This window comes from Paenibacillus sp. FSL M8-0334, from assembly GCF_038000405.1.
Taxonomy (GTDB): Bacteria; Bacillota; Bacilli; order Paenibacillales; family Paenibacillaceae; genus Paenibacillus_AQ; species Paenibacillus_AQ campinasensis.
Genome location: NZ_JBBOCH010000002.1, coordinates 1,555,272 through 1,612,942, shown reverse-complemented (window position 1 = coordinate 1,612,942; position 57,671 = coordinate 1,555,272). Strand labels below are relative to the sequence as shown.

The 57,671-nt window shown below is 52.9% G+C and carries 45 protein-coding genes and 1 other annotated feature (2 of these 46 cut by a window edge); of the genes, 5 read left to right on the top strand and 40 right to left on the bottom strand.

Translation table 11 applies throughout. The features are described 5' to 3' along the window. From MKX64_RS21465 to MKX64_RS21430, 8 genes are all read right to left on the bottom strand, one after another. Positions 1-3,531 carry the 5' portion of a polymorphic toxin-type HINT domain-containing protein gene (locus MKX64_RS21465; protein ID WP_341037337.1) on the bottom strand. 1,458 nt of this gene lie to the left of the window's left edge, so only the first 3,531 of its 4,989 coding nucleotides appear in the window; its start codon is at positions 3,529-3,531; its stop codon lies beyond the left edge, outside the window. A 30-nt stretch (positions 3,532-3,561) separates the two neighbouring features. Beyond that, the gene (locus MKX64_RS21460; RefSeq protein WP_341037335.1) at positions 3,562-7,293 is read right to left on the bottom strand and encodes a hypothetical protein; all 3,732 of its coding nucleotides are present in this window, start codon (positions 7,291-7,293) and stop codon (positions 3,562-3,564) included. 229 nt (positions 7,294-7,522) lie between these two features. Then, positions 7,523-8,680, bottom strand: a complete 1,158-nt coding sequence (locus MKX64_RS21455) for an AI-2E family transporter (RefSeq protein ID WP_095265248.1) — start codon at positions 8,678-8,680, stop codon at positions 7,523-7,525. A gap of 211 nt (positions 8,681-8,891) precedes the next feature. Beyond that, positions 8,892-9,536: an SDR family oxidoreductase gene (locus MKX64_RS21450; protein WP_095265249.1), complete on the bottom strand. Its 645-nt coding sequence runs from the start codon at positions 9,534-9,536 to the stop codon at positions 8,892-8,894. Between the two features lie 178 nt (positions 9,537-9,714). After that, positions 9,715-11,850 (bottom strand): ADP-ribosylglycohydrolase family protein, encoded by a 2,136-nt coding sequence (locus MKX64_RS21445; RefSeq protein WP_095265250.1) that lies wholly within the window; start codon positions 11,848-11,850, stop codon positions 9,715-9,717. 228 nt (positions 11,851-12,078) lie between these two features. Next, positions 12,079-12,957 (bottom strand): alpha/beta hydrolase, encoded by an 879-nt coding sequence (locus tag MKX64_RS21440; protein ID WP_155618968.1) that lies wholly within the window; start codon positions 12,955-12,957, stop codon positions 12,079-12,081. Between the two features lie 169 nt (positions 12,958-13,126). Next, the gene (locus MKX64_RS21435) at positions 13,127-13,726 is read right to left on the bottom strand and encodes a TetR/AcrR family transcriptional regulator (RefSeq protein WP_341037333.1); all 600 of its coding nucleotides are present in this window, start codon (positions 13,724-13,726) and stop codon (positions 13,127-13,129) included. Positions 13,727-13,919: 193 nt separating this feature from the next. Further along, positions 13,920-14,978 carry an NADH:flavin oxidoreductase gene (locus MKX64_RS21430; RefSeq protein WP_341037331.1) on the bottom strand — a complete coding sequence of 353 codons (1,059 nt, stop codon included), beginning with the start codon at positions 14,976-14,978 and terminating at the stop codon, positions 13,920-13,922. Positions 14,979-15,189: 211 nt separating this feature from the next. Between MKX64_RS21430 and MKX64_RS21425 the strand changes: the two genes are divergently transcribed. Next, on the top strand, positions 15,190-15,795 hold the full coding sequence (locus MKX64_RS21425; RefSeq protein WP_341037330.1) for a TetR/AcrR family transcriptional regulator: 606 nt from the start codon (positions 15,190-15,192) through the stop codon (positions 15,793-15,795). Between the two features lie 336 nt (positions 15,796-16,131). Here the strand turns inward: MKX64_RS21425 and MKX64_RS21420 are convergent, their stop codons facing one another. The 5 genes from MKX64_RS21420 to MKX64_RS21400 form a co-directional block, all read right to left on the bottom strand. Then, a complete protein-coding gene (locus tag MKX64_RS21420; protein WP_341037328.1) occupies positions 16,132-17,253 on the bottom strand; it encodes an NAD(P)/FAD-dependent oxidoreductase in 1,122 nt (373 codons plus the stop codon). A 59-nt stretch (positions 17,254-17,312) separates the two neighbouring features. Further along, complete coding sequence (locus MKX64_RS21415) at positions 17,313-17,840, bottom strand: DinB family protein (RefSeq protein WP_095397265.1); 528 nt, start codon at positions 17,838-17,840, stop codon at positions 17,313-17,315. A 55-nt stretch (positions 17,841-17,895) separates the two neighbouring features. Next, on the bottom strand, positions 17,896-18,684 hold the full coding sequence (locus MKX64_RS21410) for a protein phosphatase 2C domain-containing protein (RefSeq protein ID WP_095265258.1): 789 nt from the start codon (positions 18,682-18,684) through the stop codon (positions 17,896-17,898). After that, complete coding sequence (locus MKX64_RS21405) at positions 18,671-19,123, bottom strand: HIT family protein (protein WP_244908159.1); 453 nt, start codon at positions 19,121-19,123, stop codon at positions 18,671-18,673. Before MKX64_RS21405 ends, MKX64_RS21410 begins: the two co-directional genes overlap by 14 nt. A gap of 60 nt (positions 19,124-19,183) precedes the next feature. Further along, positions 19,184-19,413 (bottom strand) — a binding site (T-box leader). A 79-nt stretch (positions 19,414-19,492) separates the two neighbouring features. Beyond that, positions 19,493-20,956: a SulP family inorganic anion transporter gene (locus tag MKX64_RS21400; RefSeq protein ID WP_095265260.1), complete on the bottom strand. Its 1,464-nt coding sequence runs from the start codon at positions 20,954-20,956 to the stop codon at positions 19,493-19,495. Between the two features lie 172 nt (positions 20,957-21,128). On the opposite strand from MKX64_RS21400, the gene MKX64_RS21395 reads away from it, so the two are divergent. Together MKX64_RS21395 and MKX64_RS21390 are read left to right on the top strand one after the other, a co-directional pair. After that, complete coding sequence (locus MKX64_RS21395; RefSeq protein ID WP_095265261.1) at positions 21,129-21,683, top strand: recombinase family protein; 555 nt, start codon at positions 21,129-21,131, stop codon at positions 21,681-21,683. Between the two features lie 138 nt (positions 21,684-21,821). Then, entirely contained in the window at positions 21,822-22,916 is a 1,095-nt protein-coding gene (locus tag MKX64_RS21390) for a glycerol dehydrogenase (protein ID WP_095265262.1), read from the top strand. 55 nt (positions 22,917-22,971) lie between these two features. Here MKX64_RS21390 and MKX64_RS21385 read toward each other — a convergent pair whose 3' ends face one another. The 6 genes from MKX64_RS21385 to zwf all read right to left on the bottom strand — a co-directional run bounded on the left by MKX64_RS21385 (position 22,972) and on the right by zwf (position 29,737). After that, positions 22,972-23,871 carry a GNAT family N-acetyltransferase gene (locus MKX64_RS21385; protein WP_095397266.1) on the bottom strand — a complete coding sequence of 300 codons (900 nt, stop codon included), beginning with the start codon at positions 23,869-23,871 and terminating at the stop codon, positions 22,972-22,974. Between the two features lie 35 nt (positions 23,872-23,906). Then, the gene (gene erm, locus MKX64_RS21380) at positions 23,907-24,773 is read right to left on the bottom strand and encodes a 23S ribosomal RNA methyltransferase Erm (protein WP_095397267.1); all 867 of its coding nucleotides are present in this window, start codon (positions 24,771-24,773) and stop codon (positions 23,907-23,909) included. Positions 24,774-25,069: 296 nt separating this feature from the next. After that, positions 25,070-25,114: an erythromycin resistance leader peptide gene (locus tag MKX64_RS24330; RefSeq protein WP_141235798.1), complete on the bottom strand. Its 45-nt coding sequence runs from the start codon at positions 25,112-25,114 to the stop codon at positions 25,070-25,072. A 141-nt stretch (positions 25,115-25,255) separates the two neighbouring features. Further along, positions 25,256-26,668 (bottom strand): NADP-dependent phosphogluconate dehydrogenase, encoded by a 1,413-nt coding sequence (gndA, locus tag MKX64_RS21375; RefSeq protein ID WP_341037324.1) that lies wholly within the window; start codon positions 26,666-26,668, stop codon positions 25,256-25,258. 76 nt (positions 26,669-26,744) lie between these two features. Next, positions 26,745-28,091: a glucose-6-phosphate isomerase gene (locus tag MKX64_RS21370; RefSeq protein ID WP_341037322.1), complete on the bottom strand. Its 1,347-nt coding sequence runs from the start codon at positions 28,089-28,091 to the stop codon at positions 26,745-26,747. Positions 28,092-28,237: 146 nt separating this feature from the next. Next, on the bottom strand, positions 28,238-29,737 hold the full coding sequence (zwf, locus tag MKX64_RS21365; protein WP_095265267.1) for a glucose-6-phosphate dehydrogenase: 1,500 nt from the start codon (positions 29,735-29,737) through the stop codon (positions 28,238-28,240). A 185-nt stretch (positions 29,738-29,922) separates the two neighbouring features. On the opposite strand from zwf, the gene MKX64_RS21360 reads away from it, so the two are divergent. Further along, entirely contained in the window at positions 29,923-30,807 is an 885-nt protein-coding gene (locus tag MKX64_RS21360; RefSeq protein ID WP_095265268.1) for a LysR family transcriptional regulator, read from the top strand. Between the two features lie 118 nt (positions 30,808-30,925). Here MKX64_RS21360 and MKX64_RS21355 read toward each other — a convergent pair whose 3' ends face one another. The 12 genes from MKX64_RS21355 to MKX64_RS21300 form a co-directional block, all read right to left on the bottom strand. Beyond that, positions 30,926-31,798 (bottom strand): sugar phosphate isomerase/epimerase family protein, encoded by an 873-nt coding sequence (locus MKX64_RS21355; RefSeq protein ID WP_341037319.1) that lies wholly within the window; start codon positions 31,796-31,798, stop codon positions 30,926-30,928. A gap of 389 nt (positions 31,799-32,187) precedes the next feature. Further along, positions 32,188-33,045, bottom strand: a complete 858-nt coding sequence (locus MKX64_RS21350) for an SDR family oxidoreductase (protein WP_341037318.1) — start codon at positions 33,043-33,045, stop codon at positions 32,188-32,190. Between the two features lie 247 nt (positions 33,046-33,292). Continuing rightward, the gene (locus MKX64_RS21345; RefSeq protein ID WP_341037316.1) at positions 33,293-33,742 is read right to left on the bottom strand and encodes an Rrf2 family transcriptional regulator; all 450 of its coding nucleotides are present in this window, start codon (positions 33,740-33,742) and stop codon (positions 33,293-33,295) included. Between the two features lie 180 nt (positions 33,743-33,922). Continuing rightward, positions 33,923-34,666, bottom strand: coding sequence for an SDR family NAD(P)-dependent oxidoreductase (locus MKX64_RS21340; RefSeq protein WP_341037315.1), 744 nt, complete (start codon positions 34,664-34,666; stop codon positions 33,923-33,925). Positions 34,667-34,864: 198 nt separating this feature from the next. Continuing rightward, positions 34,865-35,839 carry an L-lactate dehydrogenase gene (locus MKX64_RS21335; RefSeq protein WP_341037313.1) on the bottom strand — a complete coding sequence of 325 codons (975 nt, stop codon included), beginning with the start codon at positions 35,837-35,839 and terminating at the stop codon, positions 34,865-34,867. A gap of 241 nt (positions 35,840-36,080) precedes the next feature. Beyond that, complete coding sequence (gene nikC / locus MKX64_RS21330; RefSeq protein WP_095265274.1) at positions 36,081-36,977, bottom strand: nickel transporter permease; 897 nt, start codon at positions 36,975-36,977, stop codon at positions 36,081-36,083. Between the two features lie 13 nt (positions 36,978-36,990). Next, positions 36,991-37,995, bottom strand: a complete 1,005-nt coding sequence (locus tag MKX64_RS21325; protein WP_341037311.1) for an ABC transporter permease — start codon at positions 37,993-37,995, stop codon at positions 36,991-36,993. 38 nt (positions 37,996-38,033) lie between these two features. Continuing rightward, entirely contained in the window at positions 38,034-39,695 is a 1,662-nt protein-coding gene (locus MKX64_RS21320) for an ABC transporter substrate-binding protein (RefSeq protein WP_341037309.1), read from the bottom strand. 166 nt (positions 39,696-39,861) lie between these two features. Beyond that, positions 39,862-40,863: an ABC transporter ATP-binding protein gene (locus MKX64_RS21315; RefSeq protein ID WP_341037307.1), complete on the bottom strand. Its 1,002-nt coding sequence runs from the start codon at positions 40,861-40,863 to the stop codon at positions 39,862-39,864. Next, on the bottom strand, positions 40,860-41,852 hold the full coding sequence (locus tag MKX64_RS21310) for an ABC transporter ATP-binding protein (RefSeq protein ID WP_341037306.1): 993 nt from the start codon (positions 41,850-41,852) through the stop codon (positions 40,860-40,862). The genes MKX64_RS21315 and MKX64_RS21310 overlap by 4 nt, the downstream gene beginning before the upstream one ends. A gap of 414 nt (positions 41,853-42,266) precedes the next feature. Continuing rightward, the gene (locus tag MKX64_RS21305) at positions 42,267-42,671 is read right to left on the bottom strand and encodes a hypothetical protein (protein WP_341037304.1); all 405 of its coding nucleotides are present in this window, start codon (positions 42,669-42,671) and stop codon (positions 42,267-42,269) included. A 23-nt stretch (positions 42,672-42,694) separates the two neighbouring features. Beyond that, positions 42,695-42,934 carry a hypothetical protein gene (locus tag MKX64_RS21300; protein WP_341037302.1) on the bottom strand — a complete coding sequence of 80 codons (240 nt, stop codon included), beginning with the start codon at positions 42,932-42,934 and terminating at the stop codon, positions 42,695-42,697. Between the two features lie 138 nt (positions 42,935-43,072). Between MKX64_RS21300 and MKX64_RS21295 the strand changes: the two genes are divergently transcribed. Next, positions 43,073-44,125 (top strand): LacI family DNA-binding transcriptional regulator, encoded by a 1,053-nt coding sequence (locus tag MKX64_RS21295; protein WP_095397273.1) that lies wholly within the window; start codon positions 43,073-43,075, stop codon positions 44,123-44,125. A 73-nt stretch (positions 44,126-44,198) separates the two neighbouring features. Here MKX64_RS21295 and MKX64_RS21290 read toward each other — a convergent pair whose 3' ends face one another. From MKX64_RS21290 to MKX64_RS21250, 9 genes are all read right to left on the bottom strand, one after another. Further along, entirely contained in the window at positions 44,199-44,321 is a 123-nt protein-coding gene (locus tag MKX64_RS21290) for a hypothetical protein (RefSeq protein ID WP_341037301.1), read from the bottom strand. Between the two features lie 6 nt (positions 44,322-44,327). After that, a complete protein-coding gene (locus MKX64_RS21285; protein WP_095265282.1) occupies positions 44,328-45,212 on the bottom strand; it encodes a carbohydrate ABC transporter permease in 885 nt (294 codons plus the stop codon). An 18-nt stretch (positions 45,213-45,230) separates the two neighbouring features. After that, positions 45,231-46,130, bottom strand: coding sequence for an ABC transporter permease (locus MKX64_RS21280; protein ID WP_095265283.1), 900 nt, complete (start codon positions 46,128-46,130; stop codon positions 45,231-45,233). 122 nt (positions 46,131-46,252) lie between these two features. Further along, positions 46,253-47,938, bottom strand: a complete 1,686-nt coding sequence (locus MKX64_RS21275) for an extracellular solute-binding protein (protein ID WP_341037299.1) — start codon at positions 47,936-47,938, stop codon at positions 46,253-46,255. Positions 47,939-48,099: 161 nt separating this feature from the next. Continuing rightward, positions 48,100-49,791: a response regulator transcription factor gene (locus MKX64_RS21270; protein WP_341037297.1), complete on the bottom strand. Its 1,692-nt coding sequence runs from the start codon at positions 49,789-49,791 to the stop codon at positions 48,100-48,102. Further along, complete coding sequence (locus tag MKX64_RS21265; RefSeq protein WP_341037296.1) at positions 49,791-51,560, bottom strand: sensor histidine kinase; 1,770 nt, start codon at positions 51,558-51,560, stop codon at positions 49,791-49,793. The genes MKX64_RS21270 and MKX64_RS21265 overlap by 1 nt, the downstream gene beginning before the upstream one ends. A 270-nt stretch (positions 51,561-51,830) precedes the next feature. Further along, entirely contained in the window at positions 51,831-53,150 is a 1,320-nt protein-coding gene (locus MKX64_RS21260) for a glycoside hydrolase family 125 protein (protein WP_341037295.1), read from the bottom strand. Continuing rightward, on the bottom strand, positions 53,143-56,310 hold the full coding sequence (locus MKX64_RS21255; protein WP_341037294.1) for an alpha-mannosidase: 3,168 nt from the start codon (positions 56,308-56,310) through the stop codon (positions 53,143-53,145). The genes MKX64_RS21260 and MKX64_RS21255 overlap by 8 nt, the downstream gene beginning before the upstream one ends. Positions 56,311-56,328: 18 nt before the next feature. Beyond that, a protein-coding gene (locus MKX64_RS21250) for a glycoside hydrolase family 3 N-terminal domain-containing protein (RefSeq protein ID WP_341037293.1) crosses the window boundary here: on the bottom strand, positions 56,329-57,671 show its 3' portion. Its footprint extends 958 nt past the window's final position; 1,343 of the gene's 2,301 nt are visible here — the last part of the coding sequence; its start codon lies off the right edge, out of view; it ends in the stop codon at positions 56,329-56,331.

The following is a 57,671-nucleotide window of genomic DNA, read 5'->3' as shown; positions in this document are numbered from 1 at the left end:
GCCAAAAATCTTGCCGCTTCCCTGCTCAAGTCGGTTTCCGTTCACGTCATACGAATAGGTGATATTTCTATCGCCCAGTAATTCCGACTCGACCCGATTTAACGGATCATAGGTAAACTGTCCAGTCCTGCCGTTCTCGGTGCGGCTAATCAGATTTTTGTTCGGGTCATAACGGTAGCCGAATTCATGGATGGACGCGCCGCCTTGACGAACCGTTACGCCAGCTATGTCATAACCTTCATAGCTGTACCCGATGCTCAGTCCGCTGTCGAAGCTGCGCCGAGCAAGCAGACTGTTCGCCCCGTATTCAAAGGTCATCCGATCGATGGGGGATGCTGACATGATAGAAGGGCTGTTGCTTCCGCCGCTGATCTCCATGACCGATACGCGGTTCATCTCATCCAATTCAGAGGATACCCGGAGCGATGTCCCTGCAGCGTCTGTCAGAATGTAACCCGTCTTGGTTTGCGTATTATATTCATACGCGATCTTGGTGCCATCCGGATATACCAGCTGCTCCAGTCTTCCATCCTCTGGATTATATCCATACGTGGTTTTTCCATGTTCATCCGTCATGCTGGTTCGGCGGCCCGCATCATCATAGGTATAGGTCACCGTATAGTCCGGTCCGCTCTGGGACAACAACAAATTCTCACTGTCGTAGTTATATCGATGGGTTTGTTGATTCCGATCCGTCTTCTGAATAACATTTCCACGACTGTCATAGGAGTACACCGTGGGTTGGTTCTGCATATCCACTTGTCGGATCAGGCGCCCGAGTTCATCATACGTCCTGGTTACTGTCTGTTGGTCAGGGAAGACCGTTTGGACTAAATCACCAGCCAGACTGTATATATAACGGGTAATTTCTCCTTGTGGATCCTTGACTGAAGTTAGTCGCCCCATCACATCATACGCATATTCCGTACGCTGCTGATTGCCGTCCACCGAAGCGATAACTTGACCAAGCAGATCATATTCCATGCGCTGGAGCGGCATATACGCTCCGTTCTTCCATTCTTCTGTTGAGGTTGTTCTACCTAGCAGATCGTAGTTCTCCCGATGCTTGTTCCCTGCTGCGTCGGTATAAGTGATCGTCCGTTCTACCAGATCGTAATGAATACTACTACTGGTTCCGTCCGGGTACACCGTCGTTGTATTTCTGCCAAATGCATCATACGTATGGGTGGTAACATTGCCTTCCGCATCTGTTACTTTTGTCGCATTGCCCTCATCATCGTAATCATATTGAAACAGGGTTTGATGTGTCTTCTCCTGAAGCAGCTGACCAAACGGATCGTATTGCTCTGTTGTAACAACACCATCTGCCGCGGTCTCAATGATTCGGTTAAGTTGATCCAGATACTGTACAGTGGACCTGGTTCCATCACGATATTCGATTGCCGTAATTCTGCCAGCCTTATCATACGCATAGGAACTCACGTTACCATCATTATCTGTCTCGCTTTTCAATTCTCCGGTAGGCCAATAGGAATAATGATTGGAGACTGTAGATGCTCGTGACGAAGCATCCCGGACAATGACCGATTCACTTGTCCGTAAATGACGTCCATGAGGTGATTCATATTGATAGGACTGCTCAATGACACGCGAATTGTCTCTGACCCGGCTCTGTGACAGATTGCCATAAGTATCGTATATATACTCCGTGTAAGATAGCGATGCCCTTCCAACGCCCTCAGACACAATCTCTGTTGTGACGCTGCCTTGATCATCATATTCGAATTGCGTAACTCGCGACTGCCGATCATTCATTTTCACGGTGATCACGGAAGGCTTCTTCCACGCAGCTGATCCCGTCTTCTGTTCATATTCGTAGCTTTCTTCCTCACCTGTACTCGAATTCTTCGATGTAATGAGTCCATGCTCATCATAAGTATAAGTTGTTGTTACAGACTGGGATGCGATGCTGTTCTGGAGATGCGATTCCGTTACCCTACGCGGCATATTCTTCTTGTCAGTCGCGTCATACTCAAATTCCTGGACATAACCCGCGGCATCACCGGATAAACGGTATTCCTTCAAGTATTGGAGAGACGGACTTGCGTTACCCTCATGAGTTTTGCTGATTTTGTACGTCTCGCTCCATTTGCCACCCAGTACGGTTGTTGTCATATCCACATTGCGGCCAAAGCTGCCCAGGTCTTCTCCGGAATAGTCAAAATTGCGGAGGCCCAATGTCTTCACTCCGGATGTCGTGCTGTACGTATCCTTGCGGGAGCTGACTCTAAACACATGCCTTGTCGCATAATCTCCGATTAACCCCATATATGCATTGTATTGAATATCTGTTATTCGAGAGGTTGGATATATGATTCGAGTCAATAATGCAGTCCCATCATCCTTGTGTTGATCTGGTACTCCAACCAGGTCAGACAATAAGTTAAAACGGGACTCCGGCAAACTGTATACGTATGATGTGCTGCGAGATAACGAATCTATTGTCTCTCCCAGCAGGGTGTACCCTTTCTGTTGGACTTTACGGTACTCGACTTTCCGATCGGTTCCCTCAAGTTCTACCGTCAGACCAAGAGTTGTGTAGTTAAATTGAAGGGCATTTCCTTCACTGTTCACTACTCGCTTCAGAACCGGCCCTTCGGGCAGCGGTTCATAATGAAAGCTCACGGTATTTCCATACAGATCCTGGATTTGGATCAGATATCCCCAAGCGTCAAAGTAGTAGATGTAACCATTAAGGATCGATAGCTTATATTCACCCTGCAGACCGTTTACATTCACGCTTCGATCATTGACCAGCTGCATATCATTCCAATGATATCCGATGATATCCAGCGAATCAGACAACGCAAAGGTGCCTGCTCCGGAGAAATAAAGATAACGAATACCGTCAATCTCCTGGATGTAAGGAAGATCCCAGCTCCAGCCCCGTCCAAGTGAGGATGTGATTTCATCCCTTCGGATGAAACTTTCGTTAACGATCCGTCCACTCGCAGCATCCTCGCGAATTCCAATTTCTCCATTTGCCTTGGAGCTGTCATAAATCCGGGTTAGCTCGAATGGGATCATGCCAGGAAGCTCTATGTCGGTCTGTGCAACATACAGAGCCCCGCTGGACATGGAAACTGCATCATCGCCATAATGGTTCAGATACAAGGAAGCATCATCCTGGACGCGCGCCTGTTTAAGCGCAGCTTCGTCCACCGCCGGGTTCGCAGCCAATATACTGGCGGCTTGCGCCGTTTGTATTCCCTGATATTGAACTGAGGATTCAACTTGAAGATTGGAAAGAAATTTGTCGGCGTCATTCACATGATTATGTTCAGACAACGCCCTATGAATCTGGTAGAGACTAACGCCTCCTCCCAATTTCTCACGTATCCAGTTCTCATCTATTCCATGGGTCTCCTGCAGCCAAGAAATCGTGATCGCAGGGCTGGTTACCTGATTGGCACGGGCTTCTGGCTGATTGTTATCCGCATAAGCAAGCGGACCCAGATTTCCAAGCAATAAAATGATGACAAGAACAACAATCCACCCTTTTTTATTCACATCGTCACCTCTATGCAATTTGAGCTGTAATTAAAACGGAAATACTTTCTTTCTTCGCTGAATGACATTGCCGTTATTGTCGTATTCATATAAGATCTCGTCCCCCGTAATAAGAACTACTCGAGAAAGACGATTATTCGAACTGTAATAATATTTGTTCTCAGCCGCAATCTGCATGAGCGCAGCTATAATCGTGCCTTCAAACGCTTCTCCGTCATTCTCGGTCAGCTTTAGATAGTAGGTCTTGCCAGCTTCCAGCTCCCATTCCAGCACCGTGTAGTCCCACCCGTGCTGACGTTCTTGATTAGCCGTTGCCGCTAACTCGTCTGTCATCCCTGCGTCTGAATATAGAGCGATCTGCGGCTCTTTCTCGAAGTCTTTCGTTTCCCTGACAGCAAATCGATATCTTCCGCTCGCACTAGGTTGGAACCGGTAATACAGCTCGGTATCCTGCTCCATTAGCACGCCCTCCGCACGCCGCTCCATGAGATCAATGAACTTGTCTGTCATATCAGCATAGATGATATTTCTTGATGGACCTGCAAACGTAACAGGCTGAATTGACGACACCGTTACCTGAATCTTGCCTCTAAGAGGGATGTTTTGTTCGACATCGATTTCTCTGCCTTCTCTGAGCGTGTTCCCCGCAGCATCAAGCAGCTTGTAGTCATAATATCTTCCTAATATCAGCGAGGCATTGGACATTAACACCGTTTCATATGGACATGTATTTGAAAATTCACCTTGTAATCCGGAAGTAAGCTCCTGTCTGATCAGCGCTTGTTCATCACTCGCAATAACCGTCACCGGATCCGAATACTCAAAGGAAACAGCGCTCGCAGAAGTGACCGTCACGACTGCTTCGCCGCCTGCTGGAATCTCGATAACTTGTGATGCAGAATCCATCTGTGCCCCTACAGTTCTTACTCCGGAACTATATATGGCGTAGTCATAGAAGCGCTCCCCGGAAGCAGCATCAGACTTTACTCGTTCACTCGTCAAGCCGTTGTTTGTAAAGATCACACTTTCACGCGGTCCCACAGAAATGCGCTCTCCACCAGGCCAACTTGTCGGCTCTGCCAGGAAATACTGGTACACTCCTCCGAATAGTATCGAGCTGTCTGAATGCGTAGTCACAATCACCCTTTGACCAGGCGCAACAACAGGTTCCGTCGTTGTTCCAATTTTCCGGTCGATTTCCACCCCATATAGATCGTAGAGTACATAGTTGAAACTGCTAGTACCTCCATTCGCCAAGCTCACGATTGCTTTGGGATAAGGGCTAATGTTCGTAAGTTGATAACTGTTGCCCGGATTGACAACATAGCGATGAAAGGCCGGCTCCCTGCTGACATCTACGTATAAATCTCCCTCGGTGTATTCATATTGAATCGGTACTGAAGACGGATTAGAAATGACAACGTAAGCTTGGGAAGGAAGCTCGAGCCTGGAGCTTGTATTAAATTCATCACTTACAATCAATCCGTATACATTATAAATCGCATAATCCATAACGGCTCCGACCTGCCTTGCATTGTGAAGCAACTCTACAGACTGCCCATAGTTGTAGACAACATAAGAATCGCCTGGCGCAATGGTAAACCGCTCCTTGGCTTCTCCCGGGTCATGTTCACCGCGGAATACACGATATATGCCTCCGTAACTGATCGGCTCATCCGATGCTGTCGTCACAACGACAGTATGACCAGGTTGTATATTCGGATCGAAGGTTGCTCCTGTACGTCTCGTCCGTTCCGCGCCAGTCTGGTCATAAATAACATAGTCATATTTCCGGTTCCCTGAAATAGACGCCGTGCTGTCTAAATTTTCACTTCTTGAACTTATATTAGTGAAAGCAAAACTTTCTCCTCTGGAAAGTGTTACACGCAAGTATGCAGGTTCAGCGCTTGGTGCTACGGAGAAGTCGTCAGTATAATCAAACGTAATAGACGCTGAACCAGCCACAGTTACGATGGCATAGCCTTGAGCTGGCACCTGAGGATTCGAAGTTCGATTGAATCCATCCGATGACAGGCTGTCATCCGCCTTATACATGACATAATCAAAGATGCCATTAACTTGTCTGGCATTGTTCCTAATCGGATTATTCCGGCTCCCATGATTGTGGAATATGTAAGATTCCCCCGGGTTAATGGTAATTTGGCTGATAGCCTCATTCGGACGCCCTCCGCCTTCAAACACGGTATATATAGCGCCAAAGGTAACCGGTACATCCGACACAACGGTGACAACTACCTTATTGTTTGGATTTACTCGCGGGTTAATCGTCGTAGACTGTCTGCGTGAACGCTCCGTCCCATCCTCATAATAAATGACATAGTCATACCTTCCGCCTGACGAGGTAGTCGCATCACTATCCAACGTTTCAACAGAACCGCTGACATTAGTAAATTCGTAACTTTCCCCTCGATACAAAGTGACTCTTTCAAAGGCCGGCTCTGCTGTGCGCTCCACCGAGAAATCATCTGTATAGTCAAAAATAATCGAGGTACTCCCTACATTGCTTACAACCGCATAGCCAAGCGCAGGAATGCTCGGATTGCTTTTCTTATTGAATCCATTTCCATACAGAGAAGAATCTTGTCTGTAGACTACATAATCAAACACCCCTCCCACACTGCTCGCGTCATTCCGAATGGGATTGGTCAGCGATCCATTGTTCCTAAAAATATAGCTCTCACCGGGCTCAATCGTTATTCTGCTAATGGCAGCCCCGTCAGCTGGCTGGACAAGAAACGTCCGGTATGGAACACCGAATGTAACTGGATTTGGTGTAACCATAGTAATAACGGCAGTGCGGCCAGCAGCAACCGTTGGTTTGTTTGAGGTGTTCGTTCCTCTAGAATACTCCGTGCCATCCGGTAGATAGACTACGTAATCGAAGCGATCGCTCGTCTTTCCGTCGCTTTCAAGCGTATCGGACTTTGTGCTTACATTCGTAAAACGATAGCTATCACCTTGGCCTAACGTTACTCTTGAATACGCGGGTTCCCCACTATACCGTCCGTTGAACACATCGTATGGAAATGCGACAGTTACCGGATTGACGGAAGCCCCTGTAATGATGATTTCGTTGCCTGACTTCACGGAAGGAGAACCGACACTATTAAAGTCGGATTTATCTAAGACACCATCCGGTGAATATTCCGCATAATCATACCGCCGATCCTGACTGCTCGAAGAATCACTTTCCATGCTGACCGACTGAGCGCTCTCGTTGGTAAACACATAACTGTCGCCCTGATACAGAGTCACACGATGGAATGCCGGAGTTGCCGATGGGGTTGCGATAATATCGGGCAGCACAGTGAAGGTGACGGGATAATTTCCATTAACCGTTACAATCACTGTAGAGTTGGCAGTTATATTGATATTGCTTCCAGTATTCATTGATTTCGTAGATACTCTTCCATCAGAACCATATCTCACGTAATCAAATACGACGTCTCTAGAGGAAGACCCATTGTTGGAAAGTGATTTGGTCGTAGATGCGGTGTTATAGAAACTGTATGAGTCTCCAGGATATAAAGTCACCTCTCCTCGTTCGGCCATTATCTCAAAATTTGAAGTTTGATAGACCGCATCCGTTACACTTGGCTGGATCATATCCTCCGGTACTTCAAGAGTCGGTACAATCGGATCGGAAATACTCTGTGCTGAAGAAGTAACAGGTCCAAATCCGCTCAAACATAACACAAGCACCAACAGCAAAAGCGCCAACCTTTTTCTTGTCAAACTCACATGTCTACCTCCTGTAGTTGGATTCTCCCTTGGCATTTAAGGCAAGTCGTTCATGTACTTACACAACCTGGGATATTCCTTAAATATCGGAATCGACAAAAAGCCAATAAATAGGAATATTGGCTCCATCTCTCGACAAATTTCTCCAGCAAAAAAATAGTTGGATATGCCTATTAACTACATAAAAACTCCCGCCCTCAGCAAATTGCCGAAAGACGGGAGTTTTCGCTCATACTTTCTCATGATGCTCCACCGGCGACTCATACAGCCCCGAGGTGTTTTTGAACCACTGGAAAATGTGCGTAGCGCACACCTTCAGCATCGCGTAACCAGGAACGGCCAGCAGGACGCCGACTACCCCGAACAGATTGCCGGATGTCAGAATAACAAAAATAATTGTGATTGGATGAATCTTGAGGGTCTTGCCCATAATTTGCGGCGAGATCAGCTTGCCTTCAATAAGCTGAACAATCGTCCATACCGCCACCATCTTCAGCAGCATGATCGGCGAGGTTACAAGCGCAACGATAAGAGCGGGCGTAATCGCAATCGCGGGACCCAGATATGGCACCACATTGGTGAATGACGCAATAATGGCCAGTATTAGCGCGTAATCCAGCCCGATGATCATGTAACCGATGTACAGCAGGATACCGATACAGAAGCTGACAATAATCTGGCCGCGGATGAACGAGCTGATCTGATGGTTCATGTCCTGAAGCACATGCAGAGCACCCGTGCGGCTCCGGGTCGGCAGGAAGGAGAGCAGCTTCTCAGGCAGCTTCTTGCCATCCTTCAGCATATAGAAGAGCACGAACGGAACCGTAATAATCGACAGCACAACTTCCGTGAACGCGCCCAGGAATCCGCCAACCTTGGACCAGGTCGTGTTCAGAATATCTGTTGCTTGCTGGGTAACGGTCCCCCACCATTCCTCCGAATTCAAGTTAATCGTCGACTGAATTTGATTGTACAGTTCGGTTCCGGTCAGATTCTCAAACTGCTGTCTCAGATTTTCACTGTAAACCGGAAAGTTGATGATCAAACTCATAATCTGATTACGAACCACCGGAATGACCGCGAGCACAACCACCGTCAGAATACCGGCGATCGCCAAATATAGAATCAGGATCGACCAGCCCCGCTTGATCCTCCATTTTTCCATCACATTCACGAGTGGATTAAGCAGATAGAACAGAATACCGGATAGGATAATCGGCAATATAATTGTTTTGATCAGTACAGCAACAGGGTGCCAGACGAACGAAATTTTGCTGAGCACCAGTATGTTGATTCCTACCAACAACAACACGAACAAGAGCAGCACAAACTTGTTATTTAGAAAAAATCGCTTAAAGCGATCTGGCCAAATTCGGGTTGGCTCCATGGATGTCCTCCCTTACTAGTCTGATATGTATCGCAAATGACTCTATCTCTATACTATAATGTTTGAAAAATGCCTGTGTCCAGTTGCGTCACGAATCTGCCAATCGTACCGCCACACAGCAACATAAAAAACAGCTGCCGGATCATCGGCAGCCGCGCTCGTTCTTCCCGTTATCCTTACTCGCTTTGGTGAGGTTCGCCCCCCTGTCCCCCTACACCAACTTCAGCGCCTGTTCAATCGGCGTGTCCCCGCTGATCAGGTCAAAAGCCTTTCCCATCGTAGACGGATCGGCAAGCGCAGCGAGGATCGTGGAAGCCACATCTTCACGCGGGATGTTCCCGCGCTCTACATCTGCTGCAGCCTTCACTTTTCCGGTTCCCGGTTCGTTCGTTAGTCCGCCTGGTCGGATAATGGTGTAATCCAGCCCGCTTCTCATAAGCCACATGTCTGCGTAATACTTGGCTGCACTGTAGTGCGGCGCGCTTGCCATCCACTTCTCCCGATGATGAACACCGATTGCGCTAACCATCACAAACCGCTGAATTCCAGCCTGCTTGGCAGCTTCCATCGATTTGATAGCCCCATCCAAGTCGATCAGCATCGTTTTATCGGCACCGGTATGTCCGCCCGAACCCGCAGTAAATACAATAGCATCCGCACCTTGAGCCGCGCTGGCGATATGATCTATGCTTCCTTCAAGGTCAACCAGGGCAGTCTGAACGCCCTGTTGTTCATACTTCGCCTTCTGCTCTTCCTTTCGCACCATCGCAATCGGGTTCAGCTCGGCCGACTGCTGCATTTGGCGGACGAGATGCTGTCCAATCTGTCCGTTCGCTCCAATAATCAATACGTTCATGTGGTCGCTCCTCACTTTCGGCAATGTGGATATCCTTTATCTTTAGCTATTATTATATAAAAAAACATCCCGCAGGCCCAATCAGGTGCAGCCAGCACCCTTATGCCTGACGGGATAGGTGATGTTCGGCGCATCCATGCCCGGCTGTCGCCTGGATCAAGGGTGCAGGCCGATGCGATTACAATGGGGAAACCGCATATCGCTTGTAGAGCGTCCGGCTTCCGTTTCTATTGGCAAAACCGATCTGGCCATGCAGATAAGGAGCATCCTGATCCGTATAGGCCAGCAGCTGTGTTCCGTCCACACTAACCGTCAAGCGGTTATGTTCCGCACTTATCTCCACCCGATAGTCTTTACCTGGCTCCCATGCGAAATCGGCCGAGGCCACAGCCCGATAACCATGATCATTTTTGTACAACACGAGTTGGTTGTCCTTCGCCAGGCCGGCTGCATAAGACCGAATGCCGCCCTGCACCCGCACCTGAATCAGATGCTCCTCACCGACCACCGGCGTTAACACCGCTTCGTATTTGTAATCCTTCCACGCATAATCACCGGTATAACACTCGGCAGGCAGTTGCGAGCCGCTGCCGCTAAGAGCTCCATTGTCCAGTGTCCAATGACCTCGCAGATAGGTGCACTGACGGACCTCAACGTGAATCGGATTCCACATTTCCAGACGCTCCTGGCTGAAATCAATCGAGTAATGCGGAGAACCACTATAATGCATATCGTCCACATAAGCGATCAGGCTTTCTTGCCAGTCGGCTAACGGGATCCATTCAATTCCGGCCTGTTCAATGCAGGCGTTATCCAGCACCGGAATATCCATCGTCAGATGAATCCACTCCCCTGCTGGAACGTTTACACTCTCCCCGTAATATAGCCTGTCCTGATTGCCATCCTTCACGAACATTCTTGCTTTCAGACCCGGACCGGTATCTGGCAGTTTCACGCGCGCTTCCACCTTCTGACCCGGATATAGCAGTGGGGAGAAGGCCGGATCATAGCGGCTGTCATTGAAATCGGACGGACCGTAATACGTTTGGTGATATACCCGGTAGCCGTAGCCCCCTCTCACTCTGTCGAACATTACTTTTAACGAGCGCTCTCCGGAATAAGCCTCTGCCTCACTATTCTCAACCCGAGCCGTAACATTGCGGGAAGGATCATCGTGATCCGTACGGAACGCATGCGTTGAACCCGGATATTCAAAATGGAATCTCGGCGAGCTGCCATTCAGCACAGCTTCCCATTGGTCTGGAGGCTGCACCCCGGCGATCTTATAGCCGAAACGAGCGATATACGAAGCGCACCATGGCAGATCCAGGATGTTCAGCGAGCCGATAACGCTTGAGCAGCATAGAAAATCATTGATCGGCGTCCGCCACGAAGCATCGATCCCTTGCAAACCATTCAGAACGCCGAGAATTGTGCCCACATTCGCCACATTGCAATCCGTATCCCAGCCGCACATATTGCATATGTTGATTGACTTCGAGAAGTCACCTTCTCCGTATAGCAGTGACAGGATGATCACCGCCGCATTCGGTATGATATGGCAATTGCCCGGATACAGATGGTAGCCATAATGCGCTTTCACATAAGCATACGCATCACGCCACGATTCCGGCTGCCTGCTGTGATACTCAATCACGTCCAGCGCCATCCGGTGGAATTCAGAATTGTGCGGAATGACCCCTAGCCCGGCCTCGATAATATCCGCCATATCTTTCATGACAAAAGCCGCCGCAATGCAAGCAGCAACGAACATCCCCCCGTATTTGCCATTCCCGTCATGGGATACACTCGCGGCTTTCGCTGCGTACTCAGCGGCAAGCTTCGGGTTGCCTGGCGCAATCAGGCCCCAGGTGTCAATGAAGATCTGGCCTCCAATCTGCTCGGCAACCGCCGCGCCATTCTGCTCGATAGATCCTGATCTCGGTGCCATAATGCCATGCTTCAGATTCTCGTATGCGGTATGCTCTGTCGATACCCCATAACCTCCCCACCAGAAAAATGCATGGCCGTCCGGCGCATAATTCAGCCAGGTCAGCCCGATCTGCTCCGCCGTCAGCTGATCTGTATGGGTATAATCCTCCAGTGCCCGGAGAAAGAACATTGGACCGTTTGTATCATCATCCGCTGCAAAGTTTTTGAACTCATGCAGGTAGGTGGTTATTTCTCCGTAAGCCTTTTCAATTTGTTCATACGTCCATTGCTCGATGTTCCCTCCGTGACGAACCCCAATCACTTTGCCAAGCCATCCGGCATACACCCGCTCTACATAATCTTCCGGAATCGTAAATGTCATCGCTGTCACTCCTGTCTATGAATTGCCACACTCAAGATGTCCGGCAAGTTTCACCGTACTTATAAAATACAGCAGCGGGGCCGCAGATTCAAACCAGCATTCCACGATCGGCATCATAAAGAGCTTGTCATTTCCGGGATACTCATAAATGTCGGTTAATTCACCAAACCTGTTTCCCAGGAAATGGCTGCTAAATAGGCGTTTGGGCAGCAAGCGCTCGGGCTTCCATTACACATACTTTTGATAAAAAGACAGCACGTTCTTCCAGAACCTGGAGTCCTTCTCCGAACTTCGATGCCCGTCCGTGTCAACATACAGACACTCGACATCCTCACGTCTGTTCTTCAAACCACGCATCAGGTAATCCAGTTCCTCCGAAGGAATATACCGATCCTTTCTTGAATGCACCAGCAGCACGGGAGACTTTCTATGCTCAAGTGCGGCAGGCAGGCTAAGTTCTTCTCTCAACTCCGTCGAAGAGATCCCCGCCCTCATAAACATCATCCGGGTTAGCAGAGGTCCGAGCGGAGCATATGGCATCTTATATTCACGTAACAAGGCTTCCATGATCGTCCGAAAACGGGCAGGCATCGAATCAGTGACCAGTGCCTTGATGCCAATCTTGTCCCGACTCGCAAGCAGACTCCCCATGCCCCCGAAGGAGTGACCAAGCAGACCAATCCGCCCAGGAGCTACATCTTCTCGGCGCTGAGCATACCGGACTGCGGCCTTCACGTCATCCCGGAAACTTTTGATGGTGGGGGCCTTGATCCCCTCGCTGTCCCCATGACCTCTGGCATCAAACAACAGCAGCGAATACCCGGCTTGATGAAGCGGATCCACATAACGCATGACTCGGCTTTTCGCCGACGCCCAGCCGTGTACGACGATGATGAGCGGTTTGGGCTCATCGTCGCTGGCCTTGGCTGGAATATACCAGCCATGAACAACCGCATCCCCACTCTGAAATGACACTTCCTCATAATACTGAGCGGGCTTCTGCACGTTGATCACCCTTTTGGGTGTCTGCCCCTTAACGGCCAGTTTCCACAAGACGCTGACAAACACCAACAGTGCGATCCCTATCCCTATGACTATGTAAATCATCCTGCTTCCCCTCCATACATTGTACATTTCCGAACAGGTTAACGGGATTGCTCATGAACCAAGCGACCGCGGATCGCATTGCAGCAACCCATGTGATACAGCACATCACTTCGAGATGAAAGCAAACCCGAATAAAGGACCACTCGGTCTTTTTTTGAAGCAAAAAAAATTAGTCGGACGATTTCTGCAAACTATGAATATAGGAGGACAGGTGCTCCAGAGCCTGCTCCATATAGCGGCTGTCTCGGTACAGCTTGCTCATCATGACCGCACCCTCCATCGCGGACGTAATGAATATCGCCGCTGATTCAGGGTGAATCGACGCTTTAAGTTCTCCTTTACGTATCCCGCGGTTTATGATCATCTGTATAAACTTCAAGAACTGATCCATCGCATCTGCTGCTTTCTCACGGAGTACAGGATGAGCATCGTCGCTTTCCACAGCCGTATTCAGCAGCGGACAGCCTCCTTTAAGCGGAGGATTCTCAATGACATTCTCATAGATCGACACCACCGAAATCAGCTGCTCGGCCGCCGACGATTTCCCCCTGATCGCTTCATAATAACGTCTGCTCAGTACGCCAATGGCATAGTCGAACGCTTCAAGCGCCAATTCGTCCTTGCTCTCAAAATGGTTGTAAATCCCGCCCTTGCGCAGCCCTGTCACCCGCATAATATCCGACATCGAGGAACCGAAATACCCTTGCTGGTTAAACAGCTCGGCTGCCTGCTGCACAATAAACTCCCGGGTCTTCTCGCCTCTACGCATGCACGCTTCCTCCTGTATGTATGTTCACCGCATCCAAAAAAAAAGAAACCGATCGGTCTCAAACGAAGTTTAGCACAAGAACCACCTGGGGGCAAGCGCTGCGATCCACTTCTGTTCCGAACAAAAAGAGCATGCTTGGCAGAGAAAGAATCTGCCGAACATACTCCATCATTTTCATATGGCTACATCACGCTTAATGCAGCACCTTCGCTGCTTCCGGTGTAAATGGTGTCATCTCGCTCCAGCGGCCATCGCGAAGCTTCGCGGCCCAGGCCGGATCCACCAGCAGCGCCCTGCCTACCGCCACCAGATCGAACTCCTGCCGATCCAGCTTTGAGATCAGCTTGTCAATGCTCGTGGACTCCGCTTCCGCTCCTTTCCCTTCAGAGAAATAGCTCGTCACTTCGCTGTCCAGTCCGATAGAGCCGACGGTAATGGTCGGTTTGCCAGTTAGCTGCTTGACCCAGCCGGCGAGGTTGAGCTCAGAACCGTCAAACTCCGGCTGCCAGAAACGGCGGGTCGAGCAGTGAAAGATATCGACACCTGCTTCAACCAGCGGTGCAAGAAATTGCCCCAGCTGTTCCGGCGTCTCAGCCAGCTTGGCTGAATAATCGCTGCCCTTCCATTGCGATATGCGCAGCACAATCGGGTAATCCGGGCCTACCGCCTGTCGGCAAGCTTCGATCACTTCAACTGCGAAGCGTGTCCGAGCCACGATATCACCACCATAGCGGTCTGTGCGCTGGTTCGTCTTCTCCCAGAAGAATTGATCGATCAAATACCCGTGCGCACCGTGAAGCTCAATCCCGTCAAATCCTATGCGCTTCGCATCCGCGGCCGCCTGGGCAAATGCCTCAACGATATCCCGAATCTCCGCTTCAGTCAGCTCGTTCACGCTCCGGTCCGGGTTCAGTCCCATGTGCCACAGCTGTGGAATCACCTTGCCGCCTGCCTCATGGACCTCAGACACAACCTTTGACCAGCCCGCCAGCGCCTGCTCGCCATAGAAATGAGGGACAGCCACACCCGGCTGTTGATGGGCTTCAGGATGATTAACAATGGTCCCCTCCGTCACGATAAGGCCTACGCCATTCTCCGCCCGCCGCCGGTAATATGCCGCTACATCCGGACCGGGAATGCCGCCGGGAGAAAATCCGCGCGTCATGGGTGCCATCACAATGCGGCTTGGAAGTTTCATATTGCCTATCGTCACAGGTTGAAACAGGGCCTGTACAGATTGAGAAGTATTCATTTCATCAAGACCTCCAGTTCAGCTTTTGTTGTACCTTGGGTACGTCTATGATGATAAAAGCTAGGCGTACCTGATTCAACCAACAATATGCCCATTCTTTTGCTTAAACAACAGAATCGGCATATTGTATCTAATATACACTTGTTAGGAAAACAACAGTTGTGTATTATATAACCAATCATAGCTTTCCAGGTAAGGGGTGTTCATGCAAGTGTCGGATTTCCAATCCTCCAAGCGCACGGATCCGCGCGTCGTCCGGACGCGCCAGTTCATTCAGGACGCGTTTACGGAACTGTTAAGACATAAGGACTTTCATCAGATTACAATTAGCGATATCACGAGCAAAGCCACAATCAATCGCGCTACGTTCTATGCGCATTATCAGGACAAATATGAGCTGCTTGACGCATTATGGGCGGATGGGTTCACTTCGTTTCTGTTACAGCGCATCCAGCCTGACGCCCCATTGACGGAGGAAACCATCCGGCAGCTGATACAGGCGCTTTGCGATTATCATCAGACTTTGAACAACAAATGCATGAAAAACTACACTTCCGTCGCCCCTGTGGTCGAAAAAAATATCAAGCAGCAGCTGGAGAGCTTTATAACGCAGCTAGTGACCCATGGCGCGAATGGCCAAGACCCCGCCCTGTTGAAATCGGCGGCGACTTCGATGAGCTGGTCCATCTATGGCGTCACGTATCAATGGAACCTCGACGGCAGAACCGAATCTCCGGAGCAGTTGGCAGCGCGAATATTGCCCATTATGATGAACGGCGTCTCGGCCTTGAATTCGAATCCGCAACCGGTCTGCTGAAGCTCAAGCTCGATAAATACGCCTTCTCATCAAGGTGAGGCGTTATTCGTGGAAGGCATCGTTCGGATGACACAGTAAGACCTGCACTTTCAATCGCTATAGTGCAGGTCTTCTTCAAGTGATATTATTCAGTGTAATCCGTATCCATCTCCGAATGAATATTTAACGAAGTACTGGCCATCGATACACCGTCCACGCCTAGTGCTTGAATCAGGATATGGTCATGGTACAATGACACTAAAATCCCCCTATCAAACTATCTTAAAATCAAAAAATATTATAATAGTATTCTATTGGATCTATGTCCTTGAATATCCATCTGGTTCTATAGTGGATTTAATCCAGCGCCTGCCCGATGTCATAATCACTTATATCCAGATCTACAGGCAGCCCAAGCGCCAGCTTGGCCAGCTGATATCCCAAATACGGCCCAGCCGTTAATCCCGAAGAACCGAGTCCGTTGGCCGTAAAGAGTCCTTCCCAGCCCGGAATCGATCCAATGACCGGCAGAAATCCGGGCGTGAACGGACGAAAGCCTACCCGCATTTCCAGGAACGTGCTGTCCGCAAGTTCCGGCGCAAGGGACAGCCCTTTGTTCAGCACCTCCTGCATCCCCCCAGCCGTCACCCTTGGATCATAGCCGTCTACGTCATTCTCATGCGTCGTCCCGATGACGATCCTCTGATGATCAAAGGCCAGCAAATACTGATCGGAAGGCGGCATCACCACTGGCCAGGCGGCTGTAGCCTGATCCCCTTCAAGCTTCACATGCATAATTTGAGCCTTCTGATAGCTGACGTTGAAGCGGATGCCGAGCGGCTCCAGCAGCTGTCTCGCCCAGGCTCCGGCACAGACGACGATACGGTCAGCAGCGATATATCCTCCATGGACAGAAGCCCCCGTGACACGATTCGAATCATATTCCAGCACGGCGTCCCCTTGGATCAGAACAGCTCCCTTTCGCTGGGCAGATCGGATCAAGGCATCCCGCAGGGCACGGCCGTCCACTCTCGCGGCTCCGCTAATATGTACAGCCTGATACCCTTCTCCAAGCAGAGGGAACAACGCCTTGGTCTGATGCTCGTCCAGCCGGGTGATCTCGCCCATTTCGGGCGCATCGGCCATTCGGTCCTGCGCCCGCTCTTCGATTCTCGTGATTTTCTCCTCGTCGTGATGAATGCTGAGCGCCCCGACCTGGGCATAACCGGTCTCCATCTCCCCCTCGCGTTCCAGCTCCGCAATCAATTCCGGGTAGAAGCGCGCACCCGCCTTCACAAGCCGATACCAAGCTTTATTCCGCCGCTGGGATATCCAGGGACAGATAATTCCCGCTGCCGCATCCGTAGCCTGACCGGCATCCTGACGATCCATAATCGTAACTTCTGCTCCCATTTTGGCTAACTGGTAAGCGGTCGAAGCCCCCAGTATTCCTGCCCCGATCACAATCACTTTCTTCATCGTTACACCCTTTCACACTGACACTCGTACTTGACGCCTATTATATCATTTCGCCCACTTTAACGATGGGGTTGCAATACGCTCAAGAAGGCGATCCAGGGGCCGACATCCTCCCGGTACCTTCCAGCCATCACACGAACGATTTGACTCAGATGTGTCATATCATGAACGACCCAGGTAGCGATTAGCTCGCTTGCCTTCACCGAGCCGAATGCAGGATGCATCCCTGTGCATTCAAGCTGGCTCTCATGCTGAACCAGCTGCTGCAGCTTGAGAATATTGTCTCCTCTAAGCTTCTTAAACTCGCTTAACCTGTCAGACAGCGGTGCTGCGGCGTGATTCAAATGGGCGAAACGGTCGAATTCAGGGAATGGCTTACCTTCACCGCCGGACAGAATCATATCTAGCCGCGGGATCCAGTTGCTTTTCTCCCCTTCGATCAGATGATCCAGTACTTGCGAGGCATTCCATGTGCCCTCCCCCTCATTGCACGTCAGCCATGCGTCCGACAGGCCTGTGAATAGAGTTTCCAGCACCTTGGGCGTCCGTTCAAGCACCTCTATCGCTTCCTCCATACTAAAATTCATCTGGAACACTCCTCCTCTCCTTGCTTTATATTTCATCTCAATCGGAGCCTCTTCGTCAACTCGATGGCAGCGCCGCCGGATACGCGTTGTGAACCGACCAGCGTATGAAGGTCGTGCTGTCTACCGTTCTATGGCGAACCAGCCTGGCTAAGAATTCATCGCCCGACATCTGTCCCCTGCCCAGGTCAGGCATCGCACTCACACAGCCTTCTGCTTCCAAATAACCGTCCGTCATCACCATGATCCCGCTCCGTCCGGTTCGGAGCTGCCTCCGTCCAAGCGAGTAGCTCGGGACCGCCTGCTCGAATGTGTTCACCTGCCCGATCCATTCATAGAAATTTCGCTGATTCATCGAGTTCTGCCCCCAGGACTCCAGTTCATCATGGAAGAGGAACAGCTGGCAATCTCCTACGGAGAACCACCACAGCATATTTTCGATACGCAGACAGATCAGACAAGAGGCTTCGCCTTGCACAGCTCGGCATTTCACTAAGAAACCATCCGATTGAAAGATATCCAGCACCCATCGCTCGATCCTGTCTACCGCCTTTCTCAGCGGCTGACGGAGTATGTCGCGGACGGAGCTTTCGTGATGCTGAAGCGTCTCCAGAATCAATACCGCGCTTTGACAGGAGCTGTGCGCGTCCACAATCACGGCGAACTCCCAGGCCTCAGCCTCATCCAGCCACAGCAGGAATCCGTCCTCATTTTTACAGGCACCGCCCTCCGTGCATCCGCCATAACGGCCAACCGTCACATGCCGGATTCGCTTGCTGCTGGGTTGATCGAGATAGGCCTGCTGATCCCCGGTCCATAAGCAGCTCACGGACTCAACCCGCTTCATGATGAAGGACCTCCTTCAGCCTGACGCACAAGGTTTCAACCTCATTCGCGGTTCCATAAGCGGCCTCATAGCCCCGGATGCTCGTGGGATGCCAGTATTCCTCCGGCGTGCCGGGATAACGAGGAATGAGATGAACATGGAAATGCGGAAAGGCATCCCCCTGCACAAAGGAATACACATGCTCTGCCCCTTCCGTTTCTTTAAGCGCCTTGCCGATCCGGTTCAGCACCGATCCAACCGCGCTCGCCTCGTCCTCTGTCATATCGCCATAGCCGGCAACATGCCGCTTCAGATCGACCATCACATATCCCACGTAGACCGCTGAACCGCTTGAGCCGATATGACCGACATAGACATAGTCATCCTCATAGATACATCCGCCAGCAACATGAATCTCTCCCCGATGTTTACGACAAATAAAACAATCCGCTGTTTCCATGCCCATCACTCCATTTCCTCACCAATGGATTAACACAACAACAAAAAAACCTACCGCCTGCAAAGAGGCGATAGGTTACCCGATCGCGGTACCACTCTTCTTGGATGCATGGCGAGCCGCAATGCTCCATCTTCTGGCCCGGTTAACGGCGGGGAACCGGCAAGACCTACTGCATCGCTTCAGTCTTGACACTCACGGGCGAGCTTCAGGCGCCTACAGACTGTCTCACACCACACGACAGCTCGCTGGGCAATAGGCGGTTCCTTACTGTTCCCGGTCTTTGTGTTTCGAATTTTGTTAATAGCATAGAAGCAACCTCGGTTCGTGTCAAGTGCAACTTCAACTCAGTAACTTCATCTCAGCATCCGATTAATGCGCGCTCGCTTTGGCACTCGCCCCTTGAGTTACCGCCAGCCTGTCCACCATGCTTTGACTTGACGTGTCCAGACCGGTAACGGTCACGCGATTGCCGTTCTCATGATATTTCTCGATCACCTTATCCAGAGCCCCCACAGCGGAATCATCCCAGATATGAGCCGCCGAGAAATCAATGACAATGGCCGCCGAGCGCAGCGAATAATCGAAGGCGTCAACAAAGCTGTTGCTCGAAGCAAAAAACAACTGTCCTTTTACCGTAAATACCGCCTCATCGCCATTCATGCGCTTGCGAACCTCCAGCTTGGACATTTTCGCTACAAAGAAAATAGCGCTGAGGATGACACCGGCAATAACACCTTTGGACAGATCATGAGTAGCCACCACGATAATCACTGTCGCCAGCATGACGAGAGCATCCGATTTAGGCGCTTTCCTCAAATAGTTGAACGAAGACCAATCGAACGTGCCGATGCAGACCATGATCATAATACCGGCAAGCACAGGCATCGGGATGAGCACAACCCAATCTCCGAGCACCAGAATGAGAAACATGAGGAACGCCCCGGCAACCAAAGTGGATAGACGGGTCCGTCCCCCCGACTTGATATTGATGACTGACTGCCCGATCATGGCACAGCCTGCCATGCCGCCAAAAAATCCGTTCACGATATTCGCGATGCCTTGCCCTCTGGCTTCACGGTTTTTGTCACTGCCTGTCTTGGTCATATCATCGACAATGGATGACGTAAGCAGCGACTCCAGCAGGCCGACAATGGCAAGCGCGAAGGAATATGGAAAAATAATGCGCAGCGTTTCCCAATTGAGTGGAACATCCGGAATCAGGAACATAGGCAGCGATTGCTGGATATTGCCCAGGTCACCCACCGTGCGCAGCCCGAGGTCCGACGAGATCGCGACGGCTGACAGCACCACAATGGCGATCAACGGCGCCGGGACGGCCTTGAAGAATCGGGGCACAATATACACAATCGCCAGTGTGATGCCAACAAATACATAAGTCATGCCCGAAATACCCCATACGTGCGGGATTTGCGCCATAAAGATCAAGATCGCCAGCGCATTTACAAATCCGATCATCACCGCTCGCGGAATAAACTTCATCAGCCTAGCCACCTTCAACACGCCAAAGATCAACTGAATGATTCCCGTCAAAATCGTAGCCGCCAGCAAGTATTGGAGCCCGTGCTCTTTGACCAGCGGGAGCATTAACAAGGCCATAGCACCTGTTGCTGCTGATATCATCCCGGGGCGGCCGCCCACAAACGAAATAATGACCGCGATACAGAAGGAGGCGTACAATCCAACCATGGGGTCCACACCCGCAATAATCGAGAAGGCAATCGCTTCCGGGATCAATGCCAATGCCACCACAATACCGGACAGCACGTCCCCTCTGACATTGGAAAACCAATTTCTCTTGATAGTCTCTATCACTTCTCTTCCACACCTCATATTGATCTATTATTTGACTTTGAACCCTTGCTCTCATCCGCCCTGTTCGAGAATCAACAGCAACAGTGTACCACCATTTGATCCGAAATGGAACCTTTTTGAGACCATCAATTATGGTATGATGTTGTAAATACAATCCCCTAGGAGATACGCGATGCTGATTGGATATATGAGACCTTATCACGATGATTGGGAATGCCTCGATCAGAAGGCAGCCCTGGAGCAGCTACCTTGTGAGCAGATCCTTCGAGAAGAGCATTCCTCGGCGAAGCGGCGTTCGGAGCTCAACCAGCTTCTGACGCAGCTAGCGCCAGGAGATAAGATTGTGGTTTATAAACTGTTCGCCATTGCCGATTCTACCCGGCATCTGGCAGAGCTGCTTGAAGCTATCCATGAGAAAGAGGCTTTCCTGCTGTCCCTATCGGAGCAGATCGACACCAGCCTGCCTGAGGGCTATCCTTTTCATCACATCATCAAGCATCTGGTGGAATTTCAAAGTGATGTCATTAGCGAGAAAACAAAAAGAGGACTATATGAAGCAAAGCAAAAAGGAAACACGCCCGGCAGACCCCGCAAACCGGATGAGAATGTAAAGCGGGCGATTCTGATGTATCAGAGCAAACGCTATACGTTGGCTCAGATTAAAGAGGAAACCGGCATCAGCAAATCAACGCTCTACCGTTACCTCGAAAGCGAAGGCACCTATTAGACAGACAGGTGTACAACGACCCTTTCTTTCAAGTCGGTCCGGTTTATAACAACCTGTAACTGTTTATAGTCTGTATAATCCGCCATCGCTTTGGCGAGATTATCCATAGAAACTGACACGGTTCAGGAGGTTATATCGATGGCTAACATTGTTTTTATTTCGCCAAGCAAATATATTCAAGGTCAGGGTGCCTTGCGGGAGATTGGGCAGCATATCAAGGACATGGGCCGCAAACCGCTGATTCTCGCTGACGAAGTGGTTTGGGGTATTACGGAGGATGCCATTACTCAAAGCTTGGGAGCGGAAAATATGGCGTACCACTTCGTCCTGTTTAAAGGCGAGGCTTCCGTTAACGAAGTGCGCCGGATTGCAGAGGAAGGCCAGTCACAGTCCGTCGATTACGTCATTGGAGTCGGCGGCGGCAAGACGCTGGATACGGCAAAAGCCGTGGCAGATGAGTTGAAGTCGAAAGTGGTGATTGTCCCTACAACTGCATCGACGGATGCGCCCACAAGCGCCCTCTCCGTTATTTACAGCGATGAAGGCGTGTTTGAGTCCTATCGCTTCTATAACCGGAATCCCGATCTGGTGCTTGTCGATACCGCGATTGTTGCCAAAGCCCCTGCCCGCCTGTTCGCTTCCGGCATCGCTGATGCCATGGCGACATGGATTGAAGTGCGAGCTACGCTGAAAAGCGGAGGGAACGCCATGTCCGGCGGCAAGCCGAGCATCGCTGCCCAGGCCATTGCTAGAGCATGCGAGGAAACGCTGTTTCAATACGGGATTCCCGCCTATAAAGCAGTACAGCAAGGGCTGGTTACCCGTCATGTGGAGGCCGTTGTGGAGGCGAATACGCTGCTGTCCGGCCTCGGATTTGAGAGCGGCGGTCTAGCCGCGGCACATGCCATCCACAACGGCATGACGGTGCTCTCCGGTGACATCCACCACCTCACCCACGGCGAGAAAGTGGCATACGGAACCTTGGTTCAGCTCGTCCTGGAGCTGCATCCGGAACAGGAGATCCTGAAATACATCCGCTTTTTCCGGGAGCTTGGCCTACCGACAACATTGGAGGAGCTCCACCTGAAGGAAGCGACCGATGAGGACTTGCTGAAGGTCGGTGCCGCCGCCACCAGCACCAATGAAACGATGGGCAATCTGTCCCCAGAGATTACAGCCGAGCAAGTAGCCAACGCAATATTAGCCGTTGACGTATTAAGCCAGCAACAGTAGCCCATGTCAACCAGCCCGCCGGAGATTCCGGCGGGCTGGTTGCTGTGTTCGCTTATTATTTTACATGATACAAATACAGCACATGCTCCTCCTCAAACCCTGCGGCCTGATACAATCCAATGGCACGCTCATTCCCCAGTTCTACACAGATGGAAATCTCGGCTGTATTCAGCTCCATAAACAAATGATTCAAGCCGGCATGCAACAACGATTTTCCGATACCTTGAGCTCGAAATGAATCCGACACCGCAATATACTCGACACTGCCTTCTTGATGCTCCGGGTTCCCTTCGACATAACAATACCCGCCAAGCTTGTCGTCTTTCCTATAGATGAACAGCTTGTTATTCTCGTTTAATCGACTTATAATCTCCGCCCCGCTATAATACGTATTCGGGAACACCGCGTCGTGCAGCTGTACAAAATCCCTCATGTATTCGGTCGTGAACGCCGACACCGAGCCATCGGAAGGATATGGGCGATCCGGCCTCGATCGCTTTAAGATCATATGCGCATTCCGCTTCTCTGCACCCAGTGATGCCATAAGCTTCTGCGCGTTCTTGTTCTCCCGGTTATAGAATCCGTGAAAAGCTTTAACATTGCCTGCCAGCTTGCGAACCCCTTCTTCCCATAAGCGGGGTGCCACCCGCAGATATGCTTCTTCCTCTCCATCCACATACGGACCCCAGATTTCAGCGACATTACTTTCATCATCCGCATTGAGTCCCAAAACGCCAATGATATCATCGTTCTCGTAAGCCACCGTTATGAGCTGATCCGCGTTCCCGTCTTGAACGAACTCTTCCCGGATCGACGCTTCAATCTCATCCTTCTGGGTTCCGACATAGCCAACATGATGTTTGGCTTCAACGTTCAATCTCGATATAAACCGAGCGATCTTCTCCATATCAAGTGCTGTTCTCCGCTCCATCTTCATCCCCCATTTCTTGATCATTATAGCCTGTCCGGGACAAAAATCCAAAATTAGGGTTATTGATATTGTTCAAGCTGCTTCTTGGACAAACGCGGCCAGTATGGACGCGGCACATGCCGGGTCATCGTATGAAATACAACCCCCCACTGCTGGACCGTCAGCGAGCCGATCGATTGATCGCCTCGTATATCCGAGCTTCGCTTGAGATGCTTGATCTGAATCGGTGTGAAAATGCCGCGCAGCACGTCATCCGCCGGCGCCGTCGCCACCTTCAGTGCATACTCGGCCAGCCCGATGAAGGCCATCCGATCCTGATTGCCGATAATCGGCTTCGGTCTGCGGGTGATCTTCACCATAGCGGATTCCACCTTCGGCGGCGGGGAGAAGCACTCCCTTGAAATCTCCTTGATCAATCGGAGGTCGAACCACATTTTCCACACGAGCACATACGCATTTTTCACATAAGGTGATGTAAATCGTTTGGCCGCGCCTTTCTCCATCACAATTACGCCGCGTTGAAATCCGCTCGTCGGCCGATTGAGCAGCAGCTTCATGATCGGGGTTGTAATTGCGTATGGAATGTTGGCAACAACATGAAATTTCCCCTTGGGCAGGCGCAAATTGAGAATGTTCTGATGTATGATGACGGTGTTGCCATACGCCGCTGTTTTGCGCTTCAGCGTGTCAATCAGTTTCTCATCATACTCCACGGCCAGCACTTTGCCAGCCCGCTCACTCAGTAGCGTTGTCAACGCCCCGGCTCCCGCCCCGAGTTCCAGCACCGTATCCTCGCTGCCAATTTGTGCCCGGTCCACAATCTCCCGGATCAGGCCAGGCTTATGCAGGAAATGCTGTCCCGAGAAATTGGGAGGCTCGCCTCTGCTCAGTTTAGTTCCGCTATACTTATGCTTTCTTCTGGTCATTGTCATCTCTTCCTCTCGAATGAAAATAAAAAAATCACAGGCCAATTGCCTGTGATTTCAGCAGAGTAAAGGGAAGCAGACCGATCCTTATTTAATTGGACTGACGCCAAGCGCAGCAGAAGCCAGTATCGCACAGCGAACAGACCCTGCACGTTGCCGCGCAGAGGAAATGTAGACATAAATAAAGAAAGGCAGAACGATCCGCCTTTCTAATCCGAGTGAAGATTATTAAAAAAGGACAGACTGATCCCGTTACTCTGTTTACACCAAACAACAGAGCCCTTGAACGTATTTAATTAACGGTTCAAGGCTGGGAAACGCAGTCTCATCGAATGTGTCATTTTTTAATAATCCTCCAATATTCGTTAAGTTCATAATACATCCCGTATTATAGTGGCTGGATATGAGCAAGTCAATGATACAGCCCGGCAAACCTTGCCATACAAGGTTCCCGGGCTGTATAGGGTAACACTGCTGTTCGATTATTCAGCAGACCACTGATGATGGAAGCTGCCTTCCTTGTCTACCCGCTCAAAGGTGTGAGCGCCGAAATAGTCACGCTGTGCTTGCAGCAAATTAGCTGGCAGACGATCCGAGCGATAGCTGTCATAGTAAGCCAGTGCCGAGGCGAAGGCCGGCACCGGAATTCCTCTTGTGACCGCAATGGAAACCACCTGTCTCCACGCCGATTGATAGTTCTCCACGATCTGTTTGAAATAGTCGTCCAGGAGCAGGTTTTTCAATTCTGGATTGCGGTCATAGGCATCCTTGATGTTCTGCAGGAAGCGCGCCCGGATAATGCATCCCCCGCGGAAGATCATCGCGATCGCACCGTAATTCAGGTTCCAGTTGTAAGCTTCGGAAGCAGCTTTCATCTGGGCAAAACCTTGTGCGTAAGAGGCGATTTTGCTTGCGTACAGCGCTTTGCGCACAGCCTCGATGAATTCCGCCCGATCGCCGTCATAGCTGCCGGCCGACGGACCATTGAGCAGCTTGCTTGCCGCCACCCGTTCCTCCTTCATCGCAGAGATGAAGCGTGCGAATACCGATTCCGTAATAATGGACAGCGGAACGCCAAGGTCCAGCGCGCTCTGGCTTGTCCATTTCCCGGTTCCTTTCTGCCCGGCTGTGTCAAGGATGACATCAACCATCGGTTTGCCCGTCTCCGGATCGATTTTGGAGAAAATATCCGCCGTAATCTCGATCAAATAGCTGTCCAGCTCCCCGCGATTCCACTCGGAGAAGATATCATGGAGCTCGCTTGTGCTTAACCCGAGCACATCCTTCAGCATATGATAAGCTTCCCCGATCAGCTGCATGTCCCCATACTCGATCCCGTTATGGACCATCTTCACGTAATGGCCTGCCCCGTCCTCGCCGATATAGGTCGAACAAGGATCACCGTTCACTTTGGCGGAGATCGCAGTCAGGATAGGCTCCACCAGCTCATAGGCATCCTTCTGCCCGCCCGGCATGATGGCCGGCCCGCGCAGCGCACCCTCCTCGCCGCCGGACACACCTGCGCCGATGAAGCGGAAACCTTTCTCCTGAAGCTCCTTGTTTCTCCGCTGGGTATCCAGGAAGAAGGCATTGCCGCCGTCAATCAGAATATCGCCCGGATCCAAGTAAGGAATCAGCTGATTGATAGTGTCATCGGTCGGTTTGCCCGCTTTTACCATGATCAGGATTTTGCGAGGCGTCTCAAGCGACTGTACAAACTCCTCCAGGCTGAATGCGCCAACGAAGTTTCTGCCTTCTACCTCGGCCAGCAGCTCTTTGGTTTTCTCAGGCGAACGGTTGAATACGGCAACCGAGAAGCCTTTGCTTTCGATGTTAAATGCCAGGTTCTTGCCCATGACGGCCAGGCCGATCACGCCAATTTGTTGCTTCTTCATCAGATAACCTCCTGTGAAGCGGTTCCCCCGCTGTTGAATCTATCCTCATTCATTGCTCGCTTTGAATTATCGCGAATTACACGTTCTGTGCAGACAGCCGCTTCAGCAGCTCCGCTTTCTGCGCTTCATATCCCGGTTTGCCAAGCAGCGCAAACATGTTGGCTTTGTAGGCCTCAACCCCCGGCTGATCGAACGGGTTCACGCCGAGCAAGAGACCGCTCATGCCGCATGCCTTCTCGAAGAAATACACCATCTCGCCGTAGGTATATTCGCTCAGCTGATCCAGCTCGACGATCAGGTTCGGTACGCCCCCGTCCACATGCGCCAGACGTGTGCCTTGCGCCGCGCTTTTGTTCACGTCGTCCATCGACTTGCCTGCCAGGAAGTTCAAGCCGTCCAGATTGTCCTTGTCTTCCTGAATGATCCATTCCACGCGCGGCTTCTTCACCGCCAGCACGGTCTCGATCAGATCGCGCCGCCCTTCCTGGACGTATTGGCCCATGGAGTGCAGATCGGTTGTAAAATCGACCGAGGCCGGATACAGCCCTTTCTGATCCTTGCCCTCGCTTTCGCCGAACAGCTGCTTCCACCATTCCGCTACATAATGCAGGGAAGGCTCGAAGTTGGCCAGCAGCTCGATCGTTTTGCCCTTGCGATACAGCGCGTTTCGAACCGCCGCATACTGATAACTTTCATTGACGGCCAGATCGTCATTACTGTACCGGTCTGCCGCAGCTGCAGCACCGGCCATCATCAGATCGATATCCAGTCCGGCAACGGCAATCGGCAGCAGGCCTACGGCAGTCAGCACGGAATATCGGCCGCCGACATCATCAGGGATGACGAAGGTTTCATAGCCCTCTTCATCCGCCAGCTTCTTGAGTGCGCCTTTCGAACGGTCTGTCGTGGCAAAGATCCGCTCCTTCGCCCCTTCCTTCCCGTACTTCTTCTCCATATAATCGCGGAATATCCGGAAAGCAATCGCAGGCTCGGTTGTCGTGCCGGATTTGGAAATGACGTTCACCGAAATATCCTTGCCCTCGAGCAGCTCCAGCAAATGAGCCACATAGGTTGAGCTGATATTTTGACCGGCATAATACACCTCGGTCGTTCCGCTCATTTGATTGTGAAACGTATGGGACAGTGCCTCAATCGCCGATCTCGCACCTAAGTATGAGCCCCCGATGCCAATCACAACCAAGGCGTCCGAGTGGCTGCGGATGCGCTGTGCCGCATCCTTAATTCTTGCAAACTCCTCGCGGTCATATTGATGCGGAAGTTCGATCCAGCCCAAATAGTCCGAGCCCGGACCTTTTTTCTCGTGGAGCATCCGGTGACCTGTCTTCACAAATTCCCCGAAATAGTCCACCTCATGCTGCTTCAGAAATGAAAGCGCACTGCTGTAATCAAATGAGATTGCCATCGATGATTCTCTCCCTTCAAGCCAGTAGGTTGGCTTATCCTTCATGAATTTCTATATCAATCGCCGGTTCAATACGATCTCCCTGTCGGTCTCGTCTACCATCTCCTCAAGAAGATCCGGTATTTCACCAGGTTAAAGCAAACGCATCAGCGGCTCGGGTGCAGAACCCGCGACTCATCCGCGGCTGTCTCTTTCGCATCGAACCACCAGTGGTAACCGTCATTCGCAACCAGCGCGTCCGATTCGGCAGGGCCGTAAGAGCCGGCCGCATACGTCCGCAGCGGCACATCATTTCGTTCAAAGGCTTGCAGAACTGGCTCTACCCATTGCCAGGCCAGCTCCACCTCTTCCCAATGGGCAAAGAAGGTCGGCTTGCCAAGCAGTGCGTCATGCAGCAGATTTTCATACGCCTCCGGCAGCTCCTGCCCGCTGGCATGAACGTCCAGCTGAACCGGCGACAGCTGCTCGTGATGTCTCGCCTGGTCCGGACTGAACTGCAGGCTGATTCCTTCCTGCGGGCTCATCTCGATGACGAGCAGGCGAGGCGCCGGCTTCCCGCTTCCGGCATCTGCAGCGTGGGGCTTGAACTCAACCACGATGCGGGTCGATTTCTCTTTCAATCTTTTCCCTGTCCGGATATAGAAAGGAACGCCGCTCCAGTAGTCATCCTCCATCAGCAGCTTCGCTGCAATAAAGGTGTCGTTAAGCGATTCGGCAGCGATATTCGGCTCCGATGTATAGCCCTGCACAGGCTTGCCCTGAATGCTGCCGGCTGTATATTGTCCGCGAATGACGCGCTCGCCGACTTGCTGCAGATCCAGCGGAACGAGGGACTTCATCAAGGCACGCTTCATGAGCGGCACCTCTTCCGGTGTGACCTTCTTCGGCAGAATGGCCACCATCATGAGCAGCTGCAGCATATGATTCTGGAACATGTCCCTGACCGCGCCCGAATGATCATAGTAACCGGCCCGATCCTCGACGCCGACAATTTCATTGGCGGTAATTTGCACATTGGCAATTTCCCGCTCGGACCACATCGCTTGCAGCTCCGGATGCTGCTGGTGCAGGTCCACCAGCTTCTGCACGGTCGGCTTGCCGAGATAATGATCGATCCGGAAAATCTCGTGCTCCTCAAACGCTTCGCTCAGCTGCTGATTCAGTTCACGCGCCGATGCCAGATCATGCCCGAACGGCTTCTCGATGAGCAGCCGCTTCCAGCCCGCGGCCGAGCCCAGGCCGCTTCCTTTGATATTGGCGGCAATCGGTGCAAAAAACTCTGGCCCAACCGACAGATAGAACATCCGGTTCGGGGTCAGTGACAGCCCGTTCTCCCGCTTCTCTATGCGCTCCAGCAGACGCTCGTAATCCTCCTGGCGGCCGATGTCCAGCGTCTGATATTGAAACATGTTCAGGAAGCTTTTCAGCAATACCGGGTCCTTGACCTTACGCCGGGAGAAATCGGCGATCGATTGCTCCACATTCGATTTGAAAATATCATCGGTCCACTCCCGTCTCCCCAATCCAATTACGTGAAAGTAGGGCGGCAGCTTCTGTTCGATATACAGATTATATAGCGCAGGGTAAATTTTACGTTTTGCCAAATCCCCTGTCGCTCCAAATAATACAAAGGTTACAGGCTCCATGGTTCTCTCCCTCCGACTTCTGACCATTATGTCTATTCGATGAGCCGCCTGGTTCGCGGCCTAATAAATCCAAAGACAGACCTAAGCCTACGAAAAATTCGCAAGCACTAGATTCTTCATCTTTGTTCAACTATAATACAGATCATATCTATACAGGTAATTAATATATTTCGGGGGAGATATAGATGGAGTCTATGATAAACCACGAATTGTATAAAGTTTTCTACTTGGCGGCCAAAACTGGAAGCTTGACCCAGGCGGCCAAAGCGCTGTACATTACGCAGCCGAGTGTCAGCCACGCCATCAAGCAGCTTGAGGACAGCTTTGGCATCACGCTGTTTTACCGGAATTCCAAAGGGGTTGCCCTAACGCAGGAAGGTGCGATTCTGTACTCCTATATCGAGCAGTCTAACATTCTGATTTCCCTTGCGGAGAAAAAAATGGCCGAGCTGAAAAACCTGGAGGCCGGGGAGCTGAAAATCGGGGGAAGTGATTCGCTGTTCAAGCACTATCTGCTTCCGTATCTTGAGAAATACCACAAGCAGTATCCTTTCATCGGACTTTCCCTGATCCACGGGACGACGCCCGAGGTAATCACCTATCTGAAGGAGGGAAGGATTGATCTGGGGGTCGTGCGCCTGCCGATTGTCGATCCCCAGCTCGAAGTGAAGGAAGGCATAGAGCTGCAGGATTGCTTTGTGGCGGGGGCCCATTTTGCCGAGCTGAAAGGGAAGGTGCTCACACTCGAGCAGCTTATGGAGTATCCGATCATTTTATTTTCACGCAACAGCCGCGCACGGATGGCCATTACGGAATTATTCCATGACTACGGTTATGACATCAAGCCGGAGATTGAAGTAGGCAGCGTTGACCTGTTGATTGAATTTGCCAAAAAAGGTCTTGGCATCTCCTATGTCACCCGAGAGTTCCTCTCTAAAGAGCTCGACGAAGGAACGCTGTTCGAAATTCAATTGGATGTGCATCTGCCGCCTTCCCGAGTCGGCGTGATGACGATGCGCAATGTGCCGCTGTCCAGCGCTGCCAAAACCTTTGTCGAATATATCCGCTAACCGCAGCGGATCAGCCAGCCCTATATGAGCCTGCGAGGCAGCCATATAGGGCTGAATTCGTTCTTCAGGCATCATCATAGCATCTTTATAGCATCATAGCCTGGCAGCAGCTGAACGGCTACAGCACATGCCTGCCAAGCTGTTGGTAGCAGCTCCGCAGATGATGAAGCCGGGCCGCCGAAGGCTGGAGGTCATCGGCACGGCGCAATTCCAGCACCCAATGCCCGTTGTATCGGTTGGCCATCAGCCAAGCGGTCATCGCTTCCAGCGGCACCGTGCCTGCCCCAAGTCCCAAGTGCTCATCAGATTGTCCGGCATTGTCGCTGAGATGGAGCGCAACGAGCCGCGGCGTGGCTTGCTGCAGCATCAGCAGACAGCGCCCTTCCCCCGTCATATGAGCATGACCGGCATCAAAAACAATGCCGACGCGCGGGGAGTCCAGTGTATCGACGATGTCCCGAAGAAAGGACATCTCCACCCCGTACAGTCCCGGATAAGGCGGAGCATTCTCCAGAGCTATGACGATGTCCGACTCTGCGGTCATCTCCAGAATCCGGGCCAGAAAATGGGTGACGCGGCGTTTGGCCTCATGAAGCTGCTCTGCCGCTGCTCCGGAAGCCCCTCGGGCATCGGCTGACCAGCCACCCGATCCGCGCCCGGGATGGAGGACGATAAAGCTGGAATTCAGCAGCTCGGCTACCCGGATGGTGTTCAGCACAACGAGCTCCGAGCGCTTGCGCTCTTCCGGGTCCTCGGCCGCAGGGTTGCAGCCGGTAAACGGCGCATGAACGCTGAAGCGGATGCCGCGCTCCCGGCCCATTTGCTCCAGTTCGGCAATTCGCTCCTCCGGCCAGGCAAGCACCTCCTCATGTCCGCCTTCGCACATGATTTCGATCTGCTTCCAGCCGGCTGCCGATAGAATGCTAACCGTTTCGATAAGAGGAGTATCAATATATGCATATGTGGATACGGAATAATGATCACGGTCCATGGTTAAGTCTCTCCTTAAGCTAAGATGTCATGTCTGTCTGCCCGTGAAACCGGCAGGGTCGCTGGTGCTGAGGGGTGATGATATCTCGATAAATGAAGCTGGCAAAAGAACTTTTCTCCATTGTAACAGCGGCATTTGTTCTTTACGTCAGAGCCGGGTAAACACTCTGTAAAATATTTCCCGAAAATAACAGCTTTGGCACCTAAAGCGGTACAAGACATACGTATCCTTCAATCTATCGACATCCATCCCTTCCCCATGACGGCGAGCCGTTCCAGCGTCATCCCTCCTTTCCTTGGGAATAAAAAAACAGCCTCCCGCTGTGGAAGGCCGTTCCCGTTCTTCTGTTCTACTATTCTTCTGTTATTCTTCTCTTCTGATTCAGTCCATTAGCGGTTGATCAGTTGTTCGAGCGCGGTATGGAGCGGCGTTGCCGCGCGACCGAGAACCTTCTCGAAATCCTGACTTTCCACCGCAAGCCCCCCGTCGCGAATCCCCTGCTGAATGCCGACCAGCATCGGAATGATGAACTCCGGCACGCCTGCGCCTTTCATGATGTCTGCGTAGGCAGCATCGTCGACTTGCTGAACCTTCACTTCCTTGCCAAGCACAGCTCCAACTGCCGCAGCCAGCTCTTCCTGAGACAGCAGCTTCCCGGACAGCTCATAAATCGTGTTCTCATGGCCGCTTCCTGTCAGCACGGCTGCAGCGGCATCCGCATAATCTTGACGCAAGGCCCAGCCGACCCTGCCCTCTCCCGCCGATGTGACCCAAGGCGCGCCCGCCTGCACGGCTTGAATGGTGGACAGCTCGTTCTCCAAATACCAGTTGTTGCGAAGGATCGAATATGGAATTCCGGTGTCAAGAATGGCTTTCTCCGCTGCCTGGTGCGGCGGCGCAAGCTGCAAATGGCTGTTCGCTGCATTGGCCAGACTCGTGTAGGCAATAAAGCCCACCTTCGCTCGGGCTGCGGCCTCCACGGCATTCTTATGTTGACGGATGCGTGTCTCATTGTCTCCGTCCGCCGAGATGATGAGCAGGCGGTCAACCCCTGCAAAAGCCTGGTCAAGCGAGCTCGGATCGTCAAAATCCGCCTGCCGGACATCCACCCCGCGGGCGCGAAGTCCTTCGGCCTTCGCCGGATTGCGCACACTGACCGCCACCTGCTCAGCAGGTACGGATGTTAACAGCGCCTCCACCACTTTGGAACCGAGCTGTCCTGTTGCTCCCGTTACTAAATATTTCATCCTATTCTCCTCCATTCGGTATAGTTGTACCCACTTTTGTTATAACAATTCCTGTTACAACGAGTGTATAAGAAAGCTTCAGCTTCGCTGAAAACTTATCTCCCGTTCATCATCAGGCCGCCAGAAATCAACAAGCAGCACTGTTCCCGGTACAGTCAATAGCGGATCTGCCCTCCTGATACGATGGTCAAATCTCGAGGGAGTCTGCCACAGGTGAACAGGTTCCTTGAACCCGCTTCCTCGTCCTCTACTGATCATGAAAAGATTGAATCAACCGTTCAAGTGTGGTCTGCGCCAGCCTCTGCTCCATCGCTGCTTGAGCAGCCAGCAGTTCCGTCTGGAGCGACTGTTCAATATTTCGTCCGACGGGACAATCGATGTTCGAATCTTCATGAATCCGGAACAGCTGCTTCTCCTCCGCAGCATGAACGGCACGGTATACATCCAGCAGCGTAATCTCCTCCGGCCTCTTGAGCAGGGACGCGCCGCCCACTCCCGGTCGAACGTCCACCAGCCCTGCCTTCTTCAGCATGCCGATAATTCTCCGGATAATGACAGGATTCGTATTGACGCTTCCGGCTATGTAATCTCCGGTGCAGTCATTAGCAGGACTGACCGCAATTAAGCTCAAGGTATGGACCGCTATGGAAAAACGCGTACTGATCTGCTTCAATGTCATCACCACCGTTGTAACCATTCTAGTTCTAACCTATGGCGCATGTCAAGTGCCGAGATCTGTGTAAACACATCTGCGCACATTCCCGCAAGACAACAAGAGCCCGCAGCTATCCGTAGCAGGACTGCTGCAAGCTCTTCGTCGCTCTATCCGTTTTCGCAGCTGCAGATGGTTCAGACATTTCCTTGAGCTGAAGCTGTGTTACAGTGCTGGCGCTGAACCGCCATCAATGTGGATCGAAGTTCCCGTCACATAAGAGGCCGCATCCGAAGCCATAAAGACGATCACCCGCGCGGCCTCCTCTGTGTCGCCAATGCGCCCCAGCGGGATATTGTGGCGCGGGTCACGCGCATACGCCTCCCAGCTGAGATGAGGGGCCTCCCGCTTCCACCGCTCCTCCAGCTGACCGCTGCGAATCGTGCCGATGCACACGGTGTTAACCCGAATCCCGTCCGAAGCCAGATCGCGGCTCATCGCCTTGGTCAGCGCCTGTCCGGCGGCCCGGCTGACACTGCTCGGCATCGAAGATGCCGGCGGTGTTTTCGCCCATGAAGTGGTGATGTTGATGATCGAACCGCCGCCTGCCTGGCGCAGATGCGGAAGGGCAGCGCGGGACACCCGGATGGCCGCCAGCAGCTTGAGGTCCAGGTCCGACATCCACTGCTCATCGCTGATATGTTCAAACGGCCCTGCAGCCGCTGTCCCGGCGTTGTTTACAACGATATCCAGCTGGCCATAACGCTCCGCCGTCTCGGCCACAATCGTCAGCACAGTGCTGCCGGTAGACTGCTGGATATGCAGCGCCGCCGTTCTGAGCTGCTCTTCATTCCGGGCGCTAATCGCAACCTTGGCCCCTTCTGCCGCGAACGTCACCGCGGTTTCAAGCCCGATGCCTTTGCTCCCGCCGGTAATCAGCACCGTTTTCCCTGCAAGCCCCAGATCCATTTCATCCGCCCCCTTCACATTTGGATAATTGAACTACTTTAACTTTACCCATAATCCTCGATATCGCCAACCGGCAAGGCTCTTTTCGTGCCTCGGCAGGCCGATCGTCTGGAGTGTGAGCAGAAGCGGCGATCTGACGCTTTACGGCCAGACTATATTTCTCAGCTTCAGTGATGAATCAGCAGCTGTCACAGGACATCACGCCATAGACTTTCCTTCATTTCGAGTACGCAGCCCGTTCATAGCATTCCGCAGAATATTGCAGGAATGGTTGAATTTCTCCAGCTCCTCCTCGTTCAGATTCAGCTCGATGACCTCTTCAATGCCGACATCCCCAATGATTGCCGGTACGCCGGTGCACACTTCGCGCTGGCCATATTCACCCTCCAGCACGGCAGATACCGCGATAATCCGGTGCTCGTCATTTAATATAGAACGAACGATGTAAGCCAGTGCATTGCCGATGCCAAATTGCGTGTTGCCTTTGCGCGTAAAGATCTCCCATCCGGCATCCTTCGTCTTGCGCGCAATTTCATCCAGATTCACGTCACGGAAACGCTCCTTATGCTGATCAAGAATGTGCAGCAGCGGCTTGCCGCCAATCGTGACATGCGACCAGGCTACAAACTGGGAGTCGCCATGCTCCCCCATCGCATATCCGTTGACGCTGCGGGGATCGATCGAGAACACCTCGGACAGCAGCGTTTTCAGCCTGGCGGAATCAATGGACGTGCCGGTTCCGATCACCCGGCTGCGCGGGAAGCCCGACACTTCTTGCACAATATGGGTAACAATATCGACCGGATTGGCGGCAACCACAAATACACCGTTGAAACCGCCCGCCACCACTTTGCTCACGAGATCTCGCGTAATTTGATCCGCTTCCTCCAGCACATCAAGGCGCGTCTGTCCCGGCTTCGGATTGGCTCCGGCCGTCAGGACAACGACATCCACATCGCGGCAGTCCTCCAGCCGCCCGGCGTACACCTTGGTGCGCGTTGAAGTAAAATCCATACAATGTGACAGATCCAGCGCCTGGGCTACTGCGCGGTCATACGTCCGGTCCACCATCATAATCTCATCACATACCGATTGATTGATCATCGAATACGCGCAGGCCGCGCCGACGAGTCCGGAGCCTACAATTGTCACCTTTCTTGACTTGATTGCCATTATACATCTCCTCCATCTACCCTATCCCAATATATATGTTATAAATTATAACAGCAAATGATGATTACGTGACGATAATTAACATTTATTTCACACATTCATCTTAGGGAAGTTTAGGAAATGAACATTTCATTTCATATCATAGCATTTCATAACGGTCCTGATTCCTCGGGAGCCATCACTTTCAGAGCAACACAAAAACTGCCGGGCAGTCTTCACCCGGCAGTAGCATTTGCAGAAATTAACTTTTCATTCTCGGATCAAGCGCATCGCGCAATCCGTCCCCCATCAGATTGAATGCCAGCACGGTAAACATGATCGATAGGCCGGGAAACATGACCGTCCACGGCGCTGTGGCGATAAATTGACGCGAATCCGACAGCATCTTGCCCCACTCCGGGGCCGGAGGCTGGGCACCAAGGCCGAGAAAGCCGAGCGCAGCTGCTTCAATTATGGCTGTAGCAATACCGAGCGTGCCTTGAACGATGATGGGCGTCAGACTATTCGGCATAATATGATGCAGCAAGATGCCGCTGTTCTTCATTCCGATCGCCCGGGCGGCCGTAATGTACTCCTCGTTTTTCAGACTGAGCACCTTGGCCCGCACGAGGCGGCCGTATGTCGGTATGTTGACGATGGCGATCGCCAGCAGCGCATTTTGCAATGACGGTCCCAGAATGGCTACGATGGCAATCGCCAGCAGGATGCTTGGAAAGGCCAGCAGAATGTCGAACAGCCGCGAGATGATCATATCGAGCCATCTGCCAAAAAAACCGGCCAGTATGCCAAGCAGGGTGCCGAGGATGATGGAGCCGACAACTGAGAACGTGCCGACCCACAGCGAGATACGTGCTCCGTGCAGCACCCGGCTCAGGATATCACGCCCCAAATCATCCGTCCCGAACCAATGGGCGGCTGAAGGCGGCTGGAGCCGGTTGCTCAGCTCCTGCGCCTTGTAGTCATAAGGGGACAGAACGGGGGCGAGAAGCGCGATTAGAACAAACAGCAGAATCATGGACAGTCCGAGCATCGCCATTTTATTTTTGCGGAAAGCCCGCCATGCATCTCGCCAAGGTCCGGACGGCTTGTCCGCCGTCACGACAGGGCCGCCACTCGTATTTGCAGTAATATGTCCCATGCTTCCCCCTCCTTTACCGATAGCGAATGCGCGGATCCACGGCTGCATACAGTAAATCCACCATCAGATTGATCATGACAAACAGGAAAGCGATGATTAGAATGCCGGATTGGATAACCGGATAATCGCGTGAGCTGATCGCCTCATAGATGTAACGTCCGACCCCCGGCCAGGCGAAGATGGTCTCTGTCAGCACCGCACCGCCAAGCAGGGCGCCCGTCTGAAGCCCGATGACCGTCAGCACGGGAATGAACGCATTCTTCAGCGCATGCTTGTACACAACGAAGAATTGGGAAAGCCCCTTCGCTTTCGCCGTGCGGACATAATCGGAATTCATCACCTCGAGCATGCTCGAACGGGTCATCCGGGCGATGATCGCCATCGGAATGGTGCCGAGCGCCACGCTGGGCAGAATCAGATGTTTGACGACCGTCCACAGCTGATCCCATCTGCCTGCCAGCATACTGTCAATCAAATATAGATGGGTGACAGCCTCCACCGGATTGCGCTGGTCCATCCGGCCAATGGATGGCAGCCAGCCGAGCTTCAGGGAGAACAGCCACTGCTCCATTAACCCGAGCCAGAATATCGGCATCGACACGCCAACAAGCGCAACCAGCATGCTGATATAATCGAACCACGAGTTTTGCTTCCAGGCGCTGATGATGCCTGCGTTGACACCGAAGAACACGGCAAATGCCATCGCCGCGATCGTCAGCTCTGCCGTTGCCGCCAAATACGGCATGATCTCTTGGGCAATCGGCACTTTCGTGCGGATCGACTGCCCCAGATCTCCCTTCAACAGATCCCCGAGGTACGTGAAATACTGCTGGTACCACGGGTTGTTAAGCCCGAGCTGCTCTCGCAGCTCTTCCTTCGACTGCTCTGTTGCCTTCTGTCCCAGTATCGTCTCAGCCGGATCGCCAGGAATCGCATGAATAATGGAGAACACGATGATCGTCATTCCGATCAGGACCGGGACCATCACGAACAGACGCTTCAATAGATAAGATTTCATGAAGAGACCACCTGCCATCGGCGCTATCGTGCCGCCCGTTATTCAAAGTAAATGTTGTAATAGTACTCAGACCCTGTCGGTGCGGGAACATACCCTTTTACATTGGCCTGGGCAGCCAGAAGCGGGGTCGTATGCACAATCGGCACCCATGGCGCATCGGCCTTAATGATGACCTGCGCCTGCTCGTACAGCTCGGCACGCTTGTCCTGGTCATTCTCCCGCTGGGCCGCAATCAGAATTTCATGCAGCTCGTCACTGGCGTAATAGCTGTAGTTATTGGAAGGAATCGCATCCTTGTCGAGCAGTGTGTACAGGAAGTTATCCGGGTCGCCGTTGTCCCCGGTCCAGCCGAGCATGTACATATCATCCTTCTCGCCTTCCCTGACCTCATCCAGGTAAGTCGCCCATTCCGGAGACTCGATGGTTACCTTTACCCCAATCTTCTCAAAATCCGCCTGGATGACCTCGGCAACCTTTCTGCCGTCCGGCATATACGGGCGAGGCACCGGCATCGCATAGAAGACGTATTCGCCAGGGAGCCCGTCCGGATACCCCGCTTCCGCCAGCAGCTGATTCGCTTTATTCAGATCATACTCATAGTCCTGAATGCTGTCGTTATATCCCCACATCGATGGCGGTATCGGATTCACCGCCGGAACGGCTTGTCCGGCAAAGAATGCGTCGATAATTCCCTGCTTGTTCACAGCATGACTGAGCGCCAGCCGGACCTTCGGATCATTGAACGGCTCCTTCTTCAAGTTGAATCCCAGGTAACCAACGTTGTTGGACGGACGTTCAATCTTCTGCAGATTCGGATTGCTCTCCAGCACGGCCAGATCATCCGGACTCAAATCCTCCATCAGGTCAATCTCCCCGCTTTGCAGCGCATTGAATCTGGCGGAGTTGTCGGGAATGGAACGCACGATGACGCGGTTCAGCTTCGGCAGCCCTTCTCTCCAGTACTCCGGATTCTTCTCCAGGGTGATGGAGTCGTTGCGTCGCCATTCTTTAAATACAAACGGCCCTGTGCCAACCGGCTCATTCTTAAAGTTCTCCCCCTTCTCCTGCAGCGCGGTCGGACTGGCGATTCCGAAGGAAGTCATCGCGAGGTTCTGCAGAAAAGGTCCCTGCGGCTGGTTCAATGTGAACACGACCGTGAATTCGTCCAGAGCTTTAACCTCCTTGATCACTCTGCTGCCTTCGGGCCCGAACATCGAGTCATAATAATAGAAGGACTCCCCGCTAAACTTATATTCACTGTTCGGGTCAGACCAGCGCGTGAAGTTGAACACCACAGCATCGGCGTTGAAATCTGTCCCATCATGAAACTTCACGCCTTGGCGAAGCTTGAACGTATACTCAAGCCCATCCTCTGAAACGTCCCAGCTCTCGGCCAAGGATCCCTGAATCTCTGTCGTTCCTTCCTTATATTCCAGCAAAGAATCAAAAACTTGATGCCCGATCTTCAGCGATTCCCCATCTGTCACAATCGCCGGGTCAAGAGCGGCTGAGTCCCCTCCGCGGCCGACAATCAACGTATCCTGCGCGGAAGATGCCGGCACTTCACCTTCGGCTTGCTGACCGGTATCCGGCTCCTGCGCTTCGCTGCTTCCATTGCCTCCGCCGCTGCAGCCGGCGAGGGCTACAACGATGCCAAGCATCAACAATAACAGGCTGCTGCTCCATCTCTTTGCTTTCATATTATGGCTCCCTTCTTATAACAAAATAGAATGTTGTTTATATAAGGCCGGACTACAGGTCCGGTCGATAAACCGCAATCCAAAGTCTCTAGACCTCTTCATAAAGTCTCTAGACCTCTTCACAAAATGGTGATTATTCGTTGTTAAGAGAAACTGAATCAATGCTTCAAGAATGGATTCGTTCATCTTCCTGCATCGTATCCGGATACAGATGGCATGCCGCCAGATGCCCTTCCCCGGTTTCGGCCAGCTCCGGCCTGCGGGCCCGGCAGATGTCCATCACCTTCGGGCAGCGCGTATGAAACGCACAGCCGACCGGGGCGTCGGCCGGGCTCGGCACCTCTCCTTGCAAAAGGATACGCGCCCGCCTCATATCCGGATCAGGCTCCGGCACCGCCGACAGCAGCGCCTGGGTATACGGGTGGCGGGGAGCAGAGTACAGCTTGTCCTTCTCCGCAATCTCGACGATGCGGCCGAGATACATCACCGCTATCCGGTCAGAAATATGCTTGACGACACTAAGGTCATGCGCGATAAAAAGATACGTTAATCCGAATTCCTCCTGCAAATCCTGCAGCAGGTTGATCACCTGCGACTGAATCGACACATCCAGCGCCGACACCGGCTCGTCGGCTACGATCAGCTTCGGACGCAGCGACAGCGCCCGCGCAATGCCGATCCGCTGTCGCTGCCCGCCGGAGAACTGATGTGGATATCGCTGCAGATGACTTTGCGCAAGTCCGACCACATCGGTAAGCTCGCGGATCATCCGCTGCCGTTCTTGCCGGTCCCCAATTCCATGGACGATCAGCGGTTCCTCCAGGATTCGCTGCACCGTATGCCGCGGGTCCAGCGAAGAGAACGGGTCCTGGAACACGATCTGCATATCCCTGCGCTTCGTTCGGAGCTCCTTCGCAGACAGTGCTGTCAGCTCCGTTCCGTCAAACCGCACCTGGCCTCCTGTCGGCTCGATCAGCCGCAGCAGCGCCCGGCCTGTCGTCGATTTGCCGCAGCCGCTCTCCCCGACAAGGCCGAATGTCTCTCCTTGCATCACGGAAAAAGAAATGTCGTCCACCGCCTTGACCACGGCCCCCTGTTTTCCGAACCACTTGCGTTCGATCGGATAATATTTCTTCAGATGCTCGACCTGGAGCAGCGGCTCACTCATACGACATCCTCCTTGAACTTGACTTCGTGGAGCAGGCACCGGGAACGATGACCTGCTTCAAGCTCCACGAGCTCGGGAAGCTGCTCATAGCATGCCGGCATCACATGCTGGCAGCGATCCGCGAATCGGCAGCCCCTCATCTGCGTATGCAGAATCGGCACATGGCCAGGAATCGAGAACAGGCGGCGGCGCTGCTCGTTCATTCTTGGCACCGACTGGATCAGCCCTTGGGTATAGGGATGCAGCGGATTTTTGAATATATGCCGCACCGTTCCCTCTTCCACAACCTTCCCGGCATACATGACCGCGACGCGGTCGCACATCTCGGCGACAACGCCAAGATCATGCGTAATCATCATGACCGCCGTGCCATTCTCTTCGTTCAGACGACGAATCAAATCAAGAATCTGCGCCTGAATGGTCACATCCAGCGCCGTCGTCGGCTCATCTGCAATCAGCAGCTCCGGGCCGCAGGATATCGCCATCGCAATCATAACCCGCTGCCGCATGCCCCCGGATAATTGATGAGGATATTCATCAATGATGGACTCCGGCCTTGGGATGCCGACTTTCCTCAGCATGTCCACCGTGTGGGCTCTCGCTTCCTTTTTGCCAAGTCCCCGATGGGAAGAAACCGCTTCCCTTATTTGCTGACCGACTGTGAACAGCGGATTCAGCGAGGTCATCGGCTCCTGAAAGATCATGGATATTGCATTGCCGCGGATTCCGCGCATCTCCCGTTCCTTTAAGCGGAGAATATCCCGCTCTTTGAAGCGAATGGCTCCGCCTACAATTTTGCCTGGCGGCGAAGGGATAAGCCTTAGCACCGAAAGCGAGGTGACGCTTTTGCCACAGCCTGATTCCCCGACAACGCCGAGGACCTCACCGGCATGCACATGGAGGCTCACACCATCCACAGCAGGAATTTCCCCGCGATCGGTGAAAAAATGGGTGCGTAAATCTTCGATCTGCAGAATGGGTTGAGTCATAGTACAGGCCCCTTTTCATATGAAGAATAGATTCATGCCGTCATTCGCCAGACTTCTGCTTCTTTTCTCGAATTTCGTCAATGTCCGACAACCTCCCTCGAACCAATCATTAATTTGTTATATTTCCTAACAATTGAGAGAATAATTCCCTGTTTGATAAGTTACTTTACAATATTTTGAATGGGTAGACAAGACATAATTTCTTTTATGTTATATTTATGGGATTATTATGTAATCTATATAAAATTACCAAACCAGCGTAATGAAGGGCCAGAGGTGCTATAGCTCAGTCTCTTTTGGAAGCACAAAAAAAACAGCTTCCCTATGGGGAAGCTGTCATGCGACTCATGCGATTGTTCGATTCTTATTGACTGTTCTCAAACAACGCTTTTACCTCGTTAAAATCAAATTCATTTACGATTTCATAGGTTGAAGCATATTTTTATGCCTGCTTAAGCTGTTGCTGATTTGCACCCTATTCTCGTGAAACGTCACATGAATGGTCGGACCGCTACTAGGTCTGAACCACAGAACGTATCGTTCGTCAATCCCCCGGCTCTCGGCAGCTCTTAATTCCAGATCAGACAGCTGCTCAAAGACCTGGTTGATCCGTTCCCTGTCCGTGATTTCTATCCCTGGTTCCAGCTCCCCGAAAGCGTACTTATGCATGACGATTGAATAGGTATTCTCCGGGTCCCCTATGGCATCATGAACAAGCGCTTTAAACGTCGTCCTGGATTGAACAGCCGCGGCAATCATACCGGTAACAATAATCCCCGCTACTACAATCCATAACATGTTCCAATGCTTACTCTTCATTCGGCCCTCCCCTGAATCCGGTGTCATGTGCAGCATCCAAGCACCTGTTCACTATCCTTGGCTTTGATCATCAATCTTCCAGCTTCATCTATGACATAAGGGATGCGGCTCTCTTCCAATCGCTGTAGAAGAGAATCATCTGCGTGTTCCGTGAACACAAAGTACGCATTATCCCTGGCCTGAATATCCAGCCCCGTATGAATCATGACCACGAGGAGCACTAACCCCGTCAAAGCCAGCATTACTTTTGCATATCTTCTCATGATTGCCAAATCCCTCCTTCCTAAATCCATTATGAAGCAGCGTCCCCGATCCTTCAATGCTTGTGATTCGAGGATCAACATGTTATTTTTATTAGGATAACACATTAGGATGCGTGATCGATCCAAGAAGGAGCTGCTATGGCACGAAAAGTATCAATTCAAGTACTGGCCGACGAGCTGGGCCTGTCCAAATATGCGGTTTCTCGCGCGTTAAGCGGGAAATCGGGGGTAAGTGAAGCGACGCGGCAGCGCGTGATTGAACTGGCCAAATCACTTGGCTATCAGAAGGCTTCATTCTCACAGCCTTCGGAAACCGGGCGGGAGTCGGACGCCCCCTCTCCGTTCATCCTGATCTGCATGCGCCATATCCATTCAGGCAACCACTCCTATTGGCAGCGGGTCTTAAATGGCATGCTGATGAGCTGTGACCAGCAGGGGCTGCCCTATGTCATTGTATCGCCGGAGCTGGAAGCTGCGAAACTCACTGGCGAGCCGGAATCCCCGCAGCATATGCTGGCTCCGCATCTGGATTGGACTCGCTGTGGCGGAATCGTGGTCATGGGCACTTTTCCCCATTCGATCTTGGGTCTTGTCGCCCGTGCGGAACGCCCGTATGTGCTCGTAGATCATGTCGATCCGCTCATATCCTGTGACAAAATAAATAATGACAATATTGAGGCCGGGTCCATTATCACCCGACATCTATTGTCATTGCACTGTACACATCTTGGCTTTATTACCGACAAGGCCTGGTCTGCCAGCTTCGCCGACCGCCTGGCCGGCGCGAGGTCTGCCATGGACAGCCCTCACGGGACAGAGGCCAGACTGACCGAATGGCGAATTCCTTATGGCGAACCAGGCTGGGAGAACGCCTTGTACCAGCAATTTGTCCATACCGAGCCGGACAAGCGTCCGGATGCCTGGATCGGAGCCAATGACGATATTGCTATCCGCTGGATGCGAAAGCTTCAGGCCGAAGGCATCAGCATCCCGGAATCTGCCCGCATTGCGGGCATCGATAATGTGGAGGCGTCAACACTCGTTTCACCGCAGCTCACAACGGTCAACCTGTGCAAGGAAGAGCTGGGCGGACGGGCGATCGAAGCGCTGCTGCGCCGGATTGAACGGCCGGGCGCGCCGATGGAATCCATCCATCTCTCCACCCGCTTAATTCCTAGAGCCAGCACGTAAGGGGATGGGCCGCTATGGCCCTCCCCCTCCGTCGATGCTCATCGAATGGCCGTACCGCTAATAACAAGGTGATTCATCCCTTTACATGGGGATAATCCCTCTTTACGTATTCACCATACAACGCTTCCTCTTCAGCAATCGATCCGGCCTTCCCCAGACATGCCCGCTCCCGGTTGCCCTGTTCGGCAACCGCCACATCCCCTTATTCCTTCACACTGCCAAGCACAATTCCCTTGACGAAGAACCGCTGCAGAAACGGGTACAGCAGCAGAATCGGCAATGAGCCGATAAAGATCTGTGCAGCCTTAAATGTCCGGTTGGAGACATCCGCCAGCGCGGCGGCATCGTCGGCCGTAATGTTGGTCAGATTGGTCTGTACGATAATCGTCTGCAAGTAACTCGATAGCGGATACTTCTCCGGCGAGTTCATAAGCAGCAGCCCGTCAAACCACTCGTTCCACTGTCCGACAATCGTGAACAGCGTCACCGTAGCCATCGCCGGCAGCGACAGCGGCGCGTATATGTTCCACAAGCTTGTGATATAACCGCCGCCGTCGATAAAGCAGGATTCCTCCAGCTCTTTAGGCAGGCCGCGGAAGAAGTTCAACAGCAGGATGACGTTGAACACCGCGACCGCTCCCGGAATGATCAGCGCCCAGAGCGTATCGATCAGACCGGTATCGCGAATCGTCATATACCTCGGGATCAGCCCGCCGGAGAACAAAGTGGTGAATACGAAGAACCAGGCATACTGCGTCCGGAATTTGAAGTCCTTCGGCTCCTTGGACAGCGGGTAGGCAATAAGCAGCGTCAGCAGCATGCTGATGGCCGTTCCAAGTACCACCCGCTGAACCGTGATCCACATTGCCACCATAAATTGCGGCTTGTTCAGTACATATTGATAGGATGCCAGTGTAAAGTCTACTGGCCACAGCTTGACCACCCCGGCCGTTGCCGCCCATTTGGAGCTGAGTGATACTGCCAGAATATGAACGATAGGAAGGAAGCACAGCAGCCCCAAACCAATCAGAATCACATAGTTGAAGCCCAGAAATATTTTGCGACTGAGTGACGGTTTATGCAGCATGATCGGCACAACTCCTTCCTAGAATATTCGATAATTGGCAAACTTCGAGGCGAGCGAATAGGACACCACGATAAACACAAATGAAATGATGGACTTGAACAATCCGATTGCGGTAGCGACCCCGTACTGCGCGCCCTGCATCCCGATCCGGTAAATGAAGGTGTCCAGAATGTCCCCGCTCTCATACACCTGCGGGCTGTACAGGTTGAATACCTGGTCAAAGCCTGCGTTCAGCACGTTGCCAAGGGACAAAGTCGCCAGCAGGATAATGATCGGCAGCATGCCCGGAAGCGTAATATGCCATGTCTGCTTCCACCGGTTCGCCCCGTCCACCGTCGCCGCTTCATACAGTGCCGGATTGATCGACGTGAGCGCTGCCAGGTAAACGATTGTGCTGAAGCCGAACTCCTTCCATATATCCGTAATGACAAGCGTGTACGGGAACCATTTATTGCTGCCTAGGAAAAAGATCGGTTCTATGCCGAACAGCCCCAGCACCTGATTGACAATGCCGCTGGTCGGCGACAGGATATCGATAAAAATCCCGCCGAGAATAACCCAGGACAGAAAATGCGGCAAATACACGAGCGTCTGCACGCCGCGCTTGATCAGCTCATTGCGCAGCTCGTTCAGCAGCAGCGAGACGACGATCGGAACGATCAGGCCCCCGATAATTTTCATAAACGCAATAAACACGGTGTTCCATATAATCTGTCCGGTCTCCGGCAGGTCAAACACGTAGCGGAAGTTATCCAGACCGATCCACTCGGAACCGAACAATCCTTTGAAGGGAACAAATTTCTGAAAAGCCATGGCAATTCCGACCATCGGCCAATAGCTGTAGATCAGCACAATGATGACGCCGGGCAAGATCATCAGATGAAGCGGCCACTGCCGCCGAAATTTTTTGTCTAACATGGCGATCCTCCTGTCTTTCATATAACATCCGCCTGGCCGCAGCCATGAATAGGAAAGAGGGCCGGTCGATGCCCGTGCCCTCCTCCTTTGACCCGAGTTGACGCGTTAGCTGTTCGTTTCCATTATCTAGCTGCTTTCCACGCGTTGACCTCTTCCGTAATTTGGTCGCCGCCAAGCTTTTTCCAGTTGGCCACGAACTCATCGAAGCTGTCTAGGCTTGCCTCGCCGAGAATGATTTTGATGAACGTTTCCTGCTCCAGCCGATCCAGCGTCGCTTTACGATCCGCCATCGTTTCGGTTGGCGCGCCGACATAGGCGTTTGTCGTCACTTTGCCTTCGTCGTTCAGCAGACGCAGCTGCTTCATGGAACCGTCAGGCCCGTTAGCCGCATACCCCGACCAGCCAAGCGGATTGTTGCCCGCCAGATATTCCTGGAACTCCTTGTACATAATGACCGTCTCAGCGCTTGAAATCTCCGCATCGCTGCCGCTCTCGAGCGCTTTCTCCAGCTCCTCCTGACGGATCAGGTCCTTGTTCGGGTTCACGACTTCCACAAGGGAATATTTATTGACACCGATGGACGTATCTCCTTCAACCACCTGACCGTACTTGTCAAACTCCGCATTCTCACTGTACAGCTTCTCATAATACAGGTTGGCCAGCTTCACGATCACTTCCGGATTGCTGTATCCCTTCTTCACAACGTAGTATTGCGATACGGCAAACGGCATTTGCACCGTCGCTGCCCCGCCATCCACTGAAGGAACAGGATACGACTTCCATTTCACATTTTCATCCTCTTTCACCATGTCCCATAACGGCCATGCCGGATACCAGCTCGGTCCGATAATCATGCCGATTTTATTCGTGGTAACCGATTCGAACACTTTGACCGTGTCCTTGACCCCAAATTCCGGATCAATCAGTTTGTTCTGGAACATCTCCTGAAGCTTGCCCAGCGCTTCCTTCATCTCCGGCTGGATGCTGCCAAATTGCAGATTGCCTGCTGCATCCTCTACCCAGATCTGCGGAAACCCGCCAAACCCGTTAAAGAATCCAACCGAGGAAGCGTTCAATCCAATATCCTTGGTCAGCGCCAGCCCGTAGGTGTCCGCCTTGCCGTTGCCATCCGGATCCTGCTTCGCAAACGCCTCGGCGATCGCAATCAGATCATCCATGGAGCTCGGCTCCGGAAGATTCAGCTTCTCCATCCAATCCTCCCGAACCCATACAAGCGGCGCCGAGCCGCCGATGACCGGCTGTGTGGAAGGAATGGCCAGCAACTTGCCGTCAAATGTCGCTGACGGAAGCGCATTCTTCTCGATGTCCATGACCATCTTCAAATCTTCGCTTGCGTAATTATCGAAGGCTGCGGTCAGGTCTTCCAGCTGTCCCGCGTCCGCCAGCTGTCTCAGCTGGGTCGCATTCACCTGCATAATGTCAGGCAGATCGTTGGAAGCAATCGCAATATTCAGCTTGGACTCATACTGCTCTGAGCCCGTCACAATCCATTTGTAGTTCAGATTGATGCCCATCTCTTTGTAGAGCTCCGTCCAAACATTGTCTTTAATGTCTTGCCCCGCCGGGAATTTCACTTCCTCACCGACATAGCGGACAGCGTCAATCGTAATCGGCGGATCATACGTTCCGAACGGATCCCCCGGCTCGCTGACGGCGACACCCGGATTGTCGGCATTGGATGGGCTGTCCCCGCCGCTTCCGTTGTTTCCGGTGCTGCACGCACTGAGCACAAGCGCCAGCATCATCACACTTAACAACCATTTGGACATGCTCTTTCTTTGTTTCACGTTTGCGACCTCCTCGAATACATATCGTATTTCTGCTGATCATCAGGTGTTTATCCCAAGCAGTCTTTGCTGAGTGCTGCAAGCTGCTGCTGCTTTGAAATCAGTATAAGTGAGGCGAAAAAGGCTATCTACTTTAAGGTTTTTACTTTAGTATCTTCTCTTTACCTGTTTTGCAGTTCCCTGTATTCCTGAGGGGTCAGATGCGTTGTTTTTTTGAAAAAACGATAAAAATACGGCGGTGAACTGAACCCTACCGCTGCTGCGATGACATGGATCTTCTCCGATGTTTCCGCCAGCAGCTGCTTCGCCTTCGCCAATCTGGCTGCGTTAATGGACTCCGACAACCCCTCCCCGGTCACCTGCTTGTACAATCGAGACAGGTAGGACGGGTTATGTCCAACAGCCTCCCCGATCTGTGTCAAGGACAAGTCCCCCGCCAGATGCTCCTCGATATAGGCCTTGACCTTGGCAATCACCTCATGCTGCTGGTCCTGCTTGCCCTGCTCCTTCTGTCCGAAGATCACTTCAGCCAGGCGGGTGAAATAGCTGATCGCCTCTGTCCAGGAATCATGCTCCTCCAGATGCGTGAGCCGGATATAATCCACGGTTTCTCCTCCCTCCACAACCTGGCAGATCGATTCCAGCTCCACGATGGACGGCATGAACACAGACACGAGACCGTAATAGACCTCCATCTTGAGCAGATGCTCATATTCTGGCGGAAAACAAGAGGCATCCGTCACCTCCCGAAACAGCTTCAGAAATTCCTCCTTGTCTCCGTTCTCCAGACACCCGCGCAGAAGGTCCATTCGCTTCAAATGCATGCGCGAGCGTCCGATATCCCGCTGGCTTTCCGGACGATTGATCGTCATCGTCTCCGTCAACAGCACCTCATGGCCGATGCCAAGCCCGCTGTCCATCAAATATTTCAGATCCTCAAATTTATCGGAGAGATGCTCCCATGGCGTCCATTCCCCGGCGAGAGCGAACGAGGTTTTCAGTTTCAGCAGCGATTTGCAGGTCTCCTGGATCTGCTCCAGCATGCCGTGTACGAACCGCTTTACCCGGTCCTCAATCGGCTCGTTCTCGCGCGTAAGGCGATGTGCGCTCTGATCCCCTTTGTACTGCAGCATCCAGATCAATTTGGATCGCCCGTACTCCACGGACATGCTCACTGTCATCGGAGCCAGCAGCTCACTCGTAATATTTTGCACGGCGTACAGCAGGAGCGGCTGCGCAGCTGGGCCGCCGAGGTGACTCCAGCTGTCGACCCGGCACAGCAGCACCAGGCAAGGCTTGTCGGCCACAAGCTTCATATCCAGCTCCCGAAATCGCTGCTCCAGCTCCTCTCTCCGGGTGCGTCCAGGCGCTCGCTGCAACAGCTCCAGCATATATTGCTGCTGCAGGAACGGCAGCGCCATCCGCAGATTTTCCCGCGCCCGCGCAATCAGGCTGTCCGCCGCCAGCTCCTGATCAAGCAGCACCATCGTCTTCTCAATTGCTTTCAGAACCGCGTCATTTCCCTCCGTCTTCAGAATATAGTCGACGCTGCCTTCCCGAATCGCTTCCTGGATGTAACTGAAATCATCGTATCCGGTCAAAAAGATGACTTTGCAGTGCGGCCATAGTTTGACGATTTCCTTCTGCAGCGCAAGCCCGCTCATGCCGGGCATTTTAATATCCGACAGCACGATGTCCATCTTCGTCCGCTTCAGCCAGCTCAGCGCCTCACTCGCGGAGTATGCCTTGTGAATTTCCAGATTGAGATGCTCCGAGCGCTCGCACAGGTCTGCCAGACCGTTCACAATAAAAGGCTCATCATCCACAATTAAGATGCGATACATACTGTTCATCACGGTTGCTCCTTTCTCATTCGAGGCAATCTCATTTCGATTTTCAATCCGCCCAGACGGCTTCTTGTGAATACCAGTCCGCTGTCAGAACCAAATTTCAGTTGCAATCTGCGGTGGACGTTGGACAAGCCGGTAATCTCGCCTTTGTTATCCGGGCTTGACGTGATGGACTGAAGCTCCAGCAGCTTCTCGTCCGTCAGCTGTTCCCCGTTATCCTCCACTATGATGCGCAGCATATCCGCTTCACTGCCGTCCATTCGAATTCGAATCCGGCCATCCGCTTCCTTGTCTTCAAGTCCGTGCTCATACGCGTTCTCAATCAGCGGCTGCAATATGAGCAGCGGCACCGCCAAGCCCTTCCAGGAAGTGGGGATCTCATCCCACTGCGCCGAAATCCGGTTATGGAAGCGGATGCTCTGAATTTCAACGTAAGCTTTGGCATGTCCAACCTCAGCTTCGAGCGGCACCTCATCTGCACTGTTGCGCGTGATGAACCGGAAGTAGTCGCCCAGATGCTTGGTGAAACGCACAATGTTATCATAGTCCTGCATCTGGCCCATCTGATGCAGCGTGAAAAAGCTGTTATATAAAAAATGCGGATTGATCTGCGACTGCAGCTGCTTCAGCTCGGAGCGCTGAGATCGGATCTTCTGCTCAAACACCTCCTGAATGAGCAGCTGCAGCCGCTTCACCATCAGGTTGAAATGCTCATACAGGTAATGAAACTCGTCATTATGCCGGTGGCGCAGCTCCGCCTGGGGACTGGATACGTCCATCTTGCGAAATGCCCGGACCATTCGGTGCAGCGGCTGATGAATCCGGCGATAGATCCAGCCCGAGAACAGAATGACCACCAGCAGCGAGAAGCCGGAAAGGCCGAAAAACAGCAGCCGGTATTTCGCCAGCGGCCCCAAAAACTCCGCCTCCGGCACATAAACAACCAGATCGGCATTCAGAAATGACGAGCGCTCCACGCTAACCCAATAATTGCTGCCATCCACCGTGACCTTTGTGTTGTAAGGCTCCTTGTAGAACTCTGACTTTGACAGCGCTTCCACATCGATGTTCTCCATCAGTCTGTGACCGATATTCCCCGCCCCCTCCGGCATGACAGACCAGCTTCCATCCGAGCCGATGAGTACCGAGCTGCCGTTGCCGGTCGCCAGCTGCTCCAGCGCCTTCTGCATTCTGGGCACGGACAGCTCGGTCACAATGACAAAGTTAGGCTGTTTTCCTGCCCGAAGATGATCGGGATACACCATACCGAGCTGAAGCTTATCCCCCCATTTGTAGATGACACGATCCGGCTTTCTCAGCATCACCTCCATCTGATCAACCGGCATCGCTGTCTCATACGATACCTGCTGGATCGTCTTGTCAATGAGCGGGACATAAGCCTTGGCTTCCTGGATATATTGATTGGAGCTTTGCAGCAGCCGCATTTTGCCCTGCAGGCGATTGATGGACTGAAAGTACTCGTACCTGGTCATGGCCGGGGCGATAGTGCTTAGCTTCTGCAGATCGGAATCCTGGGACAGATCGTTCATCAGCAGCACGGTTGTCCGCAATTCCTGCTCCAGTGTGCGGACAAAAAAGTTGGTGCGCGCATTCAGCGATTGTGTAATTTCCTGCTCCACACTTTCCGAGCCGGATTCGTTCATGTATAAGGCAGCGGCGTATACAGGCACAATCGCCAGCAGAAAACCGATCACGATTTTCGGATAGATCGACTTGACCCATAGCCGCTTCTTCATGCTTCTTGCCCCCACTTTCATCTCCTCCTGCGCGATGATCTTCTCAAATACAGGTAAAGCGGACAGTCCCGCTGCTCCCGTCCTTATTCGGTACTGCTGCCGAATAGGAAGGAAGCCTGGGCGTGTCCGCTTCAAGCCAAATCTGTTATCTAAGGTTGAGCCAGCACCATGACGGACAGCGTCAGGCCGCGCGAAAATCACTTTACGATCCATGTGCGACCTTTCACCGTCCTCGTTCTCAGGCTCATCTTATCTCGGCTTCTTCCCCACCTGGATTGAGGCGGATCAGACGATGCCTTTCTTCATGCCTTCATAGACAAGCTGGGAAAACAAGCTGTTGGACCAGGCGAACCAAGGGCGCGTGTATATCTCCGGATTATCAGCATGGAAGCCTTCGTGCATGAACCCGGTTCCTGCATCCGTCGCTTCCAACAGATCGATCATCTCGCGTTTTTCCTCGTCCGTAGAGGCCGTCAGCCCCTGCATCGACAATGCCATATGCCAGATGTAGCCTGGCGGCGTATGCGGGCTTCCGATTCCCTTCGCCACCGCACCCTCGTAGTAGTACGGGTTGTGTTTACTCAGAATAAACCGGCGCGTGTTCTGGTAAATCTCATCATCCTTGTCAACATATCCGAGGTACGGAATCGAGAGCAGACTTGGCGTTCCCGCATCATCCATCAGGCAGTAGTTGCCATAGCCGTCCGTCTCATAGGCATAGATCACCCCGAATTCCGGATGGCGATACGTTCCGTACAGCTGGATGCCGTGCTGCACCTCATCCTCCAGCTGACCGATCGTGCGCACCAGCGCTTCATCCCGGAACACCCATTTGGCGATTTCCTTCATCTGACGCAGACTGACGACTGCAAACATGTTCGCCGGGATATTATAGTGAAGCTCGCAGGCATCATCGCTCGGCCTAAACCCGGACCAGATCATGCCGGTGTAGTTGACCGGCATCCCGAGGCCTTGATTCCGAAGCGTGTCGATCGCAGGGCAATTCCGGCGCTGGAACCGGTAATCCGATTGCTCGGCATGCCGCTGTTCGGTCTGCCACAGCCGGATGATGCCCTCCATTACCCCTTTGAACCGCTCGTCAAATATGTCGCTCCGTCCGGTTGCCTTCCAGTAGGCATAGGCGAGCCGAATCGTAAAGCAGAGTGAATCCAGCTCGAACTTGCGCTCCCATACCCATGCCGACATGTCGGTCTCGTCATTGGCGTCCCAATGCCAGCCGTTCGCGGTTTCGTTGAACGCATTGGCATACAGATCAAGGCTGGCATACATCATATGCCGTTTCACGAGCCCGCCGATGATGCGCTGCAAATCCGCATCCTTCTCTGCCAACGGCACATAGTGAATCACCTGCTCCACCGAGTCACGAAGCCACATCGCCGGGATATCCCCGGTGATGACAAAGGTGGTGCCGTCGTCCATCAGCTTTGTTGTTGTCTCAAGGGTATTGGGGAAACAGTTCAGAAACTGCTGCAGCAGCTTCGGGCGATGCGCCAGCTTTACTTTTGCTTCTTCCAGCACCTCGCGCACCGCTTGCGGCAGCTCAAAGCCGGGAATCGGGATTTGGGGCAGCTTGAAATTATCCAATTGATGAAACCTCCTTATGCTGATCTTGCAGTTTGATTTTGATGGTTTTCACTTCATAAGGCCGGAAAGACAGGTTGATTTCACCGTTCACGGTGGCGATGTCCTCCATCTCGTCCTCCAGCAGATTGACAACCGATACGTCGATCGGATGTGTCGGCCACTTGATTGTCACGGTCTCCCGTCCGCCGGAGGACTCATACAACCGCAGGATGGTGCCGCTGCCGTCCTCCGCTCTCTTGATCGTGTCCAGAATGACATGCGTGCTCTCCAGATGAAGCCAGCTGTGCTCGGCTGGCAATCGGCCTGATTGCCCGGACGGTGCCTGCACGGCAACCACCGCCTGATTCAGCTCGGCCGCTTCCCTTACGACATGGGCTTCCCGCCAATCCTTCTCATGCGGCAGCAGCGAATAGGTGAACTCGTGCTTCCCTTGATCGGCTCCTTGATCCGGCCATTTCGGAGCCCGGAGCAGGGACAGGCGCATGACGCCGTCTTTGATGTCATACCCGTACTTGCAATCATTCAGCAGACTGACCCCGTAGCCGCCCTCGGACAGATCTGCCCAGCGATGGCCGCACACCTCGAATTGAGCCTGATCCCAGCTTGTATTGCGGTGCGTCGGACGCTCCAAAGCGCCAAACGGAATCTCATACGTGGCCTTCGAGGCCACGATGTCAACCGGAAACGCCACTTTAAGCAGCTTGTGACTCTCGTGCCAGTCGACCTTGGTGCGGAAGTCCACGCGGCGCCGATGATGGTACAGCATAATTTCCTGGTCAATGATGGACGCGTTCAGCTTCCAGCGAAAACGGAGCACATCCATGACCGAGCCGCGCTGCATCACTTCGCTTTCCAGCAATTCCGCGGTCCCGGCCGGCTGGCTCTCGTAGCGCGGATCGATATCCCACGCATCCCAGTAGGTCGGCGTGTCATGGAAGAATTGAAGCTCATTCCCTTTGCCACCAGGCGCAATCAGCTCACGCCCTGCGGCCTTGTCGTACCAGCTTGTGATTTCTCCCCGCGCGTTGAATTTCAGGAGGTAATGCGCTGTATCCCATTGTTCTGGAACCGGGGCATTTGCGGAGAGCGTGCCCTCAGCGCCCGTCAAAGCCTTCTCCGTCACTTCTTCAGTCTCTCTGAGCCAGAAGGTCTTGCTGCCAAACGCCGGAATGCCGGTGACGCGAACAGCAAGCCGCCCGGCGCCATCCTCCGTCTCGGGCGGCAGCAGATCATACTGCATCGGCCCGGCAGCATCGTAAGGCGCCCGCCCTCTCCACTGCTCAGCATCCAATATGACAATCTCCTCGCGTTCCCAGCCGAGGCTGTTGAACACGACATAGGGCTCGCCTTCATGCTGTCCGCCGATCATCTTCGTCACCACAGCGCTGAGCGTTTGATCCAGCTCGGCTTGTCCAATGTCGAAGATCCGCTCATATTCCTTGGCCGAAGTGAAGTACACTTCAGGAATCGAGGTGCCCGGAATTATGTCGTGGAACTGATTGAGCAGCATCAGCTCCCAGCCCTTGTCGAGCGCCTGTTTGGTCCGCGTTCCTTGCTGCTCATCCCCGATGGCAAGGGCGCTCCATATTTCCGCTTCGCGATACAGCGCCTCGGCCTTGCGGTTATTCCGCTTGTTCCGCGCATGGGTCGTATAGGTTCCGCGGTGCAGCTCCAAGTACAGATCCCCGTGCCACTGCGGCAGATCGGGATTGCGCTTAGCGATCGCACCGAAGAAATCCGCGGCGGTAGCAAACCGGCTCAGCGGCTGTCCAGGCATCAGATGCGCGCGTTCCACATACTCCACCATCTCATGGGTCACACCGCCGCCGCCATCGCCATGTCCGTACAGCAGCATCAGTTCATTGATCTCGTCCTTCTGACGGAACGAGGCCCAGTGTTCGTGTACATCCTTCGGATGCGTATGCTCGTTTACACCATGATTCTGATAGGCCACGATGGAGGTTCCGTCGATCCCGACCCAGTGGAACAGATCATAAGGGAACTTGTTCGTGTCATTCCATCCGAGCTTGGTTGTCATGAAATAGTCAATGCCGGCCAGCTTGAGCAGCTGCGGCAGCGATGCGCAGTAACCGAACGTATCCGGCAGCCACTCAATCGCGGAGCGCTTGCCGAACTCTCGCTCGAAGAACCTTTGCCCATACAGCATCTGACGAACGAGCGACTCCCCGCTCGGAATGTTCAGGTCAGGCTCTACCCACATGCCGCCAACCAGCTCCCAGCGGCCATCGGCAATTCTCTGCTTGATCCGCTCATACAGCTCCGGATTGTTGTCTTTCACAAAGGCATACAGGATCGGCTGGCTCTGAGAATACTTGAAGTCCGGGTACCGGTCCATTAACGCGCACACTGTCGAGAAGGTGCGGCTCACCTTGCGTACGGTTTCCCTTACCGGCCACAGCCAGGCGATGTCGATATGCGACTGTCCCACCATGTGCATCGTGCCTGGAATTGCATCTGCTGGCATCTGGCTCGCAACGGCCTCGGACAGCTGCTGCTCCACGCCGCTTACGAGCTCTTCGGATTCCAGCCGTGAAGGGTCCGAGCCGTACAGCGCGTCCATCGCTTGTTCCAGCGCCTGCTCTGTGCGGATGCGGCGCATATCTCCTTCCGGCAGCAGCCGGGCGGCCATGGCCGCGACCGTCACGCTGTGCTTAAGCCGCTGCACCGGGTAGTTCACACGAACCAGCTTACTGCTGATCCCGCTGATCGGCGGGTTGATCACCGCCTGGCGATTCAGCGGGTCCCAAGGCTCAGGGATCGGATCATACAGCTCGATTTCGAGCAGCGGGGTTCTGCCTGCCGCAGCTATGGGCAATGGCACATACGTATGATTGCGATCCAGTCCGTGATACGCCTCGCCGTTCAATCGAAGCAGGCCTTCTCCCCCCGCTTCGAATACAAGCGCCGTTTCATCGGCTCCCCATGCCGCCGGAATTTCCGGCTGCAAGCGAAGGAAATAGGTCGTGCCGTACGTGCTGCGGAGACGCTCTACATTTTCCACGCTGGAGCTCTCCGTTTCATACCGATATTCGCCAGGCTGGATATACTCAGCTCTCTGGACTTCCCATTCGGGCAGCGGAATCTCTTCCCGCCATTCATACTGCGCCAAAAATTTAATAAATCGTTGAATTCTGCTCAAGCTCGGCCACCGTCCTCTCTATTCTTGAACCCGCAGGCTCGCCGTCTCGCCTCTTGTCGAGTCCGGACCGACCATGATGCGGAATTCGCCTGGTTCCACGACCGGCTTCAAGTCCATTCCGATCAATTCCAGCTGCTCACGGCCGATGGTGAATGACACCGTCCTGGTTTCACCGGCCCCAAGCCGGATTTTCCTGAAGCCCTTGAGCGCCTTCTCCGGACGCGTAACGGAAGCTGCCAGATCGGAAATGTACAGCTGCACGACCTCCGCACCTTCCCGGTCCCCGGCATTCGTGACATCAATGCGGACGGTCGTTTCGCCGTCAACCGGAATGACTGCCGGCTCTACGGTCAGATTGCTGTATTCGAAGCGGGTATAGCTCAGCCCGTACCCAAACGGATATCTTGGCTCAAGATCGGTCTCCAGGTAACGTTTGCCGCGCGTCCGCTTGGCATTATAATTGACCGGCAGCTGGCCGACTTCCTTCGGAATGGACACCGTCAGCCGCCCGGACGGATTCACATCCCCGAACAGAATATCGGCAATCGCATGGCCGCCCTCCTGTCCCGGGTACCAGGCCTCTACGATGGCATGCGCATGCTCGTCAATCCACGGCTCTGTAATCGGCCGGCCGTTGATGTACACCACGACCACCGGCTTGCCTAGCTTGTGGATCTCCTGTACGAGTTCCAGCTGCACGCCCATCAGCTGCAGGGTAGCGCGGTCAATACCTTCCCCGCATTCCATATCGCTCCAGGAATGCTCGGTAACGACCGAGGCTCCGGTCCGTAAGTCAATCGTGCCTTCGCCAAAGTCTCTGGCGCTCGAGCCGCCGATGGCCATCACCACTACATCGGCCTGGGAAGCACACTCCAGCGCGTAGGCAAAGCCTTCGCGGGAATCGCCTTTGATCCGGCAGCCCGGAGCATACAGGACGCGGTGATCCGCATCGTCTCCAAACCGACTGCGAATGCCCTCCAGCACGGTAACGATTTGTCCTGGTGCTTGCGGAGACGTGTAATCGCCGAGCTGATTGTACGGCGTATTCGCATTCGGGCCAATGACCGCGATTTTGCCCATGTCCGCGCGGAGCGGAAGGGTTGCGCCTTCATTTTTAAGCAGGATCACCCCTTCAGCTGCCACCTGACGGGCAAGATCAGCATGTGCCTGGCTGCCAATGATCTGTTCGGCGCGCTCTGGATCCGTGTATGGACGGTCAAACAGCCCGAGGCGGAATTTCATTTCAAGCACTCGGCCTGCCGCCAGATCCAGCTCTTCTTCAGTTACAAGCCCCGCTTCCAGCGCCTTTAACAGATAAGTGCGGAACATCGTTCCGGACATCTCCATGTCGATTCCCGCTT

What these genes read in the sequence shown, in the direction of transcription:
- MKX64_RS21455 (WP_095265248.1), bottom strand. Translation starts at nt 8,680, where the DNA reads ATGGAGCCAACCCGAATTTGGCCAGATCGCTTTAAGCGATTTTTTCTA.
- MKX64_RS21450 (WP_095265249.1), bottom strand. Translation starts at nt 9,536, where the DNA reads ATGAACGTATTGATTATTGGAGCGAACGGACAGATTGGACAGCATCTC.
- MKX64_RS21445 (WP_095265250.1), bottom strand. Translation starts at nt 11,850, where the DNA reads ATGACATTTACGATTCCGGAAGATTATGTAGAGCGGGTGTATGCCGGA.
- MKX64_RS21440 (WP_155618968.1), bottom strand. Translation starts at nt 12,957, where the DNA reads ATGATTTACATAGTCATAGGGATAGGGATCGCACTGTTGGTGTTTGTC.
- MKX64_RS21435 (WP_341037333.1), bottom strand. Translation starts at nt 13,726, where the DNA reads ATGCGTAGAGGCGAGAAGACCCGGGAGTTTATTGTGCAGCAGGCAGCC.
- MKX64_RS21430 (WP_341037331.1), bottom strand. Translation starts at nt 14,978, where the DNA reads ATGAATACTTCTCAATCTGTACAGGCCCTGTTTCAACCTGTGACGATA.
- MKX64_RS21420 (WP_341037328.1), bottom strand. Translation starts at nt 17,253, where the DNA reads ATGAAGAAAGTGATTGTGATCGGGGCAGGAATACTGGGGGCTTCGACC.
- MKX64_RS21415 (WP_095397265.1), bottom strand. Translation starts at nt 17,840, where the DNA reads ATGAATTTTAGTATGGAGGAAGCGATAGAGGTGCTTGAACGGACGCCC.
- MKX64_RS21410 (WP_095265258.1), bottom strand. Translation starts at nt 18,684, where the DNA reads ATGAAGCGGGTTGAGTCCGTGAGCTGCTTATGGACCGGGGATCAGCAG.
- MKX64_RS21405 (WP_244908159.1), bottom strand. Translation starts at nt 19,123, where the DNA reads ATGGAAACAGCGGATTGTTTTATTTGTCGTAAACATCGGGGAGAGATT.
- MKX64_RS21395 (WP_095265261.1), top strand. Translation starts at nt 21,129, where the DNA reads ATGCTGATTGGATATATGAGACCTTATCACGATGATTGGGAATGCCTC.
- MKX64_RS21390 (WP_095265262.1), top strand. Translation starts at nt 21,822, where the DNA reads ATGGCTAACATTGTTTTTATTTCGCCAAGCAAATATATTCAAGGTCAG.
- MKX64_RS21385 (WP_095397266.1), bottom strand. Translation starts at nt 23,871, where the DNA reads ATGATCAAGAAATGGGGGATGAAGATGGAGCGGAGAACAGCACTTGAT.
- erm (WP_095397267.1), bottom strand. Translation starts at nt 24,773, where the DNA reads ATGACCAGAAGAAAGCATAAGTATAGCGGAACTAAACTGAGCAGAGGC.
- gndA (WP_341037324.1), bottom strand. Translation starts at nt 26,668, where the DNA reads ATGAAGAAGCAACAAATTGGCGTGATCGGCCTGGCCGTCATGGGCAAG.
- MKX64_RS21370 (WP_341037322.1), bottom strand. Translation starts at nt 28,091, where the DNA reads ATGGCAATCTCATTTGATTACAGCAGTGCGCTTTCATTTCTGAAGCAG.
- zwf (WP_095265267.1), bottom strand. Translation starts at nt 29,737, where the DNA reads ATGGAGCCTGTAACCTTTGTATTATTTGGAGCGACAGGGGATTTGGCA.
- MKX64_RS21360 (WP_095265268.1), top strand. Translation starts at nt 29,923, where the DNA reads ATGGAGTCTATGATAAACCACGAATTGTATAAAGTTTTCTACTTGGCG.
- MKX64_RS21355 (WP_341037319.1), bottom strand. Translation starts at nt 31,798, where the DNA reads ATGGACCGTGATCATTATTCCGTATCCACATATGCATATATTGATACT.
- MKX64_RS21350 (WP_341037318.1), bottom strand. Translation starts at nt 33,045, where the DNA reads ATGAAATATTTAGTAACGGGAGCAACAGGACAGCTCGGTTCCAAAGTG.
- MKX64_RS21345 (WP_341037316.1), bottom strand. Translation starts at nt 33,742, where the DNA reads ATGGTTACAACGGTGGTGATGACATTGAAGCAGATCAGTACGCGTTTT.
- MKX64_RS21340 (WP_341037315.1), bottom strand. Translation starts at nt 34,666, where the DNA reads ATGGATCTGGGGCTTGCAGGGAAAACGGTGCTGATTACCGGCGGGAGC.
- MKX64_RS21335 (WP_341037313.1), bottom strand. Translation starts at nt 35,839, where the DNA reads ATGGCAATCAAGTCAAGAAAGGTGACAATTGTAGGCTCCGGACTCGTC.
- nikC (WP_095265274.1), bottom strand. Translation starts at nt 36,977, where the DNA reads ATGGGACATATTACTGCAAATACGAGTGGCGGCCCTGTCGTGACGGCG.
- MKX64_RS21325 (WP_341037311.1), bottom strand. Translation starts at nt 37,995, where the DNA reads ATGAAATCTTATCTATTGAAGCGTCTGTTCGTGATGGTCCCGGTCCTG.
- MKX64_RS21320 (WP_341037309.1), bottom strand. Translation starts at nt 39,695, where the DNA reads ATGAAAGCAAAGAGATGGAGCAGCAGCCTGTTATTGTTGATGCTTGGC.
- MKX64_RS21315 (WP_341037307.1), bottom strand. Translation starts at nt 40,863, where the DNA reads ATGAGTGAGCCGCTGCTCCAGGTCGAGCATCTGAAGAAATATTATCCG.
- MKX64_RS21310 (WP_341037306.1), bottom strand. Translation starts at nt 41,852, where the DNA reads ATGACTCAACCCATTCTGCAGATCGAAGATTTACGCACCCATTTTTTC.
- MKX64_RS21305 (WP_341037304.1), bottom strand. Translation starts at nt 42,671, where the DNA reads ATGAAGAGTAAGCATTGGAACATGTTATGGATTGTAGTAGCGGGGATT.
- MKX64_RS21300 (WP_341037302.1), bottom strand. Translation starts at nt 42,934, where the DNA reads ATGAGAAGATATGCAAAAGTAATGCTGGCTTTGACGGGGTTAGTGCTC.
- MKX64_RS21295 (WP_095397273.1), top strand. Translation starts at nt 43,073, where the DNA reads ATGGCACGAAAAGTATCAATTCAAGTACTGGCCGACGAGCTGGGCCTG.
- MKX64_RS21285 (WP_095265282.1), bottom strand. Translation starts at nt 45,212, where the DNA reads ATGCTGCATAAACCGTCACTCAGTCGCAAAATATTTCTGGGCTTCAAC.
- MKX64_RS21280 (WP_095265283.1), bottom strand. Translation starts at nt 46,130, where the DNA reads ATGTTAGACAAAAAATTTCGGCGGCAGTGGCCGCTTCATCTGATGATC.
- MKX64_RS21270 (WP_341037297.1), bottom strand. Translation starts at nt 49,791, where the DNA reads ATGAACAGTATGTATCGCATCTTAATTGTGGATGATGAGCCTTTTATT.